Origin of the sequence: Bifidobacterium sp. ESL0790 (genome assembly GCF_029395435.1) — a bacterium.
GTDB lineage: Bacteria > Actinomycetota > Actinomycetes > Actinomycetales > Bifidobacteriaceae > Bifidobacterium.
This window is the reverse complement of the sequence record NZ_CP113915.1, coordinates 115,343-173,013: the sequence shown is the minus strand read 5'-3', so window position 1 is coordinate 173,013 and position 57,671 is coordinate 115,343. Positions and strand designations below refer to the sequence as shown.

General features: G+C 59.3%; 30 protein-coding genes and 6 rRNA genes (1 of these 36 cut by a window edge). 17 read left to right on the top strand and 19 right to left on the bottom strand.

Features of this window, described 5'->3' with window-relative positions; all coding sequences use genetic code 11:
* Window positions 1-70: 70 nt before the first annotated feature.
* The 3 genes from OZY47_RS00560 to OZY47_RS00550 all read right to left on the bottom strand — a co-directional run bounded on the left by OZY47_RS00560 (window position 71) and on the right by OZY47_RS00550 (window position 8,219).
* Complete coding sequence (locus tag OZY47_RS00560) at window positions 71-2,338, bottom strand: InlB B-repeat-containing protein (RefSeq protein WP_277178019.1); 2,268 nt, start codon at window positions 2,336-2,338, stop codon at window positions 71-73.
* 417 nt (window positions 2,339-2,755) lie between these two features.
* On the bottom strand, window positions 2,756-4,093 hold the full coding sequence (locus OZY47_RS00555; RefSeq protein WP_277178018.1) for a hypothetical protein: 1,338 nt from the start codon (window positions 4,091-4,093) through the stop codon (window positions 2,756-2,758).
* 1 nt (window position 4,094) lies between these two features.
* Entirely contained in the window at window positions 4,095-8,219 is a 4,125-nt protein-coding gene (locus OZY47_RS00550; protein ID WP_277178017.1) for a BspA family leucine-rich repeat surface protein, read from the bottom strand.
* 570 nt (window positions 8,220-8,789) lie between these two features.
* Here OZY47_RS00550 and OZY47_RS00545 point away from each other — a divergent pair.
* On the top strand, window positions 8,790-10,565 hold the full coding sequence (locus OZY47_RS00545; protein WP_277178016.1) for a leucine-rich repeat domain-containing protein: 1,776 nt from the start codon (window positions 8,790-8,792) through the stop codon (window positions 10,563-10,565).
* 141 nt (window positions 10,566-10,706) lie between these two features.
* Here OZY47_RS00545 and OZY47_RS00540 read toward each other — a convergent pair whose 3' ends face one another.
* Window positions 10,707-11,543, bottom strand: coding sequence for a hypothetical protein (locus tag OZY47_RS00540; protein WP_277178014.1), 837 nt, complete (start codon window positions 11,541-11,543; stop codon window positions 10,707-10,709).
* A 67-nt stretch (window positions 11,544-11,610) separates the two neighbouring features.
* Between OZY47_RS00540 and OZY47_RS00535 the strand changes: the two genes are divergently transcribed.
* The 10 genes from OZY47_RS00535 (at window position 11,611) to OZY47_RS00490 (ending at window position 27,287) form a co-directional block, all read left to right on the top strand.
* Window positions 11,611-12,033: a hypothetical protein gene (locus OZY47_RS00535; RefSeq protein WP_277178013.1), complete on the top strand. Its 423-nt coding sequence runs from the start codon at window positions 11,611-11,613 to the stop codon at window positions 12,031-12,033.
* 205 nt (window positions 12,034-12,238) lie between these two features.
* Window positions 12,239-12,493, top strand: a complete 255-nt coding sequence (locus tag OZY47_RS00530) for a type II toxin-antitoxin system RelB/DinJ family antitoxin (protein WP_277178012.1) — start codon at window positions 12,239-12,241, stop codon at window positions 12,491-12,493.
* Window positions 12,486-12,767: a type II toxin-antitoxin system YafQ family toxin gene (locus tag OZY47_RS00525; RefSeq protein WP_277178011.1), complete on the top strand. Its 282-nt coding sequence runs from the start codon at window positions 12,486-12,488 to the stop codon at window positions 12,765-12,767. Before OZY47_RS00530 ends, OZY47_RS00525 begins: the two co-directional genes overlap by 8 nt.
* Window positions 12,768-12,865: 98 nt before the next feature.
* Window positions 12,866-13,060, top strand: a complete 195-nt coding sequence (locus OZY47_RS00520; protein ID WP_277178010.1) for a hypothetical protein — start codon at window positions 12,866-12,868, stop codon at window positions 13,058-13,060.
* 308 nt (window positions 13,061-13,368) lie between these two features.
* Window positions 13,369-15,900: a BspA family leucine-rich repeat surface protein gene (locus tag OZY47_RS00515; RefSeq protein ID WP_277178009.1), complete on the top strand. Its 2,532-nt coding sequence runs from the start codon at window positions 13,369-13,371 to the stop codon at window positions 15,898-15,900.
* Window positions 15,901-16,445: 545 nt separating this feature from the next.
* A complete protein-coding gene (locus tag OZY47_RS00510; RefSeq protein WP_277178008.1) occupies window positions 16,446-18,902 on the top strand; it encodes a BspA family leucine-rich repeat surface protein in 2,457 nt (818 codons plus the stop codon).
* 419 nt (window positions 18,903-19,321) lie between these two features.
* Window positions 19,322-20,860 carry a glucose-6-phosphate dehydrogenase gene (gene zwf / locus OZY47_RS00505; RefSeq protein WP_277178007.1) on the top strand — a complete coding sequence of 513 codons (1,539 nt, stop codon included), beginning with the start codon at window positions 19,322-19,324 and terminating at the stop codon, window positions 20,858-20,860.
* Window positions 20,857-21,831 carry a glucose-6-phosphate dehydrogenase assembly protein OpcA gene (locus tag OZY47_RS00500; protein ID WP_277178006.1) on the top strand — a complete coding sequence of 325 codons (975 nt, stop codon included), beginning with the start codon at window positions 20,857-20,859 and terminating at the stop codon, window positions 21,829-21,831. Before zwf ends, OZY47_RS00500 begins: the two co-directional genes overlap by 4 nt.
* A gap of 99 nt (window positions 21,832-21,930) precedes the next feature.
* Window positions 21,931-22,737: a 6-phosphogluconolactonase gene (gene pgl / locus OZY47_RS00495; RefSeq protein ID WP_277178005.1), complete on the top strand. Its 807-nt coding sequence runs from the start codon at window positions 21,931-21,933 to the stop codon at window positions 22,735-22,737.
* A 377-nt stretch (window positions 22,738-23,114) separates the two neighbouring features.
* The gene (locus OZY47_RS00490) at window positions 23,115-27,287 is read left to right on the top strand and encodes a BspA family leucine-rich repeat surface protein (protein WP_277178004.1); all 4,173 of its coding nucleotides are present in this window, start codon (window positions 23,115-23,117) and stop codon (window positions 27,285-27,287) included.
* A gap of 211 nt (window positions 27,288-27,498) precedes the next feature.
* Here the strand turns inward: OZY47_RS00490 and gndA are convergent, their stop codons facing one another.
* Both gndA and OZY47_RS00480 read right to left on the bottom strand, forming a co-directional pair.
* On the bottom strand, window positions 27,499-28,959 hold the full coding sequence (gene gndA, locus OZY47_RS00485; protein ID WP_277178003.1) for an NADP-dependent phosphogluconate dehydrogenase: 1,461 nt from the start codon (window positions 28,957-28,959) through the stop codon (window positions 27,499-27,501).
* A 494-nt stretch (window positions 28,960-29,453) separates the two neighbouring features.
* Window positions 29,454-30,320, bottom strand: coding sequence for a tyrosine-protein phosphatase (locus OZY47_RS00480; protein WP_277178002.1), 867 nt, complete (start codon window positions 30,318-30,320; stop codon window positions 29,454-29,456).
* Window positions 30,321-30,534: 214 nt separating this feature from the next.
* Between OZY47_RS00480 and OZY47_RS00475 the strand changes: the two genes are divergently transcribed.
* Window positions 30,535-32,307 (top strand): glycoside hydrolase family 13 protein, encoded by a 1,773-nt coding sequence (locus tag OZY47_RS00475; protein ID WP_277178001.1) that lies wholly within the window; start codon window positions 30,535-30,537, stop codon window positions 32,305-32,307.
* A 113-nt stretch (window positions 32,308-32,420) separates the two neighbouring features.
* On the opposite strand, the gene OZY47_RS00470 is transcribed toward OZY47_RS00475, so the two are convergent.
* Window positions 32,421-33,119 (bottom strand): histidine phosphatase family protein, encoded by a 699-nt coding sequence (locus OZY47_RS00470; RefSeq protein ID WP_277178000.1) that lies wholly within the window; start codon window positions 33,117-33,119, stop codon window positions 32,421-32,423.
* 82 nt (window positions 33,120-33,201) lie between these two features.
* Here OZY47_RS00470 and OZY47_RS00465 point away from each other — a divergent pair, with 82 nt between their 5' ends.
* Together OZY47_RS00465 and OZY47_RS00460 are read left to right on the top strand one after the other, a co-directional pair.
* Complete coding sequence (locus OZY47_RS00465; protein WP_277177999.1) at window positions 33,202-33,822, top strand: DUF4235 domain-containing protein; 621 nt, start codon at window positions 33,202-33,204, stop codon at window positions 33,820-33,822.
* Between the two features lie 183 nt (window positions 33,823-34,005).
* Window positions 34,006-34,797 carry a nitroreductase family protein gene (locus OZY47_RS00460; RefSeq protein ID WP_277177998.1) on the top strand — a complete coding sequence of 264 codons (792 nt, stop codon included), beginning with the start codon at window positions 34,006-34,008 and terminating at the stop codon, window positions 34,795-34,797.
* A 421-nt stretch (window positions 34,798-35,218) separates the two neighbouring features.
* On the opposite strand, the gene OZY47_RS00455 is transcribed toward OZY47_RS00460, so the two are convergent.
* The 7 genes from OZY47_RS00455 to OZY47_RS00425 all read right to left on the bottom strand — a co-directional run bounded on the left by OZY47_RS00455 (window position 35,219) and on the right by OZY47_RS00425 (window position 44,103).
* Window positions 35,219-35,470: a hypothetical protein gene (locus tag OZY47_RS00455; RefSeq protein ID WP_277177997.1), complete on the bottom strand. Its 252-nt coding sequence runs from the start codon at window positions 35,468-35,470 to the stop codon at window positions 35,219-35,221.
* A 571-nt stretch (window positions 35,471-36,041) separates the two neighbouring features.
* The gene (locus OZY47_RS00450; RefSeq protein WP_277177996.1) at window positions 36,042-36,980 is read right to left on the bottom strand and encodes an aldo/keto reductase; all 939 of its coding nucleotides are present in this window, start codon (window positions 36,978-36,980) and stop codon (window positions 36,042-36,044) included.
* A gap of 590 nt (window positions 36,981-37,570) precedes the next feature.
* Window positions 37,571-37,687, bottom strand: a 5S ribosomal RNA gene (gene rrf, locus OZY47_RS00445).
* 170 nt (window positions 37,688-37,857) lie between these two features.
* Window positions 37,858-40,925: ribosomal RNA gene (locus tag OZY47_RS00440) — 23S ribosomal RNA — on the bottom strand.
* Window positions 40,926-41,346: 421 nt separating this feature from the next.
* Window positions 41,347-42,871 (bottom strand): 16S ribosomal RNA (locus tag OZY47_RS00435).
* Together the 16S, 23S and 5S rRNA genes form the textbook arrangement of a ribosomal RNA operon.
* 654 nt (window positions 42,872-43,525) lie before the next feature.
* A complete protein-coding gene (locus OZY47_RS00430; protein ID WP_277177995.1) occupies window positions 43,526-43,828 on the bottom strand; it encodes a type II toxin-antitoxin system YafQ family toxin in 303 nt (100 codons plus the stop codon).
* Between the two features lie 8 nt (window positions 43,829-43,836).
* Window positions 43,837-44,103, bottom strand: coding sequence for a type II toxin-antitoxin system RelB/DinJ family antitoxin (locus OZY47_RS00425; protein ID WP_277177994.1), 267 nt, complete (start codon window positions 44,101-44,103; stop codon window positions 43,837-43,839).
* 639 nt (window positions 44,104-44,742) lie between these two features.
* Between OZY47_RS00425 and OZY47_RS00420 the strand changes: the two genes are divergently transcribed.
* Window positions 44,743-45,735, top strand: a complete 993-nt coding sequence (locus tag OZY47_RS00420; RefSeq protein WP_277177993.1) for an alpha/beta hydrolase — start codon at window positions 44,743-44,745, stop codon at window positions 45,733-45,735.
* Window positions 45,736-46,185: 450 nt separating this feature from the next.
* Here the strand turns inward: OZY47_RS00420 and rrf (OZY47_RS00415) are convergent.
* The 3 genes from rrf (OZY47_RS00415) to OZY47_RS00405 form a co-directional block, all read right to left on the bottom strand.
* A 5S ribosomal RNA gene (gene rrf / locus OZY47_RS00415) occupies window positions 46,186-46,302 on the bottom strand.
* Between the two features lie 170 nt (window positions 46,303-46,472).
* Window positions 46,473-49,541, bottom strand: a 23S ribosomal RNA gene (locus OZY47_RS00410).
* Window positions 49,542-49,962: 421 nt separating this feature from the next.
* Window positions 49,963-51,487, bottom strand: a 16S ribosomal RNA gene (locus OZY47_RS00405).
* Window positions 51,488-52,456: 969 nt separating this feature from the next.
* On the opposite strand from OZY47_RS00405, the gene OZY47_RS00400 reads away from it, so the two are divergent.
* Window positions 52,457-53,215 carry a Sir2 family NAD-dependent protein deacetylase gene (locus OZY47_RS00400; RefSeq protein ID WP_277177992.1) on the top strand — a complete coding sequence of 253 codons (759 nt, stop codon included), beginning with the start codon at window positions 52,457-52,459 and terminating at the stop codon, window positions 53,213-53,215.
* Window positions 53,216-53,344: 129 nt separating this feature from the next.
* Complete coding sequence (locus OZY47_RS00395) at window positions 53,345-53,770, top strand: pyridoxamine 5'-phosphate oxidase family protein (protein WP_277177991.1); 426 nt, start codon at window positions 53,345-53,347, stop codon at window positions 53,768-53,770.
* 161 nt (window positions 53,771-53,931) lie between these two features.
* Here OZY47_RS00395 and ilvA read toward each other — a convergent pair whose 3' ends face one another.
* Together ilvA and otsB are read right to left on the bottom strand one after the other, a co-directional pair.
* On the bottom strand, window positions 53,932-55,197 hold the full coding sequence (gene ilvA, locus OZY47_RS00390) for a threonine ammonia-lyase (protein ID WP_277177990.1): 1,266 nt from the start codon (window positions 55,195-55,197) through the stop codon (window positions 53,932-53,934).
* A gap of 215 nt (window positions 55,198-55,412) precedes the next feature.
* Window positions 55,413-57,671, bottom strand: partial view of a trehalose-phosphatase gene (gene otsB, locus OZY47_RS00385; RefSeq protein WP_277177989.1) — the 3' portion only. It continues 393 nt past the right edge of the window; only the last 2,259 of its 2,652 coding nucleotides appear in the window; its start codon lies off the right edge, out of view; the stop codon is at window positions 55,413-55,415.

Below are 57,671 nucleotides of genomic sequence, written 5' to 3'. Positions count from 1 at the left end.
GCTCGGCGGTATGCGTTCAGCTATCCAGCTATTCAACTACTGAACCAATGGACTGAACGCTCCCGTGCTGTCACTCGGCGTCGGCCACGTCCATGCCATCCGAGCCATTCGCGCGCTTACGGCGCTGAAGCCAGACCGCGGCACCCGCCATCGCAACAGCAAGGAACAAAGCCGCCCAGATAAGGCCACCGGCGATGCCGGTCTGCGCCAACGTGCCGGAACCGTTTGAGTTGGCCGGAGCCGAGCCACCCTGCGAAGGAGTCCCAGGTTCAGGCCCGGCATGCGGCGCCCACTGCGCGTACAGCGTGAAGCTCGTGGTCACCGGCAGGCTGAAATCGTAGGCATGCACAGGAGTGCCGTCCGCGCGCAACGTGTCATCAGCCACCGTGGACCAACCCTTGAAGTCCATCCCCGCCTTGGTCGGATCGCCAGGCTTCGAAGCCAGGTCGCCATCATTGACCTCCTGCGGAGGGACCGTCGAGCCACCGCGCGAATCGAAGGTGACATCTTCCACACCCTGCGCGATGACGAACGGCTGGCTGACGATACCGCTGTATTCGATCTCGCTGGCATTGACGTTACCCGGGTTGACCGGAGGAAGATACTGCCCGAACGAGAGCGACGCCGTGCCAGAACGCTGAATCCCCGTCCATGTGGCGGTGCCGGTCGTGGCATCATAGCTTCCGTCCGATGGACCCGACGAGGACGACGAGCCGGCTTGGGTGCTGGGCGCCGGCGAAGCGGTACTGTCATCCTGTACACCCACCTGCGCCTTTGCAATATTGACGTTATTGCCGTTATTGCCACTTTCGCCTGGGAGAATAGGCTTCGGGCCAACCATGCCCACGACGGTCGTCTGTATCTGGTCGGGGTTGAGTTTCGAGGTGTTGTATTGGTTCAGCGGGAATTTGACAGGGGGTAGATTGTCGCCGCCTGCAATCATCCAGTAATGCACGTCAGGCTTCTCGGAATAGCTGAGACCCGGAGTATTCGCGGGACGGAGATAGTTGCCGTCCACGCCCTTGACCGACTTCACGCTCACCGTTCCACGCTTCGCGGTGACCGTCGGATGGTTGATCCGCTCCTCCATGAACCTGACATAGGTGAGGCCCTTCATCTGCTTCAACGGCGTGAGGTCGTCGATGCCACACGAGTTGCCGTCGAGCTTCACGATGCTGTTCATGCCCTCGAGCGGCGTGAGATCGGTGATCGGGTTGCCGCTGAAGTCCAGCTCTCGCAGCGCCGGAAGACCAACGATGTCCTTCAGGCTCGCCAGTTTGCCGTTGGGCCCTGGTAGGCCGGTGGCGACGCTCGTGTAGTAGCCACACATGATGTCCAGATGCTCCAGGTTCCGCAAAGCCGTGATGCCCTTGAGGCTGGTCAGGTGCGGATTGTCGTTGACGGCCAACACCGTGATGCTGGTGTCCGGCCACAGAGGCGAGAAGTCCGTGATGTCGTTGAAGGAAAGCGACACCTGATACAAGCTTGGCGCGCCCCGCAGGGGCTCGATGTTGGTCAGGTCGTTGTTCTGCAGGTTCAGGCCAAACAGATTCTCCGTCTGGCTGATACCCGTCAAATCCGAGATGTGGTTCTGCGACACGTTCACCGTCCAGGTGCCCGGCGTCTGGTTCTCGATGTAGTGAACCGTCCACAACGGCGAGGCGTCAACAATCCTGTTGTGCGTCAGGTCAATCTGGCCAATCCGCATACCCCTCAACGGGCTCAGGTCGGAGATGTTATTGTTCGGCATATCGAGATAAGACAGGTTCGGGAAATTCTGAATGCCTTCCAGGCTTGTCATCTTCTCCGCATGCGAGCCATCCCAGTCCAGGCCGGCACGATCGACGTTCTCAATCACCGTCTCGTCGAACACACTGTCGTCGAAGGCATACCCCGCTCTCATCACGCTCTGCATCAACGCGTGATCCGGGAAGCAATCCTCCACCGTGCTCTGACCGATGACGCAGTTGCTCTGGCCGGCGGCGCTGGAATCCTGCGCTCCGACGGCGCTTTTGGTCGCGGTGGAATCTTGGCTTGTGCCTTCGCGTTGAACGTTTTTAGTCGATTGCGAGCTATCGGCACCTTGCGACGAACCGCCTTTGGCTTCGCCACTTTGGCCTTCGGTCTGTTGGTTGGCATCACCAGCCGGGTTGGGATTGGAAACCGCAGCCGTTTTCGAGGGATCCGGAGATTCCACGGATTGCGATACCGCGACGGGTTCATTCTTCTGACTAGGAGAAAGGCTCTCCGCATTGGCCGTTCCGACGCCCATCGAAAGCGCCATGGCCACGGAGACCACCACCGCCTTCATGCGCCATGTTGTTCCGTTGTTCTTCATTTCTCTCCTCATCCATCAGCGACGCGACTCATTTCGCACCGCTATCCGTTACGACTGACTGCACTTGCGAACGGGTTTTACCACCATAACGCGGAGAATAATCGTTTGATGTAGTACTGGAGAGGGATTTTTGCTTCAAACGATTGCAAATACTGGACATTCATCAATTCGACAGAATTGGGAAAGTGACTTCCATCACAAAAGTTTGTTGCGCTTTGCGATATCGAATTGCGCTAAATTGCGCTTTGATATATGAACCAATAACCATTTGTCTAATTACCGGTCGCCGCCAAAATTGGCGCGGAACTCCGATATGAAAACACGGCCAAAATCGGAGAGGGGAATGAATCCGCTTCCGATTTTGGCCGCGTCGCTAACTATGGTCGCTTATCAGGCCATAGTTCTAGTCACTTCGCACTATAGGTGGTCGTGTCTCAACTTGACCGTCGCCAGGCACAGGCCGATGACCACCAGCACGGCAGCCGCGACGAGCACCGTCGCTACCGCGGCCCCGGTCTCCGACAACATGCCACCGGAACGCACCACCCGTACCTGCCGCCTGGTGTACGAGATCGGCACCGTCGGGGTCGGCTCACTTAGAGGGTTCGGCGCGGGGTCGATGCCCGGGTCGCGGTCAATCTGCGGGGCCGGGAAGACAGGCCTCGGCACGGACGGCGGCCGCGTCGGCGTGATATGTGAGGGCGGGCTGGGCCTGCGAGGAATGCTGTTGGGCGTGGGCTCGAGGCTCTCGGTCTCGATTGCCCCTCTGAGATCCGCCGTCACGGTTCCACCGAAAAAGCTGCAACCAGAATCGCATCCGGGAAGATCCATGGTCTCGAACACGAAGGAAATCTTATCGACATTCTTCAGGTCACCCCACGTCACCAAACCCGTAGTGGAATCATAGCTGCCGGAACTTGGCCTAATCTTTATGGGCGCAATAAAGGAGCCATCGATGTTCTTCGCGGTCGGCATGCTGCCCGTCTGCGCAAAAACCGACGAGGCGTCCACGTGCTGGTCTGCTGCTTCAAGGTCCGTTATGGTCTGAGGCTGACCAATCGGGCTCAGGTCAATAATCTTGTTCCATGAGAGATCCAGATATCCGACATGCTCATTGTGCAACAAACTCACATCCGAAATTTCATTGTACGAAAGATCAACCTCATTCCAGTACTCGGCACCATTGAAAACGGGAAGCTGGCTGAGGTCAGCAATACCATCGTTCCTTAAAACAAGATTACTGTAATCTCTCGGGACGAGATGTTGCAACGGGCTGAAATCCTTGACATTCGGGCTGTCCTTAATCGTCAAATAACTAAATGAAGCGAAGTGCGCGAGTGGCGCTATGCTTGTAAGCTTTGTCGACCTGATATATAGGTCATTGATTTTGCTGAGCTTCTCGATGCCGTTGATGTTCTTGACCGCTTTGAAATCCTGCGCCATGGGGTCCAGACTGAGCGAAGTCGTCGCGTCGATGATTCCTTGCGTGAATGTGCTGCCGACTTGAACGCCGTTCTTATCGGCGACGGCCTTGGCCAGCACCGGGTCAGGGAAGCATTGGGCTATCGTGCTGGAACCTACATTGCACCCACCGGCCGCCGAGGCGGTTCCCTGCCCCAACGTCAAGCCCGTCAACAGCACCAGTGGAGCGATGAGGGCGGCCGCGAGCTTATGAAACACACGCTGCATGAATCTTCCCTTTCCTGATTCCGTGGATTCTTGGCCGCTGGTATTGCCTTTGCGATAGTCAGCCATCTCACTCACCCCGCTTGCTATCGGAACGGTGATGGGAGGAGTTCAGCGTTTCCGCGAGCGCATAGCGTCTACGGACCATGGCCGCACCGCCAGCCGCCAAAAGCACCATGACGATTACCGCGGCCACCGAAATCCACATGCTCGCCTTGGCCGCACGCTCGGCGGCGGGGCTCGGAGCGGACTTGGCCTCGGGCTCGTCGTTGCAGTAGGGCAGGGCCATGTTCTCACCGGAGCCATGCCACGCGGCACCCTGCGCGGATCCGTGGGAGCGCGAGGGGCGTTCTACGCACTTCGGGCCGCCAGAGCCACCCTTGGGAACGGTGGTGACCATGCCGTCATGTGTCATCAGGCCGCTGCCAGCTGAGGCACCGCCGCCGGGCAGTCCCGTGATCGACGGGCCCAAGGCCGGGCCTTGAATGGTGATCACAATCGTGCCGTCGTCGCCATTGCCCACATAGCTCGGGCCGCCATTTGACGGCATGCCAATCTGCTGCCAATGCGCGTAAAGCTTGTTGATGCCGGGCTTCACGTTGAGCTCCGTGCCAGGCCGGTAGATCTTCGCATCGGCGCCGAAGGAGGCCACACGGCTCCAGCCGATGAACTTGTAGCCGTCGACCTTGAACTGGTTCTGCGCCAAGGCGCGCGGCTGGTAGAGCTTGTTGCCATGCTCGGCGAAGACGATGTCAAAACTATCGTCAGGTTCATTGCCTGAGGCGCTCATGCCGTCAGGGGCGTTGGCTTCATAGCGCAGCACATAGCGGCCGCTCAACGGCGTCACCGGAGCCGACGGCACGTTGATGGCCTTCCACTGCGCGTACAGCCTGAGATGCTGGCCCTTGGAGAGGGTGACGGTCTGGCCGGGGCTATAGGCCACGCCCGGGCTGCCAGTGCCATCCTCACCGCCGTCATAGGTGGTGTTCCAGCCAAGGAACTGATAGCCCTTCACACGCGGCGTGGAGGTGGGGATTTGCTTTTGCGTGCCGTCCACGTGTGCTCCAGTCGCCTTGATGTTGGCGGGCAGACCGCCGTCCAGGGTCGCGTCATCCGGAAGGTTGGCGTTGAAGGAGATCAACGCGCCCTCCTGCCAGCGATAGGTGTGCGCGCCAGCGGATTGCGGGCCGGCATCGGCTCCGGCCATGTGGTCGGCGAGGTCCTTGTTGGCGTGGTCGACACTGCTGGCCCAACTGTCGTCCTCGTCCGTCCAGCTGCCAGTGAATCCGTTGTCGCTCATGGGGTCGTTGCTGAATGACTCCTCCTTGAACTCGGTGTCGGGCCCGACGGTCAGCTCCTCAAGGTTCTCCGGCAGGATCTTGCAGGTGCCGTCGGCGGCCTTGGCCTGGTTGTCGGAGCAGCGGTTCTGGTCGTCGGTGGGGGCGAGCGCCTTAGTGTTCCAATCGGAGAAGTCGAGTGACTTGAGGTTCGTGCCCTGGAACATGTAGGTCATACTCGTCACCTTGGATGTGTTCCACCGCGAGACATCAAGCTCGGTCAGGTTGTTGTCGCCACCGAACATGTCCCACATCTGCGTGACGTTGGCTGTGTTCCAGCCCGAGACGTCGCCCAAGTCGGTGCGCTGGCGGTTGCGTTGGAACATGCCGGCCATCGAGGTGACCTTGGTCGTGTTCCAGCCGGCCATGCCGTCCACATCCTTGAGAGCGATGTCGTAGCGGAACATGCCCTCCATGTTGGTCACGTTATCGGTGCGCCAGCCGGAAAGGTCGCCGAGACCATCGAGCGACCGGCATTGGTAGAACATGTACGACATATCGGAGACCTTGCCGGTGTCCCACGCGTTGATTCCCTTGACCTCGGTCAGCGCCGTGTCACCCGCGAAGATCGCGCGGAGCGTGACATCTCCGTTCACAAGCCTGCCGATTTTCCAACGGGACAAGTCGAGGCTGGTCAAATCGGTACGGCCCATGAACATTCGATCGAACTTCTCGACACTGTAGACCTCCCAATTCGCGATGCCACCTAAATCGAGCGAGTCAGCGCCTTCGGCAGCGACCTGAGGTGTATCCGGAGCCTCAGACGATAATTTGGTGAGCCGGTCGGTAGTGGCGAACATCCCCGACATGTTTTCCACATACCCGACGCTCCAAGTCTGTAATCCCTTGATTTCCTTGAGACTCGAGTCGGCGAGGAACATCTCCGACATGTCGGTGACATAATGCGTCCCCCAGCCGGTGAGATTCAGCGTCTCAAGGGCGGTGTCACCGGCGAACATGCTCGACAGATTATTCACGTCATAGAGTGTCCAACCCGAAAGATCCAGACTCGTCAACGAAGCGTCATTCGCGAACATGCCAGACAACGTCGTTCCATCACTGGTTCTATATGACCAATCCCAATTAGTGATTCCTTTGATTTGGCGAAGCGAGCTATCTCCCTCGAACATGCCCGACATGTCTTTCTGCTTGTTAATCCTCCACCCGGAAACATCTATGCTCTCAAGCGCTGAAGCTCCAGCGAACATATCGGCCATGTCCTCCACGTGCTGAACTTCCCAGCTTGAAAGGTCGAGGCTCTTCAGCGCCTTGGCGTTTTTGAACATGCCATTCATCATGCCCGTATACCGATACCCGTCAAATGTCGACACAAGCGTTTCGACGCCAGCAATACTCGTCAAAGAGATATCGTTGGCAAACATCTCATCGAAGCAACCATAAACACTGGTCTTCCATCCGGCAAGATCCACTGTCTGCAGTGAGACATCATCCTTGAACATCTTCTCCGCCAGGCTGACCGATGAGGCGTCCCAGCCCGAAAGATCAGCGACACGCAAAGACCTGTCCCCCTGGAACATCTGCGTCACATCCTCTAACCGAGAAATATTCCATCCGGAAAAATCCACGGCTTGCAGGGCGGCGTCGCCTTGGAACATCTGGTTCATCGACGTTGCCGCTTTCGGATTCCAGCCTGAAAGGTCAAGGCTTTCCAGCGATGTGTCGCCTTGGAACATCTTGGTCAGATCTTGCACTTTTGACACATCCCACCCCGAGAGATCCACGCTTCGCAACGCCGAATCTCCCTTGAACATCTGCTTCATAAAGCTCAAAGACGGAGTGGCCCAGCCCGCCAGACCCACATTTTGCAGGGACTTGTCGCCGCTGAACATCTCGCTCACATCCGACAAAACAGGGCTATTGCGCCCCGGCCACTCAATGGACTGCAACGCGGTGGCACCCGCGAACATTTTCTCGGCCTTTTCCAGATTTGTGGTGTCCCATCCCGAAAGGTCTAGAGTCTTCAACGATGCGTCTTGATAAAACATCCACTCCATATTTGAGGCATGGGAAGTGTCCAGGTTAGACCAATCGAAAATCTCCAACGCTGGGTCAGAGCTGAACATGCTACCCATATTGAAAGCCTGTTTTGACTCAAAAGCGCGTGTCCCATGGAACTCCGTGAGCTTGGGGTTATAAGCGAAAGCCGAATATCGAAAGACTTTACGACCGGTTTCCGCAGTCCTGTTGTCTACGACCGACAGGCCGGAAAGATCAAGCAGCCGCAAGTTCGGCATCTCTTTGGCCGTGAACATATCGCTTCTGTTAAGGTCAAGAGTGGTGTTCTCAAAGACGATCTCCGTCACCGATTTCCCCAACTCGGTAACAATCTCAGAATGCTGCCAAGGAGCCTGTTCGGAGACAAGCCCATCGTGCACCCGGATTATGCAATCGTTACCCTCGATATTCGCCTCCCACTTGGCAGCCGGGGGAGCGCCATAAAATTCCTGGAACCTTCCCGAACCACTGCATTCGGCCTCTGAGAGCTGGGGCGAGACACCGGAGCCGGCGCTGGGGGCTTGCGATGAGAGCGGGGAGCCTTGGGCGCCCAGCGGCGCCTGGCCTTGCTTGACGACGTCGGGAGAGCCTTGGGACGCGCCTTCAGAACCCGAGGCCGGTTGCCGGGAGCTGGAACCTGGCTGCTGGGAGCCGGTGCCTTGCGAACCCTGCGACGCACCTGGAGCACTATGGGCATGCGCCGAATCTACAACCTGTTGCGAGGAGCTCGGCTCATTCCCGAGCGCTCCCGAGCCGTTCGTCCCGGCGGACGCCACCACCGAAACACTCACCAACGTTGCCGCTGCCGCCACTCCGGCCAGCAGTTCGCGCCAGAACCTCATCGCCCACAACTCCCTTCAATGCGCATCTCAGCGTTGAATACACATAAACAAAAACTCTTCTTCGTCAATAGTACAATAACCCATTCTCTATCTAATTATGTCATCAAACGAAAGCGTTTGACGTCAAATTTTGATGACATAAAACGATAATCCTGCATATAGCGCGCTACTTTTGAATTGCCGAACACCATGAAACGCAAGCGGGAGTAGCCCGGCAAATCCCCGCTTCGAGAACGGTTGCCCAAATCGTCGTCGATACGATGCCACTAAACAAGACCGGACTTATCGTCTAAATTCATTTTACGTCAAATACTTACATCGAACGCTTGTCTAAAATTTGATATGACTTAAATAATCATCGTTTCACTGATATAAACATGCTATAAACCCTGTAATTTCAACAGATTCAGGTAAGATGTAGGTTTCCTGCAAACGTTAAAAATTTATGTCAAAAATTACGTCAAAGGCTTTAACGTTTGGTCATTTTGCGATACAATTTTGTCGTTCTTCAAAAACGGCAAAAACACCCCGCCTATTCGATAGCGGACAACAGCGAAAGAAGGTGCAAACATGGCACAGGCCCGCAGGCACACATCTCAAACCTTGCGCCGCATGGCAATCGCCACGCTTATCGCAGCGACCACATTCGCCTTCGCGCTCATCCCCGCCAAAGGTGCCATCGCAGGCGAATCCGAACCGCAGGGCGGATCGCAGAACAGTCAGGTTCCCAACCAAGCGGCACCGGCCACGCAAACGGCCCCAGCGACCTCAACAATGCCGGCAACTCAATCGGCTCAGCCAACGCAGGCTCAAAGCAACGGTATTGCCGCGAGCGCGGCCCACTCTCCACACGGCGGCGACACGGCTCTTCTCAATCCAGCAAACCCAAACAGCAGAAGCGCTTCAACCGCCTCTGTCTCCGCACAAGACGAAGAAGCACCCATGCCAGGCGTTGGCCCCCAAAGCCTGTGCGTGGTCGACAGCTCGACGATCGCCCAATGCTTCCCCGACCCGAATCTCGCCGCCGTGGTGGCCGAGATAACCACCGGCAGCGCCGCCAACACGAACGACGTCCTCAGCACCTACAAGATCAACAGGACCGTCCAGGTCGACGCCGAAGGGAAGTCCATAAGCGACCTCACCGGGCTCGAATATCTCACGAATGTGCAACGGCTCTACCTCGCCGACAACAACATCAGCGCCGTCCCGCAAATCAGCAGCCTCACGAAACTCACGACGGTGGACCTGAGCGGCAACCACATCACCGACGTCACGCCGCTCGACAAGATCGTCAACATCAACAGCCCCCGTTTCGGCTCACACGGCGCGGAGCTCGTTACGCTTAACCTGGCGAACAACCGCATCAGCGACGTCACGCACCTGAAACTGGACAACTCCACCATCAGCAACCTCGTCACCCTCAACCTGAGCGGCAACGCCATCACCGACGTCACGCCGCTGGCAGGGCTGTACAACGTCACGAGCCTCAACCTGGCAGGCAATCGCGTCACCGACTTGCGGCCGTTCGCCCGGCCCAATCCTTCCGACATCCCGTTGCGGAGCCTGACGAACCTCAACCTCAGCAACAACGGCATCACCGACGCCAATGGACTGCAGGACCTGACCGCCGTCAACATCAACCTCGCGGGCAACCACATCAGCGACAGCAGCGTCTTCGCCGGCAAATACAGCGGCGACCTCAACTTGGACGGCAACCAAATCAGCGATATCACGCCGTTCAAAACCCTGATCAGGCAAGCGCCCACCGTCGGCGGCACGGTGACGCTGAGCCATAACCGGCTCCTCGACGTCTCACCGCTGAACGACATCCCCGACGTCAGCAGCGTCATTCTCACGGACCAGGACGTCACGCTGCCGAACGCCGGGCCGGTGACCTCGCTGAGCCTTACCACCGCGAAGACCAAGTGCGGGGCGTACTTGACGCCCAGCAGCATCACGCCGTCCTCAGGCGTTTACGACAGCGCCAGCGGAACCGTGACGTGGAGGGGCCTGAGCCGTGGAACGCACACCGTCTCGCTCACCTTCGACGACAATATTCCCTGCGCCTGCACCCCCGGCGTGCGCTACAACGGCAGCATCACGCGATCGGTGCAGTTCGTCGACGAGCCGCCGGCCTTGCACCCCCAAGGCGAGACGCCGGCTCCGGGAGCGACGCCTTCAGGGCAAGGCCCAGCGAGGCCGGGCCGGTTCGCCAATAGCGGCAGCTCCATCGTGCTCCCAGCGATTGCGGCAATCGTCGCCTTGGCCGGCGCCGCCACCCTGATTATTCTCAGAACCCAGCTCCGCCATCGACCCACCAACGCCGAGCACGCGGCGGAGCAATAGGACGGCAGGGAGAGACGGCAGGGCTGAAAACAACGGGCAGGCAATGCAAGTAATAAGGCATCACGGAATAATTGGCCATAAACTCGCCAATCCGCCGGCGCTACCTATGGCCTATGAGCTCATAATGCACGGGCCTGTTGCCTACCGCCGACGATAGGCAGCGGACACCATAGCCAAGGCGAGTCCGACCAGGGCGAGCGCACCGGAAATGGCCACCACGGAGACCGTGTCGGTTCCAGTCGCCGCAAGGTTTTGCCCGTTGGCCCCACGCTTCAAACCATCATTCGGCCCACTGGCGCCAGGCTCGGCGCTGCCACCCGAAGACGAAGGCGAGGAAGGGCTCGGAGGACTGGGGACGACACGGCTCAGCACCGTCTTCGTCCACGCCGACGTGTTGCCGTCATCATCCTTCATCTGCATTTCTATGGCCGTCGCGCCTGTGGGAATAGCGGCGTCGGTGAAGTCCCTCGTCAGCGTCATGGCCGACCCGGAAACGACGGAATTCGGCTCCTCCACGGCGCTGCCGATCACGGAACCACCCGCGTCAATCCAGCGATAGGATATGGACACCGTATCGGCGTCCGAACTGGTGGCGACCACGTGGAACTTCGTGTCCGCCGGCACATAGGTGGCGCTCACCACAGGTGCGTCGGCACGCAGATCCACGAAATAATCATTGGTCACCGAAGCAAGCTGCACGTTCGACGTCGAATAGATCGCCGCCGTAAAGCGCACGTTCTCGCCTTCGGACGCCAAAGTCTGGAAATATCTTGAGTTATAGGACTCGTCGTAGAACATGAAACCTTGTCCACTGGCATCGGCGAGCACGTGTAGAGCTCCGGTAGGAGGCGTGATCTTCTCGGCGGCAAGGATGAGTATCTCGCCGTGGGCTTGTCGGTAGCCCTGTCCCTTGAGCTTGACCCCACCACTGGTCACGTCGCCATCGGTTATCGGCTGCCGAAACGAAATCCCGTCCATATATATGTAGTCCCCACGAGGCGCGATACCACCACCCCGTGGCTCAAGTTCCGACTCTGGCGTGGGTATGGGTGCGGATTTCGACGTAGATGCAGGTGTCGGTTTCGATGTGGATGTGGACTTCTGTTTCGATGCAGGCGCGGGTGGGGGTGTAGGCGCGGACGGCGATTCCGGTGCCATGGCAGAGGCGCCGACCTCGCTGGCCTGCGCCACTTGGCCGGACGTCATTCCCACACAACACAGGGCTATGACCGACACGGCCGCCGCGATCGTTTTCACCTTTACCGTCGCTATCGCCTTCAACATCGACTCCCATCCACGGACAGGCACATCATGCTCAATAGGGTCATCGGCACGTACGTTCCCGCCAACGATTTATCAGTCCATAAGACCTATCCCCTTTAATTTGAAATACAGCATTTATATGACGGTTTTCAGGCTTTATGCAGCCAGCACAATACCCCTAGACTCCCGGCAAAGGAACGGCTAATAATACAGACAGAACCTTTGAAAACATTGGTGTTCTCAAGAAAACGTGAAAGTCGACTCCAGCGCCGCGCGAAGGCATCCCGCATCCGCTTCAATACCTTCTCGAAAAGTGAATTCATTCATACCCACAACAAGGTTGAACGAAATTGATTAATCATGCTACTGTTTATACATAGTATTGCAGAACGATATACAAGGAGGCTACTATGAGTAGCGCAACCATTGCCGTACGTACCGATCCAGAAGTCAAAAAGGAAGCGCAGGAGGTGCTCAAAAGCATCGGCTTGGATATGAGCGGCGCCATCAACATCTTCCTTCGTCAGGTCATCAGCGACCAAGGCCTGCCCTTCCGTCCGAAGCGTGACGCAATCAACGCACGAGCCCGCTACGAAGCAGAGCACCACATCGGTAAGACATTCAACTCGGTCGACGAACTGATGGAGGAACTCAATAATGCTTAAATCGATCCTGTTGACCCCACAATTTAAACGCGACTATTCCTCCTTGCTCAAGAAACATTACGACAAAACAATCATGCAAACTGGGATAAATGCACTGTTGCAACAAAATAAGGATTTGCTGCGCACTCGATATAGAGATCATGCGCTCAAAGGAAAATGGAAGGGCTATCGGGAAATCCATCTAGATGGCGATTGGCTAATCATCTACCGTATCGAGAAGACAGAGCTGCAACTCGTTCTCACCCGCACCGGTTCGCACGACAAACTGCTGTAAAAACGAACGTTTAACGCCTAATTGCGATTCAGGCGACACTTTGCTCACCTATCGCGGAGAGCCGTACCCTTGACGGCTTTCTCGTCACGTTAGGCACTATGACCGAACAAACTTCTTGGGTGCACCAGCTGCGCGTCCCAGACAATCAGGGAGAGACAAACGGAGCCCCAAACGAACCACCGACGGCACAAATCGATCATGAAGCACATGGCCTGTTCATTTTTAGCGAAAAACGCGCCGACTGGTGCAGATTTTTTATCTTCAACCATCATATTTATGTATTAAGTTCATGAGTGCCAGTTTATCTAGCCGGCTTTGATCCGCAAACAAAAATATATAGGCACATCACGCCCGAATCGAAAAATTCATCGCCACGATACTCGGCCGCGATATGGGGAAAACCAGACATAACCGCAGGTCTTTCATGGTTTCCGGGCGTTGTCGCGAAACGGAACCGCAAGCCCGGGCAGAGCCGCCCGCAAAAGAGGAATAATGTATCACATTTCCTTGTAGAGTAGTCAATGCCAATGAATACTAGCTCAAGGTGTTGGCTCACAAACCACGCCGGCATCTCCAGCAAAAGCCAGAAAAAAGGAAAATCATGCGTACACCATTGAAGGCGGCAATTGGTCTTATAGCCGCGGTGGCCATGCTCGCCATCCCGGCATTTTCCAACGCTCAGGACGTTCAGCGCGCCCAGACCGAGGACGTCACCCAGAGCCAGGCGCAAGAACCGCAATCGCAGACAACCACACCAAGTCAATCAGGCGAGACCAAATCCCAGGGTGGGAATGGCGGATCCACGACCACCCTGCGTCAGACGGCACCACAGCTGCCGACAACGCAGGATGAAACCCCGCAACTTCCATCCGCGCAAAGCGCCTGCGGCACCATGTCCCAGTCCGTTGGGACCAACGTCACCGGAACCCTCTCCGACGACGGCAACGGCGGCTGCATGCTCACCATCACCGCAGGCACCGGTGGCGGCACCCTCAGCAGGGAGAACCCGTTCCACTTCCCGCCCGTCATGAACATCATCACCAAGGTCGTCTTCGCCGGCCCCAACACCACCACGCTTCCGCAGAACTCCAACGCCCTCTTCGACTGGATGGATAACGTGACCAGCATCGACCTCAGCTCCGCCGACGCCAGCAACGTCACCGACATGAGCGAGATGTTCGCCTACAATCCCAAGCTGACCAGCATCACGTTCGGCAACCACTTCGACACCAGCAACGTCACCACCATGCGCAGCATGTTCGCCAACTGCACCGGGCTGACCCACCTCGACGTCACTCACTTCAACACCGGCAACGTAACCAACATGAATGCCATGTTCATCAAGTGCTCCAGCTTGCCGAGCCTCGACGTCACTCACTTCAACACCAGCAAAACCACCAATATGTGCGGCATGTTCCAAGATTGCTCCAGCCTGCCGAGCCTCGACGTCAGCCATCTCGACACGAGCCACGCCACCGACATGAGCTGGATGTTCGCCGGCTGCTCCAGCCTGCCGAGCCTCGACGTCAGCAATTTCGACACCAGCAACGCCACCACCTTGCGTGGCATGTTCGCCGAGTGCTCCGGGCTGACCCGCCTCGACCTCAGCAACTTCGACACCAGGAAAACCACCAACACGGGCTTTATGTTCGACAAATGCCCCGGGTTGACGAGCCTGAATATCACCAGCTTCGACACCAGCCACGTCACCGACATGGACTACATGTTCTGCCACTGCTCTGGGCTGCGGACCCTCGACCTCAGCCATCTCGACACCAGCAGCGTTACCGACATGGAGTGGATGTTCGCCTATTGCACCAACATGCCGACCATCGACCTCAGCCGTTTCGACACCAGCCGCGTCACCGACATGTATGGCATGTTCTACAACTGCGGCAAGCTGTCCAGCCTCGACCTCAGCCATTTCGACACCCACAGCGCGACCGACACGAGCTGGATGTTCCTCTACTGCGCCAACCTGGCCAGCCTCAACCTCGGCAACCACTTCGACACCAGCCACGTCACCGATATGAGTTATATGTTCGGCGGTTGCCCGAAACTTCCCGTTCTGGATCTGGGTGCCAAGTTCGACACCGCCAACGTCGGGGATATGGAACATATGTTTGACGGCAGTTCTGGCCTGCGGCAGCTGACAGTCAGTGATGGCACGAAGCTGAACGCCAACGCGGACTTGCCGGAGACCATGGCGGGGGGCTCCGCGGTGGCGAACTGGGTGCAGGCCGAGGTGCCGGGCACGAGCTCGGCCTCCGTCAACCGGTCGAGCGTCACGCACTACACCTCCGCCAGCCTTATGGCCAGGACCATGGGCACGGACCCGGCCAAAGCGGGCACCTACGTGCGCATCGCCAAGCACGCGCTCATCCTCAAGCCGTCGACCAACCTGCCCGCCGGCACCGACGTCGCCCCCGCCACTCCCTTCATGGGCACACCCGTCGAGACCGCGGCCGCGACGAACGTGGCCGTCCGCGACTCGAGCGGGTCGGTTGCGAGAACCATCGCCACGATTCCCGTAATCGGCGGCAGCGACACCGTCCCGGCCAACCCGTTCACGATTCGTGACTGCTCCACGGCCGGCTGCACGTTCCAGGGTTGGAGCAGCCATGCCAACGGAACCGGGACCCTGCACCAGCAAGAACATAAGGTAGATCTCAACGACGGGGACGTCACCCTTTACGCCATCTGGACAGCCAACGAACCCGCACCTGGCTCGAGCTCCGGTTCGGACTCCAGCGGCACACCCGGCAGCGGCTCGGGCCTCACGCCCGCCATCCCGGTCATCGCCTCGCCCGTGGCCGCGACGGGGACCGGCCCCAACGCGGCGCTGCAGCCCGGCAGGGACTCCAACGCGACCCCGGTCCAACAGCAGGCCACGCCCAGGAAGACGGACCCCAAATGCGAGCCCGTCGCCCTCTACACCGGCGGCAGTCGCCTCGCGGCCTACAAGTGCGCCAGCGACGACACCATGGCAGCCGTCTCCGCGCCCAACGCCGCCCGGCAGGCACCGCTCTGGATCTTCCTGCTGCTCCTGTTGGCTTTGTTCGCCGTCTTCGGCCTCAGTCGCCGCAACCATTACGACGTCGTGCGCCACCGCGCAATGGAAGCCGCACGGTAAAGGAAGACACCAATATATAGGGGCCCACGCCAGGAACAACTCCGGCGAGAGCCCCTATATTTATATTGCCAACGGCATTGAAGCGGCGGACTGCGAACGCAATACCCGTCCCGACGTCTGTCGCGCCTCATCAAAACACCAGGCCATACGCCCCCTGTGTATGTGGATAGGCGTCGCCATATCCGGGCGAAGACTCCCGACGCCGGCGGCGGAGAGTATCGGCGGCGGAATTTCAAACGAATCGGCTGTGGAATCGCAATAAACCATCCTTCCCGTTCGCCATGGGCAGAAAAGCGGACAGAGCAGACCGATTTCGCCCAACCTTTGAACCCCAGACGAATCGACCAATAATACAAACGTTTCAAGTCCTCGTAGGCCAGCCAAAGGGGCGACCGAGGCCCAGATCCGTCAAAGGTAATGCGACCATCTCTATATGTAACACAATTTCTGGTATATTTAGAAATAACAGAGAATACTAATTCGGATGAATGCCAAGCAACAACACGACAGTCCATCCGCTGGCAGTAATGAGGAAAGAGGAAAAGATGCGTACACCGATGAAGGCGGCGGCCGGCATCCTAGCCGCGGCGGCCATGCTCGCCGTCCCGGCGTTCTCCAACGCCCAGGACATCCAAGGCACCCAGCCGCAGGACACACAGACACAGAGCCAAGCAGCGGCTCCCGACCAGACGCAGGCCACCGCGCCTGCGACGCAACCCGACGGCCAGGCAAAGGACACGGCCACCGCCCCGGCCGCACAGCCGGACACGACCACAACCCCCGCGGCACAGCCGGACAAGACCACCGCCCCCGCGGCGCAACCGGCCGCGCAAGGCGAGACCCCACTGCCCGCCGAGCCACAGCTCCCCTCCGCGCAGGGCACCTGCGACACCACCACCCGTTCCTTGGGCGGCAACGTCGTTGGACAGCTCTCCGACAACGGCAACGGCGGCTGCAAGCTCACCATCACCGCAACCGCCAGCGACGCATCCCTCAGCAAGGGCAAGTTCCAAGCCTTCCCCGGACTCAATACCGCCACCGAGATCACGTTCTCCGGCGACAATCTCATCGAGCTCCCCGGAAACTCGAGCAGGCTCTTCAGCGGGCTTGACAAGGTGACCAGCATCGACTTGGGCTCCGCGGACACCACCGACGTCGACCGCATGAACAGCATGTTCGAAAACTGCTCCAGCCTGACCAGCCTCAACCTCGGCGCCAACTTCAACACCGGCAACGTCGAAAACATGAGCCGCATGTTTGACGGCTGCTCCAAGCTGCCCAGCCTCAACCTCGGCGGCAAGTTCGACACCAGCAGCGTCTACAACATGAGCGACATGTTCGAAGGCTGCTCCGGACTGACCAGCCTGAACCTCGGCAACAACTTCAACACCAGCAGCGTCGACAGCATGAGCGACATGTTCTACGGCTGCTCCGGACTGACCAGCCTGAACCTCGGCGGCAACTTCAACACCAGCAGCGTCACCGAAATGGGCCGCATGTTCCAAGGATGCTCCAGCCTGACCAGCCTGGATCTCAGCAACCTCAACACCAGCAACGTCAAAAACATGGGCAACATGTTCTACGACTGCACCAACCTGGCCAACCTCAACCTCGGCGGCAACTTCAACACCAGCAGCGTCACCGACATGAGCAGCATGTTCCAAAACTGCTCCAGCTTGGCCCGCCTCGACCTCAGCAACTTCAACACCAGCAGCGTCAACCGCATGAGGGACATGTTCAACGGCTGCTCCGGGCTGACCCGCCTCGACCTCAGCAACTTCAACACCAGCAGCGTCGGGGCGGATATGTACGACATGTTCGCCAAGTGCCCGAATCTGTCGAGGCTGAATCTGGGCGACAATACCAAGCTGGACGAAGACGCGTTCTACCCCTATCTGAACTCGACCGAAAAGCACGAGTGGATGCAGGTCCCCGTGAGAGGCACCGCCTCGCAGAACGTCGACCCGACCGTCGCATACCCTTACGCAAGTCTCGCGTCCAGGACCCAAGGCAATGCCCCGGACAGGGCCGGCGTCTATGTCTTGCAGGAGCCCTTGACCCTGACCTTCAAGCCGTTCATCCCGCTGCCCGCCGGCACCCACATCGCCGGAGACCGGCAGAAGACGGCCACCTTCAATTCGATTCCCGACGCCATTGAATCCGCCGACGACGACGTCGTCATGAATATGGTCGTCAAGGCGCCCCAAAGCCAGTTCACGCTCCTCGACAACAACGGCAACCCCGTGCAGGACTATCAGTTCATCGGATGGATCGCCCCGGACAACTCCACCAGCTCTGCCAGCACGCTGACCGACCTCGACGCCGGCACGGCCAACCCGTACAAGCTGTACAAAGCAGGCAGCGACATCGACGACCCGAACAGCATCCCCGACATGACCCTGTACGAAGCCTGGATGCCGTCCACGGTGTCGGGAGGCACCATCGAATCAAGCGCGAGCCATCATCCCGGCATGCTGCCGCTGCCGCCGAGCATGTCAGGCCAGCTGCCATTGGTGCCGCCCACGAAGCCAGGAGGCACAATTAACGTTCCGATGACACCGAAGCCCGGCACACCCGGGAACAACAACGGCAACGGCGGTAACAACGGAGCCAACCCGGGCAACGGCAATGGCAACGGGAACGGCAACGGCGGCATCGGGCCCGCCGTACCCGCGTTCGCCGCGCCCGGCACGCTCGGGATCACACCCAGCACGCTCGGCCGCGACTCCAACGCGACCCCGGCCCCCCGCCGGGCCACGCCCCACAAGACGAACCCCAAGTGCGAGCCCGTCGTCTACCGCGACGGCAGCATCCAGCCCGCGGCCTACAAGTGCGTCGGCGACGACGCCATGGCCCTGTCCACAGCCGGCACCACCCGGCAGGCGCCCCTCTGGATCTTCTTCCTGCTGCTTTTGCTGGCACTGTTCGCCATCCTCGCCCTCACCCGCCGCAACCGCTTTGACATCGTCCGCCACCGCGCCGACACCGACGCCACGCGGTAATCACCAGCCATAGCCCAGCAAACATAGAGGGGTCGCGTCAGGAACAAATCCTGCGCGGCCCCTCCGCCATACCTGACCTGCCAAAGCCATGGCAAACCCGACCACGGCAAGCGCACCTGAAATGACCGCCACATCGGCCGTATCGGCGCCGGTGGAAACAAGCCACTGCCCATTGACGCCCCATTCGCACCGCCGTTCGGGCCTTCGGCACCAGATCCAACACCGCCACTCGATGGAGAAGGAGGGCTGAGCGGACTCGAAACAGCACGGCTCAGCACCGTCTTCGTCCACGTCGGCCCACATGACAAACTGCCGTAAAAGGTGGGGTTACGACGTTGTAATTGTGATTCGCACGACACCTTGACCACCTATCGCGGAGAGCTATACGCTTGGCGGCTTTCACCGTTACACTGGGCATTATGACTGAACAAACTTCTTGGGTGAACCCGCTGCGCGACCCACGCGACCTGCGCCTGCCACGCATCGCAGGGCCATGCAGCCTGGTGATTTTCGGTGTCACTGGCGACTTGTCGAAAAAGAAACTGCTGCCCGCCATCTACGACCTGGCCAATCGTGGCCTGCTGCCGCCGAGCTTCGGGCTGACCGGCTTCGGCCGTCGTCCGTGGAGCAACGAGGAGTTCGCCAATTTCGTCAAGGAGAACGTGAAGGCCCGCTGCCGCACGCCGTTCCGCGAGTCGACCTGGACGAACCTCGCCAAGGGGATTCGCTTCGTGCAGGGTACGTTTGACGACAAGTCGGCTTTCGAGCGCCTGAGCGAGACGGTCAAGGAACTCGACCGCGACCGCGGCACCCGCGGCAATCATGCGTTCTACATGTCCGTGCCGCCGAGCGCCTTCCCCATCGTCTCCAAGCAGCTGGCCGATTCCGGACTGGCCAAGTCGAGCGACGACGCCTGGCGCCGCGTGATCATCGAGAAACCGTTTGGTCATGATCTCGAGAGCGCGAAGGAACTCGACCGCGTCGTCTCCGAGGTCTTCGACCCGAGCTCGGTCTTCCGCATCGACCACTACCTCGGCAAGGAGACCGTGCAGAACATGCTGGCGCTGCGCTTCGCCAACTCCATGTTCGAGCCAATCTGGAATTCCAATTACGTCGACCACGTGCAGATCACGATGGCCGAGGACATCGGCATCGGCGGCCGCGCCGGATACTACGACGGCATCGGCGCCGCACGAGACGTCATCCAGAACCACCTGCTGCAGCTGATGGCCCTGACCGCGATGGAGGAGCCGGTGAGCTTCGCCGCCTCCGACCTCACCGCCGAAAAGACGAAGGTGCTTTCCGCCGTTCGCCTGCCAAAGGACCTCGGCGCCTACACCGCACGCGGCCAGTATTCCGCCGGATGGCAGGGTTCGCAGGAAGTCTGCGGCTACCTCGACGAAAAGGGTATCGACAAGTCCAGCACCACCGAGACCTATGCCGCCATCACGCTCGACGTCGATACGCGACGCTGGGCCGGAGTGCCATTCTACCTGCGCACCGGCAAACGCTTGGGCAAGCGCGTCACGGAAATCGCCGTGGTCTTCAAGCGCGCCCCGCACCTGCCCTTCGAGCAGACCGCCGTGCGCGAGCTCGGCAACAACGCCATCGTCATCCGCGTGCAGCCCAACGAGGGCGTCACCATGCGCTTCGGCGCGAAGGTGCCAGGAGCCACCGCCATGGAGGTCCGCGATGTGTCGATGGACTTCAGCTACGGCCGCAGCTTCACCGAAAACTCGCCCGAGGCTTACGAACGCTTGATTCTTGACGTGCTGCTCGGCGATCCGCCGCTCTTCCCGACCACCAAGGAAGTGGACCTGAGCTGGAAGATCCTCGACCCGATCGAGGAATATTGGGCCACGCTCGGCCAGCCGCAGCCTTATCGCGCCGGCACTTGGGGCCCGAAGGAAGCCGACGAAATGCTCGCGCGTGATGGACGCCATTGGAGGATGCCATGATCATCAAAATGCCCGATACCCAGACCAACGCCGTCGCGCGCAAGATCGAGGAACTGCATCAGCAGCGCGGCGAGGCCGGCAACGACCGCGTCCTGACGCTCATCATCTCGACCGACGAGAGCGAGCTCGAGAACGCGCTGAAAATCGCCAATTCCGCAGGTCGCGAGCACCCATGCCGCGTCATCGCCATCGTGCCCGAGACCAAGGAAGTGCCGTTCTGCGACATCAACAAGGAGCCGGATTGCTACGTCACCGATTCCGGCGAGGACGAGACCGACCTTGACGCCCAGGTGCGCTTCGGCGCGGACGCGGGCGCCGGCGAGGTCATCATCCTGCGCCCGCGCGGCGGGCTCTGCCAGCACACCGATACTTTGGTCATGCCGCTGCTGGTGCCTGATGCCCCGGTGGTCACCTGGTGGCCGACCAATCCGCCCGCCAATCCCTCGCAGGACCCGCTCGGCGCGATGGCTGGAAGCCGTATCACCGACGCGCTGCGCTCGGACGACCCGAAGAAGACGTTCGCTCAGCTGCGCGCCAACTGGAGCCCGAAGGACGTCGATTTCTCGTGGACCCGCGTGACCACATGGCGCGCGATGCTCGCCACCACCATCGACCAGCCGCCGCACCTGCCCATTGAGAGCATCAAGGTGACCGGCCAGCCGGACTATCTGCCGCTGAAGCTGCTCGCGGCCTGGCTTGCGCTGAAGCTCAACGTGCCGGTCGAGCTCGGCTATGTCTCCGGGGCCGAGGCCATCACTGGCGTCTATCTCAAGCGCTCGGACGGTGTGATCGCCATGGAGCGCCCGGATTCGCAGGAGGCCGTCATCAGCCAGCCCGGCCAGGCGCCGCAACGCGTGGCCATGCCGCTGCGTTCGCTCGAGGACTGCCTGAGCGAGGAGCTGCGCCGCATCGACCCCGACGAGGTCTACGCCGACGTGATTCGCAAGGGCTGGAGCCTGATTCAGGGCTGAGACAACGCACAAGTCGGTAGATAGGTTTTCAAGAACGGCCATTTTCCGCCAATCCCAAAATCGTATCTACCGACTTGTGCGCACTAGAGAGGAGTCATCATGGTCAATCGCAAGCTGGAAGTCTATAAAGACGCGAAAACCGTGGACCAGGCGGCGGCGCAACGCACGCTGCTCGCCATTCTGGACGGGCTGAGCGAGCGGGGCGACGAATCGACAGCCACGCCCGTTCGAGCCCGTTACGACGTCGCGCTCACTGGCGGCTCCGACGTCCTGCACGCACTGACTTATATGGCTTCCAACCCGCTGGTCGACGCCATCGATTGGGGCCGCGTCCACTTCTGGTGGGGCGATGACCGCTTTGTGGCCCCCACCGACCCGGACCGCAGCTCGTGGCAGGCACGCGAGCGCTTCCTCGACAAACTGGTGGCCAATGGACGCCTGCCCGAAGGCAACATTCACCAGATGGCCCCGGATCTTCGCACGCCGGAGCAGGTCGCCGCGGCCAGCGACGCCGAGAACGACGAGCTGCTCGCCAAGGCCGCCAGCGATTACGAGGCGGAACTGCGCCGCGAGCTCGGCGACACCTCAGCCATGGACCTGCTGATCCTGGGCATGGGCCCCGACGGCCACTATGCGTCGCTCTTCCCCGGGCACCCTGAAATCAACGTTGTTAACCGTTTGACAGTCGGCGTATCCAATTCGCCGAAAATGCCGCCGCTGCGCATCTCGATGACAGCCCCGCTGCTCGCCCGCAGCCGCCGCACCTGGATGCTCACCTGCGGCGCGGGCAAGGCCGAAGCCACAGCCCACGTCTTCGCACAGACTGACAATCCCAGCTACCCGGCAAGTTTTGCGACGGGAACAGACGAATTCGTCTGGTTCACCACAGCCGACGCGGTGGCCTGATCCACCGATGACTTTCGGCCTGTTTCCCTTTATATCAGGCCGAAAAATCATACTTTTTGAGGTATAGCTTAGCTCTGCGCGAAAATTTAGTCACACATCTTAAGCTTTGCCGTAATTTTCAGACAAACCAACAACAAACGACGCGCTCATTCGACTCAGACCTATCGCCATCGATAAATGCCGTAATACCGCGCTTCTTGACCGTCAAACACCAATCACCTCACCCAACAAACTCGGCAAACAAGTTTCCATAATTTGATTTTTTATATAAAAACGTTATTAATGAACAATAAAAAATGTATTGCAAAATAACTATTGTGGAAATTAGATAGTTGTGCGCGTGGATCTGCCGGCCACGTTGGACAGGAAGTGGTGACATGACGAGCAGGACGAAGCGGATTACAGAGATATTGGTAGCCGCGGGGGTGGCCTGCGGCATGCTCGCGCCTCTCGTCAGCGCCTCCGCCATGAATCCCGGCTCCCGGCCCACAAGCGCCAAAGCGGGTTCCTCCGTTTCTCAACAAGCCCCGAAATCTCCCAGCGCGCCAAAACCGGCGGACGACACAAATCTCAAGAGCAACGATCCTGGTCCGTCGGCGGGAGCGGACACGCAGCCGACCTCGCCGAGCGACGGACCGACGACACCTCAGGAACCCCAACAACCACAATCCCCATCCCAAAACACCGTCGGGCCGCAGGACGGCAGCTGCACTCCATACGACAACCCGCTCTCAGGGTCAAACGACAGGCTCGCCTGGAACGTCACCGCGGACTGCACCCTGCATGTCACCGATTACGGCACAAGCACCTGGATCAGCAACAATTGGAACGGTTACGTCGACAAAGACAAGATAACCACCATCAGCTTCGAGGCATACATGCCTCATCGCAGCTTCACCCAATATGTCACCGCCTCCTCTATGTTCGCGAATATGGCCTCGTTGACAACCATCAACGGCCTCAACAAGCTCGATTTCAAGAACACCTCCAGCATGGAGCAAATGTTCATGAACGACCCGAATCTCCTGAGCGTGGACCTGACGGGGATCGACACCAGCAACGTCACGAACATGTGGAAGATGTTCATGGGCCCTGCCACCACAACCGTTGCGAACGGCCCCAAAAAGCCCTACGCGTTGCAGCACATCACGTTCGGCCCGGATTTCAACACCTCGAAGGTCACGAACATGGAGGCCATGTTCGCCAACTGCGACAATCTCGAGGACCTCGATGTCAGCATGTTCGACACGAGCCACGTCACCAACATGCACATGATGTTCGACACCGACAACGTCGATGACGGCATCGACAACGCCGCCAACCACGACTTCCCAAGCCAATCCCATCTGGGCAGCATCAAATTCGGGCCGAAATTCGACACCTCGCATGTCACAAACATGGGCTTCATGTTCTACGGCGACAACGCCCTCACCTCGTTGGACGTCAGCCACTTCAACACCGGCAATGTCACCGACATGGAAGCCATGTTCGACAACGTGGCCAAAGCTCCGGCCATCGACGTCAGCGGCTTCGACACCAGCAAGGTCACGAACATGTCCTACATGTTCTGGCACAACGAGACCGTCACCAGGCTCGATGTCGGCGGCTTCGACATGCACGCGGTGACCGACACCCAATCCATGTTCGACGATTGCTGGAGCGTCACCACTCTGGCCGTCAGCGAGTTCAACACCAGCGCGGACACCAATATGCAATACATGTTCAGCGACGATAGCAGCCTGGTGACATTGAACGTCAGCGGCTTCGACACCAGCCAGGCCACCAGCATGGGCGGCATGTTCAGCGACTGCACAAACCTGCAGGTCCTTGACGTCAGTCACTTCGACACCTCCAAAGTACGCAATATGAGGTTCATGTTCAGCGACGATTACAACATCACCCAACTCAACGTCTCGGGATTCGACACCAAGAATGTCATCTCCATGAATTCGATGTTCAACTACCTCTCGAAGGTGCCGGAAATTGACGTCTCGCATTTCGACACCAGCAAGGTCGGCACCGTTGCCGATGACCCGGCCACCTGCCCGGCGGTGTGGAACAACACCAACAACAACTATGATCACCCCTGCAAGACGATGGAATACATGTTCAACGAGGACGAGGCCCTCAAACACGTCAACGTCGGCGGCTTCGACACTTCAAGCGTGAAAAGCACCAAGCAGATGTTCAACGCCACCGAGCATCTCGAGACACTCAACATGAGCGGCTTCGATTTGTCGAATGTCACGGATGTGTCGTTCATGTTCTCAAGCGTTGGAGGCAATAGCTTCTCTAACACCCTCAAGGCCGTCGTACTCGGCCCCAATACACACTTTCGCAACGGCGCATACGACAATGCCGCTTTCAATAACCTGGGCTACGTTCCCGATTGGTACCAGGTCGACCCCGTGGGAACCTGGCATGGAACCTGGTGGGATATGGTCGGGCAGAAAGACGCGTCAGGCAATGTGGTCGGCGCCAACTCCCCCTTTGGTTCCCAAGGCACGAATCCCGCCACACGTACAGAGCCAACGGTCTACGTGCACGATGGCTACGTGGCCTTCAAGTTCCTGCCCAACAATCCGGCAAACAGCGACCCCGCAAGTATGGACGGAGTGACCGGAGCGATGGACGTCTACGCCGGACTCCCCAGCGAAGCATCCAACCCGCGGTCATTCAACCTGCCGCAGAACCACTACAGCATCACCGGCCACCGCTTCATCGAATGGAACACCGAGGCTAACGGCACGGGCCGCGGCTACACGGTCGACGACCAATACACCATCCCCGAGGACACCCCCGGCCATCCCGTCAAAAACACCACCATCAAGTTCTACGCCAAATGGTTCAAGTCGCCTGATACGCCGGAGGTCACCGCCGTGGCACAACACGGCAACGCGATCGCCGGGGTGATTCCCAGCGACAACCGGGCGACGGTCGACATCACCGTGGAATTCGAGGTGCCCGACGGCACCAAGACCAACAGCAGCCTCAAGATATTCGCCAAATCTGGCCGCAACAGCTTCCTGAACGAGGACGACGTCAACCGCTTCCCGGTCTACACCATCGCGGGCAACGACCTGATCGCCACGGGCTCGCCTGAGGCCCGGATATCAAAGACGTTCACCGTCAACGCGGCCGACATCCCGTTCCTCAAGAGCTCCTACCCCGATTTCAACTACACCTTCACCGCCATCGAGACCTTGAGCGGCGTGGAGGGCGAGCAGTCCGGCTGGGAGCCGTATTCCACCCACCTCGACTTCGCCCCGCCCGTCATCAAGCCCTCGGCCACCATGTACAGGGTCACCGGGCAGTCTAGCGACACCATGGACGGCACGCTGGCGAACGTCGGCACCGACATCGCCTCCCCCACCACGGGCACAGCAGCCGGGCAATGGGACACCGACATCTCCGGCGAGCCACCCGTCATCCCGCTGCCTCGCCACGAGAAAGCCGGCAACCAGCTGACCTTCACCTGGCCCGGCGGAGCCGCACCCACCACCACAAGCTCCAACGTACTCAACGGCACCTGGAGCACACCACTGGCCGACATCGTCAATCTGACCGACAATGTCACCATCAACGCCGTCGACAGCCTCGGCAACGAGGCCGCACCGGTCACGCCACAGCTGATCTACACGCCTGTCATCGACAGCGTCACTAGTCCCACCACCGTCAACGGCGAGCTGCCAGCTGGCTCAGTGGTGAAGGTGAAGATCTCGCACATCCGCCCCGCGAGCATGGATTGGGGCAGTGTGCAGATCACCGCCAAGCCCGAGCACAACAGCATCCCCGACACCGCCGATCTCACCGACCTCGGCACGGGCACCGTCACCTATTCGAGGGATCTCTGCACCGGCGTGGACGCGACCACGGGCTGCACCGCCGCGGAAAGCGGCACGGAATCGACAATCACGGTCAACGTGCCGGTCAACGCCACCTATCCCTTCACCACCTACCCCGACAAGGATTGGACGTTCGAGGTGCGCATCGGCCTGCCGCAAGGTGGCTCGCCGACCGCCTACACCGGCGTCGCCAAGGCCAACAGGCATATGGACATGGAGCCGCCGAGCATCGAGAACACCAAGAACAGCTACCTGACCAGCGAGGCGAACCTAGGCGGCAAACTGTGGACCTCCACACGCACGGCTCCCGAGACGCCGACATGGACGCTGGGCGGCACGGCGCCGTCGAACCCGGACCGCGCTCCCGAGATGGGCGCGAGCCTCACCGTCACCTGGCCCGACAACACCACCAGCACGGGCTCCAGCATCACTTGGAACGACAACAAGTGGTCCGTCGCGGTGCCCGCCAACATGCAAGCCGGCACGGTGAAGATCCAGGCCACGGACTCCACGGGCAATGAGTCGTACACCAGCACCGTCCGGCTCACGCCCAGCATGGTGAACGCCCTGCCATTCACCGGATTCGACAACCTGTGGGTGCGTGGCGGGCTTGCGGCGGCCGTGATCGTCACCGCCCTGTCGCTCGCCTACGTCAGCGGCGAGGCGCTCAAGAGGACCCACGGCGTGAAGGCCGGTCGCAGATAAGGAAGGCTGGCGAAGAGGAATAAAGAATACAGGCAAATAAGCCCCGGCCCCGATTAGGACACCACCACCTCCAGGCCAGGCAGCTCACCACAACCGAAACACCATACGAATCCGGCCCCGCCCGAACAATCACGTTCGCGGCGGGGCCGGATTCTATATAAATGGCTGATGGTCACTCAAGCGGCCATCAGCTGTAATCAGCCGTCCGTAATCAGTCGGACATCTTCACTTCCGGACGGCCATCCTCGGCCCACAGAGTGTGGAAGGCGCCGGGCTCGTCCACACGGCCGTAGGTGTGCGCGCCGAAGAGGTCACGCTGGGCCTGGATGACGGAGGCGGGCAGGCGCTTGGAACGCAGCTCGTCGTAGTAGGAAAGCGAGGTCGAGAAGACCGGCGCGGGCACACCGCAGGTCGCGGCCTTGGCCACCACGCGGCGCCAGGAATCCTGCGCGCCCTCGACGGCCTTCTTGAAGTACGGCGCGAAGAGCAGCGAGACGTCGGCCGCGCCGGACTCGAAGGCGTCGGAGACGACGTTGAGGAACTGGGCGCGGATGATGCAGCCACCACGCCAGATGCGTGCCACGGCGGCCAGATCAATCTTCCAGTCGTACTGCTTGGCACCATCGTTGATCTCGTTGAAGCCCTGCGCATAGGCGACGATCTTGGAGGCGTAGAGCGCCTGGCGGATGTCTTCGATGAAGGCCTTGCGCTCGTCGTCGCTGGCGAACGTGATCTTGCCGTCGGGGCCGGTCATGCCCTGCTTGGCGGCACCGGCGCGCAGCTCGGTCTGGTCGGAGAGGCCACGGGCGAAGACGCCCTCGGCGATGGCGGTGACGGGGGTGCCGAGCTCGAGGGCGGTCTCGACCGTCCAGGTGCCGGTGCCCTTCATGCCGGCCTGATCGACGATGACGTCGACCAGCGGCTTGCCTGTCTTCTTGTCCTTCTCGTGCAGCAGGTCGGCGGTGATCTCGATCAGGTAGGAGTTGAGCTCGGTCTTGTCCCACTCGGCGAACACGTCGCCGATCTCGTCGGGGGTCATGCCCATGCCGCGACGCATCAGGTCGTAGCTTTCGGCGATGAGCTGCATGTCGGCGTACTCGATGCCGTTGTGGACCATCTTGACGAAGTGGCCGGCGCCGTTCTCACCGATGTGAGTGACGCAAGGCTCGCCCTCCGCCTTCGCGGCGATGGACTTCAGGATCGGGCCGAGGGTCTTCCAGGACTCATCGGTGCCGCCGGGCATCATGGACGGGCCGTTGAGCGCGCCCTCTTCGCCGCCGGAAACGCCACAGCCAACATAGTGCAGGCCGCGGGCGCGGATGGCCTTCTCACGGCGGATGGTGTCTTTGAAGTAGGAATTGCCGCCGTCGACGATGATGTCGCCCTTGTCCATGGCGTCGGCGAGCGCCTCGATCATGGCGTCGGTGGGGGCGCCGGCCTTGACCATGATGATGGCCGTGCGCGGCTTCTTGAGCGAGGCGACGAACTCGTCGATGGTCTTGGCGGGCACGAACTTGCCCTCGCTGCCGTGCTCCTTCATGAGCTTGTCGGTACGCTCGTAGTGACGATTGTAGAGCGCCACGGTGTTACCATGATGCGCGAGGTTCCGCGCAAGATTCGAACCCATAGCCGCCAGGCCGACAACTCCAATGTTTGCTGTTGCTTCCGCCATTGTTTACCTTTCACATCGACAAATCACGTGCTCGCACTCCGCGTCTCGCCACGCACGTTCGTTCGCGGCCAACGGCTTGCGCGCCCCATTCGCGGCATTTGTCACGTTGCCGCGTCTTTGGGCGTTCGGGGCGTTCTCGACCCCGTGCACACGTCGTTTCCAGTTTATCGTCTTGGCCGCCGTCGCGCATCAATTATCAGCTCAATGAGACATTTATATCAGGACGATTATGCTTCCGTTCCGTTGTGCCATGCCTCCCTGTTGTATTCCCGAACGCTGTATAGCAATAATGAAAGGGCCTGCTTCACTCAAGAAACAAGCCCTTTGCGAGGTATCACCAGCCCGCGAGCGCCGCACCTACCGTTCAAACAGGCCCGCCGCGAGCCCCTTTGCCACAGAGAAAACGTAGCATTCGCGAAAGCCGCTTTCGGTACAAATAACGGCAACATGACGCACAAATCGCAAGGCACTCGAATGGTGCGCGCCGCCGCCAACTACTCCAGGAACATCTCGCGCAGCCCGGCGACCTCGTCCTCGCTCATGCCATTGTTGAGGCAGTAGCGCTCCACGGAGCCGTATTCCTCCTTGATGCTGGCGAGCACCGTGCGCATGAGCTCCGGCGGCGAGGCGAGCATGGCGGTCTGCGCCGCCGAGATGTGCCCCACGCCCTTGTCGCTCATCAGGCCCGAGACGACGGTGTTCTTGAACGCGGCGCCGAGGTTGTCGCCGGACTGGGCGTAACAGGAGACGACCATGTCATCATCCACGCCAAGCAGACTCATGAGGATGCCCGAGGTGATGCCCGTGCGGTCCTTGCCGGCCGTGCAATGGATGAGCATGGGGTGACCGTCGTCCTGCAGCAGCTTGCGCAGGATGAGCACAATCTGCTCGGCCGAGCCGAAGACGATATCGTGGTACATCTCGGCCATGTCGACGCCTTTGCTCGTCATCTCCTTGAAGCCCTGGCTCTTGTGCAGGTTGGTCTTGAGCAGCGGCACGCGGTCGACGTGGATGTCGGCAGGCAGCTTGTACGACCACAGCTTGACCTCGACTGGGTCGCGCAGGTCGACCACTTCCTTGATGCCGAGCCGATGCAGGTCATCGATGCCGTGCTCGCCCAGGAAGTTGAGGCCGGCGGCGCGGAAGAAGAGCCCGTCACGCAGCTTGTGGCCGTCCGCTGTGGGATAGCCGCCGATGCCACGCGCGTTAGGGACGCCGTCGATCTCGACGCCCGCGCCGTCCCCATCCGGCCGGTAGTCGAGATACGAGGTGCTTGGGTTGGCGGCACCGCCCGAAACGCTTCCGTCATTGTCGCCTTCGCGGCCATTCACCTGATCATCGCGCGAATCCTCAAGCGCCATGCCACACCTCTTTCATTGGTCATTTCCATAACGAATACGCGAATAAGTCTATCGGATAACGTTGGCGCAAGCTGGGAGCCTATCAAAACCAGCGATATTCCCGCCACCCATGTTGGACAAAACGGCAACGAACCCACCAAAGACGCGCATACCCCATTGAGGTAGACTCAAAACAACCATGTTTCAATTCATGCCAGTTTGAGGAAGGACGCCGATGACCGTCAACAACACGCGCGACGATTGGTGGAAGCAGGCCGTCGTCTACCAGGTCTATCCACGCAGTTTCAAAGACGTCAACGGCGATGGCATCGGCGACATTGCGGGCATCACCGAGAAAATGGACTATCTCAAGGCGCTCGGCGTCGACGCGATCTGGCTTTCGCCGTTCTACCCCTCCGACCTGGCCGACGGCGGCTACGACGTCATCGATTATCGCGACGTGGACCCGCGTCTCGGCACCATGGCCGATTTCGACAAGATGGTAGCGGTGGCGCACGAAGCCGGCATCAAGGTGATCGTCGACATCGTGCCGAACCACACCTCCAACAAGCACCCGTTCTTCCAGGAGGCGCTGGCGGCCGGACGCGGCTCGAAGGCGCGCGACCGCTATATCTTCCGCGATGGACGCGGCGAGAACGGCGAGCTGCCGCCCAACGACTGGCAGTCGCTATTCGGCGGCCCGGCCTGGCAGCGCGTGGACGACGGCCAATGGTACTTCCACATCTTCGCGCGCGAGCAGCCCGACCTCAACTGGAAGAACCCGGACGTGCACGAGGATTTCAAGAAGACGCTGCGATTCTGGAGCGACCACGGCACCGACGGCTTCCGCATCGACGTGGCGCATGGACTGGCCAAGGATTTCGACAGCAGGCCGCTCGAGGAGCTGGGCCGCGAGTTCCCCGTGGAGAACAACGTCAACCACGACGGGCGCAACCCCATGTGGGACAGGCCCGAGGTCCACGAGATCTACAAGGAGTGGCGCCAGGTCTTCAACGAATACAATCCGCCGCGTTTCGCGGTCGGCGAGGCCTGGGTGGTGCCTGAGCACCAGCATCTCTACGCCTCACCCGACGAGCTCGGCCAGGTCTTCAACTTCGAGCTCGCGAAGGCCGATTGGAACGTCGGGCAGATGCGCCAGGCCATCACCGAAGGGCTTCAAAGCGCGGCACAGAGCGGCGGCTCCACCTCCACATGGGTGATGAGCAACCACGACATCCCGCGCAACACCACCCGTTACGCGCTGCCGCAGGTGCCCTCGCGCGACAAGCACCAGATCGCCAAGGACTGGATCCTGCGCAATGGAGAGAGTTATTACGAGGACCGTCCACTGGGCACACGTCGCGCCCGCGCGGCCGCGTTGATGGAGATGGGCCTGCCGGGTTCCGTTTACATTTACCAGGGTGAGGAGCTCGGCCTTTTCGAAGTCGCCAACATTCCGTGGGACCGGCTCGAGGACCCGACGCCGTTCCGCACCAACCGCAACTCCACCGACAAGGGCCGCGACGGCTGCCGCGTACCGCTGCCATGGAGCGCTTCGGACGAGCCGAAACCAGCCGATTGGAATCCGGACTTCGGGCAGGGCGCGTCCTTCGGCTTCTCACCGGCCACACGCGCCGATGGCAGCGCATCGGCCGACCCACACTTGCCGCAACCCCTGTGGTTCAAGGATTTCGCGGCCGACAAAGAGTCTGCGGACGCCACCTCAACGCTCAACCTCTATCGTGCGGCGATGCGCATTCGTGCCGAAAAGCTGACGGCGACCGGCGATTACGAGACTTTCGATTGGCTGGATATGGGCAGCGACGTCATCGCCTACACACGCCCAGCGGTCTCAGACGGCTCTCCAGCCACTTTCGCGAGTATTACAAACTTCGGCGCGGCTCCCGTCGCCCTGCCGAAGGGCCGGATTCTGCTCGCTTCCGCAGAACTCGCCGCAGACGGCGGTCTGCCGCAAGACGCGAGCGCCTGGCTCCTACTCGACAAGTAACTGAACAAATAAGTAATAAAATTCAAAATATAAAACAAGCGCCTGAAACTTGCAAATCATAAGGTTTCAGGCACTTATTAATTCTCGTAAACACTTAAATTCAATGCCGATTTTCACACGTTCCAGCGAACGATGACGGGGTCGTTTTTGTAGTAGCCGAGCACCGAATGGTGAGCCGTGTCGAAACGCAGGAGACGGCCCGAGTGCGGATCGGCGCACAGCCATTGCGTGGTGACGATACGCAGGATATGGGCGTGCGCGACAAGCAGAACGTTGTGGCCGGCGAGGATCATCGGCGTCACCTGTTCGATGACACGACGAGCACGCACGGCGGCCTCTTCCACGGTCTCGCCGACGCCGTTGTGGACATTGACCGTTTCGCGGCTCGGCAGGGTGCAAACCCAATCACCCCGCATTCGGGCCGGCAACGTTTCGGGCCCTTCGTCCCAAACGCACCAATCGTGCCCGAGCGCCGCACCGACTTCCTCGCGCCGACGCCCCTCGGCAGGGCCGTAGTCCCATTCCATCAGGTCGTCAAGCGTTTCAAAATCGGAATAACCCGCCAATTGCGCCGTCTCGCTGGCACGACGCAACGGACTGGAAAAAATGCGCCCGCGCCCGAAACCATCCGGGAACGCCTCACGCAATCGTTTGCCGCCCGCGAGCGCCTGACGCCGGCCTTCCTCGTTCAACGGCACATCCGTACGTCCCGTGTATTGCCCGCTCACGCTCCACGCGGTCTGCCCGTGGCGCAACAGCACCAGGTAGCCAGCCTTCGAGGCATCTTTGCCAGAGGTAATGTAGTCGCTCATGGTTTCACTTTAGCGCGCCGTGGTTGCCAGCGCCATCGCTCCTCGCCCAGCGGACGGGAATAGCTTCTTCTATCATGGAGATATGGTTGGATCACAAGGCAAAGGCAACGGCCCCCGCCACAGCAAAAAGGCGGCCAAGGCTGCAGCGGCGAGGAGCGCCGAGGCGGACGCGACCGAAGACGCGGCGACGCTTGCCAACGCAGGTTCCGCCATGGCAGATGCGCAAGATGCACAAGAGACGCAGGCCTCGCCGGAACCTCTCGCCACGCCACAATACAGCCCAGACTCTCAGCAAACCCCATATTCAAGCCCTTCTTCACCTGCAAGCGACCCCAGCCCATTGCATTCCACGGCGGACGATATCGTGGGCAAGCTCAACGCCATTGACGAGAAAGTGAACACCATGCGCAGCAAACAGATCAGCGACCCGGATTCCCTGGGCGACAAGATTTTCAAAGTCGCACTGCCTTCGGCGATCGGCATCGTGGGCGGCAAGCTGTTCAAGACCGTGTGGGACAAGTCCGTCGTCGACCGTCACGGATCCGCCAAGCTCAACGACGGAGAGACCCAGCAGCAAAGCCTTCTGGCCAGCATGACCTTCGCCGCGCTTTCGGCTGCGTTCACCGCCATCATCACCGAGCTCGGCGGCCGTGGGTCACAGGCTTTCGTCACGCGCCGCCAGCATCGTCGTGGCGGAAAGTAGAAAAATAGGGCTGACGTAGGGAAATACGCCGCAATACTTCGCTTGAGGCAGGTTATTCGTTGATTGTCGCGAGCGCAACCGCCATCAAGACATGATGCCTTTGTTCCCAACTTCACATCTCCCCGCAGCAAAAATATCGTCTGGAATGCCATACGTTGTCTAGATTTTTGAGAGAATGACAATATGACAGATACTTCAGCAACACCATTCGAGAACGAAACCATCAAGACGCTGCTCAACCGGCGCTCCATCCGCAAATTCAAGCCGGAGGCCATCGACCCCGAGATTGTCGCCGCGATCGAGGAGGCGGCCCAGCGCGCGCCGTCGAGCCAGTACCTCAACGATTGGTCCGCCATTCGCGTCAAGAGTCAGGAGCTCAAGAAGACCATCGCCAAGATCGGCCACCAGCCCTACATCGCCGAGGCTCCCCTGCTCTACATCTTCATCGCCGACGAGCACCGCAACGCCGCCATCGCCAGGCGAAAGGGCGTCGACGTGCACTCCGACGAGTTCACGCTGAACTCCAACTACCGCTTCGTGCAGGCGCAGAATGACGCCGTGCTCGCGCTGCACGCCATGGAGACCGCCGCCAACGGGCTTGGCCTCGGCTGCGTGGTGCTGGGCTCCGTGCTCAACGACCAGGCCGAGCTCATCAAGCTGCTGCACCTGCCCGAATTCACCTATCCGATTCTCGGCCTGGCCATCGGCAAGCCCGATCAGGCCCCGGCGCTCAAGCCGCGCATGGACCGTTCCGCGCAGTTCTTCGACGACGCCTATCCGGCTGACGACTCGGAGTTCACCGACGGTCTGGACGCCTTTGACGACACGGTGCACCGTTATTACGACCTGCGCAACACCGAGCGCCCGGTCGACGCCTTCAGCGACCAGATCACCAAGAACGCCACCGACCCCGGTGTCTTCTCCCGCAACGCGAAGACCTTGGTCGAGTCGCAAGGCTTCCGCTACGACCGCTGACTCAGCTCTCAGGCCCAACAAACAGGTTTAAACAGACCTACCGAGGCCCATTATCTCCAACATTTTGTTTCTCAAAGGGGACGCGCACTCAAGCCGCGTCCCCAACTCATATCCAAGCCCAAAATCTCAAGCACTTCACAGCTATCACAGCGTCCACCGTGCCCACATCTGCATCGCGTTTGCGACGCAACCACCCAGCTCACCGTCACATTCGCAATCCGAGCCACCTTTGTAGTCGCGTTTGTGACGCAAACCATCCAATTAACGTCACAAACGCAATCTCAACCACCACTTAGTTACGTTCGTGACGTCATCATCCCAATTAGCGTCACGGATGCAATCCAGTCCGCCACCTAATTGCATTTGCGACGCAAACACCCGACTCAGCGTCACAAATGCAACACTGCGCCATTCATATGGTTTACTTTCTCCGTGGTTTGAAACCACGTTTGCGCGAGCGCGGCTTTCGGCTGCTTCGCATCCCGTATAGCAGACGCTCGTCACTCGGGTCGTGATGCGTCAGATGCCACTGTCCGCAGTATTCGCACCGGTACACCCACAGCTCGGCCCCACGTTCCAGCATGGCCTGGTTGGCGGCGCGCTGCGCCTGGGCCTTGTCGTGGTACATGATCTTGCGCGAGCTGGCGCAACGTTTCGGGGTGAAGTAGTGCACTCCCCCACTCTAGCAATGCAGCCTTACGGCAGGCCCTATAACAAAGCAACGCCTCTGTTGTCGTCAATCACACCACACTTCTCATTTCGCTTGTCACTTCGTCATTATCACGCCTTCCCCGTCACAGGAATCTCTAGCATCGACATCACTCCGCATTCGTGCCACAAACCGACTTATAAGCATGCATCAACACCATCAACCGTCATATATCCACAACCCATTCCGACCCGCTGTGCATCCGCATCCACCACAGGCCGTCAGATATCCACTTCTTCCCGACAGGCGCGAATCAGACAAACCAGGTGACGATACGCCAGTTGCCGGAACCACTATGCGTAATGTCGAGATATGGCCAGCAGCATGGACTCAAAAATACGTGTAAAGTTCATCGCATCACTGCAAAAGTCACGTCTAAGACCTTGTTTTGTGACGTCAGACGGCATCTGAGATGCTAAATCAGGCACCCTATCACGTCCAAGCCCTCCAAGATGGCAGCCAGATATAAAAAGGGCGCATGACTCATATGGATGTCGTATAAGCCATGCGCCCGTCAAAAGCACAATGCAAAAAGTTACGGCAAATCGTTGCCAGCGGCCATGTAAAGGTCATACCACTCCTGGGCGGTAATCCTCACATCGGTGCCAGCCATCATCTCCTCAATCCTGCTCGGCGTCATCGAGCCCAACAGCACCTGCATATTGGCCGGATGCCGCAGAATCCAAGCCACGGCGATCGCGTTCTTCGTCACGCCATACTTGTCGGCGATACGCTGCAGTGTCGCGTTGAGCTCCGGGAACTTGGGATTGTCGATGAACACACCCTCGAAGAAGCCGAACTGGAACGGACTCCACGCCTGAATCGTCATATGCCTCAGGCGCGAATAGCTGATGAGCCCGCCATCGTGGTCGACGCTCGGCGCATCGGTCATGTTGACGTGGATCTCCTGCTGCACCATGCCGGTGTGCCCCAAGCCGAACTGCAGCTGGTTGACCTCCAACTTCTGCCCGACCGCGCTCTGCAGCATCTCCACCTGCATCGGATTGACGTTGCTCACGCCGAAATGCCGCACCTTGCCGCTGCTCTGCAGCTCGTTGAACGCCTCGGCCAACTCATCGAGATCAACCAAGGTATCGGGCCTATGCAGCAACACGAAGTCGACGTAATCGGTCTGCAGGTTCCTCAGCTCGCTGTCAAGCGCCTCCAGCAAGTGCTTCTTGGAGAAGTCATAACGGGTGATCTGGTCGCTTTCAGGGTTGCGATAGATGCCGAATTTCGTCTGCACATAGATCTTGCTACGATCCGCTTCCAGATCCTGCAACGCCTGTCCCAGCCGCCTGCTGCTCGCGCCAGCCGTATAGCAATCAGCGGTATCAAAGAAATTGATTCCACCGTCAAGAGCGGTCTTGACGATCTCTCGCGCCTCATCCGCGCTCTTCTCGTGCAACCGCATGACTCCCTGCGCCACACGCGACGCCATCACGCCAGATGTGCCCAGTTCCGAATACTTCATATTTTCTCCTTAAAAGTCTTCATTCCCCATTGTGAAAACCAATACCATTATAAATAGCTAGACTCATTTTGAAAGGCACTACCCAAAGCGAAAAAACGTCTGCCCGATCCGGTTGTGCGTGTTACAGGCCGAACAACATAGCTCTAATAAGAAATCGGACACACCATCCGGGCCCGGGCGGGACTTGCGGCTTGTCGTCTCCACGGCATCGGGAGCCCCGTCGGCGGAGCCAAGACTTGTGTCTTTTTGTATCCGTTGCGTGGTGTCGGAATCCCCGTCATGTCGTTGGTTGTGGCCGCCGGTGCCACGAACCTAACGGGGCTGTGGCGTCCGTCCCGGACTAAGGGCCGACCGGCTCCCTGGTTGCCGAGGTTGTGGGTGTCGCAGGCGGAACCGCATGGTCCTGGCTAGAAATTGAATACGCCATTCGAGCTTCGGAGGGCTTTGTGTGCGGTGGGGTCGGGCCGGTGGCCCCGGCCGGGGACCGGACGCGCCAGGCCGCGCCGCCTGTGGGCCGCGTGTGGTCTTGGGTGTGCGGAAAGGCCCCGGGCGGATCGCGTGGATCCGGCCGGGGCCTCCCTGAAGTGTTAATGCGGCGGCGGGCTACTCTCCCACACCCTCCCGGGTGCAGTACCATCGCCGTGCCAGGCCTTAGCTTCCGGGTTCGGAATGGGACCGGGCGTCTCCCCTGGGCTATGGCCGCCGCAAATCTTATATTATACGCGGAACACGGGGCTCCGCGGGATGTGGCGGCTTGGGGACCGGACAGCGGACGCGATGTTGGATGCATGTCTTGTGTGGATTCCAGAGTGCTAGTGCTGTCTGGAGATCAATCGCAGAGGATGCCCCACGGACCCCACCACCAAAGGATGGGGTTGTGTGATTGCCTTTCGGCCATTAGTACCGGTCAGCTCCACCCCTCGCGGGGCTTCCACGTCCGGCCTATCGACCAGGTGTTCTAACCTGGGGCCTACAGGGACTCGAGGTCCCAAGGAATACTGATCTCGGAGCAGGCTTCCCGCTTAGATGCTTTCAGCGGTTATCCCTTCCGAACGTAGCCAACCGGCCGTGCCACTGGCGTGACAACCGGCATACCAGAGGTTCGTCCACCCAGGTCCTCTCGTACTATGGGCAGGTCTCCTCAATATTCCAACGAGCGCAGAGGATAGAGACCAAACTGTCTCACGACGTTCTGAACCCAGCTCGCGTGCCGCTTTAATCGGCGAACGGCCGAACCCTTGGGACCTGCTACAGCCCCAGGATGCGACGAGCCGACATCGAGGTGCCAAACCATCCCGTCGATATGGACTCTTGGGAATGATCAGCCTGTTATCCCCGGGGTACCTTTTATCCGTTGAGCGATGCCGCGCCCGTGCGCCGGCACCGGATCGCTATCTCCGACTTTCGTCCCTGCTCGACCCGTCAGTCTCACAGTCAAGCCCGCTTGTGCGATTGCACTCGACACCCGATTGCCAACCGGGCTGAGCGGACCTTTGAGCGCCTCCGTTATCCTTTGGGAGGCAACCGCCCCAGTTAAACTACCCGCCAGGCACTGTCCCTGACAAGGATGACTTGTCGAGGTTAGACACCAGATCCGGACAGAGCGGTATTTCACCTTTCGGCTCAACGATGGCTGGCGCCACCGCATCGAAGCCTCCCGCCTATGCTACACAGTCCGGACCTAATGACAATACCAAGGTATAGTAAAGGTCCCGGGTCTTTTCGTCCTTCTGCGCTTAACGAGCATCTTTACTCGTACTGCAATTTCGCCGAGCTCCTGGTCGAGACAGTGGGGAAGTCGTTACGCCATTCGTGCAGGTCGGAACTTACCCGACAAGGAATTTCGCTACCTTAGGATGGTTATAGTTACCACCGCCGTTTACCGGGGCTTGAATTCACCGCTGCCCCCTCACAAGGAGGGATGACGGATCCTCTTAACCTTCCGGCACCGGGCAGGCGTCAGTGCATATACAGCGGCTTTCGCCTTCGCATGCACCTGTGTTTTTGGTAAACAGTCGCTACCCCCTGGTCTGTGCCACCCGCCGCCGCTCCGGGCGCGAAGCCCTTCACCGCAGCGGGTCTCCCTTATACCGAAGGCACGGGAGTGATTTGCCGAGTTCCTTGACCAGGATTCGCTCGATCGCCTTGGTATTCTCTACCTGACCACCTGTGTCGGTTTGCGGTACGGGCGCCGCAAGCCCTCACGCCGAAGCTTTCTCGGCGACGGGAACCACCGGATTCGGCCCCAACGGGCCCCACCATCGCGCCTCGCCATATCGCACCGCGGATTTGCCTACGGTACTGGCTGCACGCTTGGCCACGGACTACCACCGCCGCGGCCGGCTCTCCCATCGCGTCACTCCTGCGCTGACCTACCGGAAGGTCTGTCCCAACCACCACACGTCAGCCAACCCGAAGGAAGGCCTCGGTGAGGCGGGAGGTTAGTACCCGACTTTCGGTCCTGTCGGTCTTGCGCCGGTACGGGAATATCAACCCGTTCATCCATTCGACTACGCCTGTCGGCCTCGCCTTAGGACCCGACTCACCCGGGGACGATGAACGTGGCCCCGGAACCCTTGGTCATCCAGCGGACGGGATCCTCACCCGCCTTTCGCTACTCATGTCTGCATTCTCGCTTCCGCCCGGTCCACGGCTCATTTGCATGGCCGCTTCGCCCCAGGACGGAACGCTCTCCTACCCAGTAAACAATTACTGCCGCGTCTTCGGTGGCGTGCTTGAGCCCCGCTACATTGTCGGCGCGGAACCACTAGACCAGTGAGCTGTTACGCACTCTTTCAAGGGTGGCTGCTTCTGAGCCAACCTCCTGGCTGTCTATGCGACTCCACATCCTTTCCCACTTAGCACACGCTTGGGGACCTTAGACGACGGTCTGGGCTGTTTCCCTTTCGACGACGGAGCTTATCCCCCGCCGACTCACTGCCGCGGTAGACCCCACGGGTATTCGGAGTTTGGTTGCTGTCGGTATCCTGTACGGACCCTCAAGCATCCAGTAGCTCTACCCCCCGGGGGCAATGACGCGACGCTGCACCTAAATGCATTTCGGAGAGAACCAGCTATCACGGAATTTGATTGGCCTTTCACCCCTAGCCCCAAGTCATCCCCCCCAGTTTTCAACCTAGGTGGGTGCGGTCCTCCACGCGGTCTTACCCGCGCTTCAACCTGCTCAGGGCTAGATCATCCCGCTTCGGGTCCAGGACACGCGACTCAAACGCCTTTTGAGACTCGCCTTCGCTACGGCTCCCCCACGACGGGTTAGCCTCGCCACGTGCCACTGACTCGCAGACTCATTTTTCGATAGGCACGCCGTCACCCCGCAAGGAGGCTCCGACGGTTCGTAGGCGCATGGTTTCAGAAACTGTTTCATTCCCCTCCCGGGGTGCTTTTCACCTTTCCCTCACGGTACTCGTTCACTATCGGTCAGACAGGTATATTTAGGCTTACCCAACGGTCTGGGCTGATTCACACGGGATTCCACGAGTCCCGTGCTACTTGGGAGAACGCCCATCGGGAGGAAGCGCGGGACCGGCTACGGGGCCATCACCCTCTACGGCCGGGAATTCAATCCCGTTCGCCTCACACGCTTCTTTCTAACTCCCGCCGGCCCCATCGGAGACCGGACAAGACGTCCCACAACACCGGCCGCGCAACGCCCGACGGCTATCACACGCGACCGGTTTGGCCTGATCCGCTTTCGCTCGCCACTACTCACGGAATATCTCTTCCTGCAGGTACTGAGATGTTTCACTTCCCTGCGTACCCCCCGCGCGAACGCGGTGCCAGCCCATGACGGCTGGCGGGTCCCCCCATTCGGAAATCCTCGGATCAAAGCCCTGTCGGCGGCTCCCCGAGGCCTATCGCGGCCCCACACGTCCTTCATCGGTACTGTCTGCCAAGGCATCCACCATACGCCCTTACCAGCAACACACACCCACACAAACAGGTTGCGTGCCGCAAGGACCAATGCGAAAAAAATCCTGGACAACACATCATCACACAATAGAATGATCACAAAACGATCGACCAAATCCCCAGATCCAAAAAGAATCGGAGACCGGTCTATAAAATTGCATCTAACAAAGCAAGATAAATTCTTGCTCGCGTCCACTATCCAGTTCTCAAGCCACCACGCACGACCACATCAGGGACCCCATCCGGGGACGCCCATCCATGGAAGGCATCGAATCGCACCGGCCAAACGGCCGGGGTGGCGATCCGGGAGCCCAAAAGCATGCCCATACCACATAAGACTTCAATGATCTCTTCCACACCAGCAGGACCAGGCCCATGGGAACGTCCCATGGCGGTCCGACACCGGCCACCAGACAGTGGCCTGAATTCTCCGTAGAAAGGAGGTGATCCAGCCGCACCTTCCGGTACGGCTACCTTGTTACGACTTAGTCCCAATCACGAGTCTCACCTTAGACGGCTCCGCCCCAAAAGGGTTCGGACACCGGCTTCGGGTGCTACCCACTTTCATGACTTGACGGGCGGTGTGTACAAGGCCCGGGAACGCATTCACCGCGGCGTTGCTGATCCGCGATTACTAGCGACTCCGCCTTCATGGAGTCGGGTTGCAGACTCCAATCCGAACTGAGACCGGTTTTGAGGGATCCGCTCCACGTCGCCGTGTCGCATCCCGTTGTACCGGCCATTGTAGCATGCGTGAAGCCCTGGACGTAAGGGGCATGATGATCTTGACGTCATCCCCACCTTCCTCCGAGTTGACCCCGGCGGTCCCTTGTGAGTTCCCGGCATGACCCGCTGGCAACACAAGGCGAGGGTTGCGCTCGTTGCGGGACTTAACCCAACATCTCACGACACGAGCTGACGACGACCATGCACCACCTGTGAACCGGCCCCGAAGGGAAGCCCCATCTCTGAGGCGATCCGGAACATGTCAAGCCCAGGTAAGGTTCTTCGCGTTGCATCGAATTAATCCGCATGCTCCGCCGCTTGTGCGGGCCCCCGTCAATTTCTTTGAGTTTTAGCCTTGCGGCCGTACTCCCCAGGCGGGATGCTTAACGCGTTAGCTCCGACGCGGAACCCGTGGAATGGGCCCCACATCCAGCATCCACCGTTTACGGCGTGGACTACCAGGGTATCTAATCCTGTTCGCTCCCCACGCTTTCGCTCCTCAGCGTCAGTGACGGCCCAGAGACCTGCCTTCGCCATTGGTGTTCTTCCCGATATCTACACATTCCACCGTTACACCGGGAATTCCAGTCTCCCCTACCGCACTCAAGCCCGCCCGTATCCGGCGCAGACCCATCGTTAAGCGATGGGCTTTCACACCAGACGCGACGAACCGCCTACGAGCTCTTTACGCCCAATAAATCCGGATAACGCTTGCGCCCTACGTATTACCGCGGCTGCTGGCACGTAGTTAGCCGGCGCTTATTCGAAGGGTACACTCACTCTCGCTTGCTCCCCAACAAAAGCGGTTTACAACCCGAAGGCCTTCATCCCGCACGCGGCGTCGCTGCATCAGGGTTCCCCCCATTGTGCAATATTCCCCACTGCTGCCTCCCGTAGGAGTCTGGGCCGTATCTCAGTCCCAATGAGGCCGGTCGCCCTCTCAGGCCGGCTACCCGTCGAAGCCTTGGTGGGCCGTTGCCCCGCCAACAAGCTGATAGGACGTGACCCCATCCCATGTCGGTAACCCTTTCCCGCGATCACATGTGATCACGCGGAACATCCGGCATTACCACCCGTTTCCAGGAGCTATTCCGGAACATGGGGCAGGTTGGTCACGCATTACTCTCCCGTTCGCCACTCTCACCGGAGTGCAAGCACTCCGGATCCCGTTCGACTTGCATGTGTTAAGCACGCCGCCAGCGTTCATCCTGAGCCAGAATCGAACCCTCCACAAAAAATGCGAAGAGAACCAAACAAATGACTCTCATAATAATCGACGGAACCATTCCATAAGGGGGAATGGTCCACACTAAAAACCCCGACACGAATTAAGCCCCCTAGGACACCCCAAAACGGGGCACGCGCCGGACTGGCAATCAAAAAAGCTTAAAAAAAGTAGTACAAACACGCTCTTGAGTTCTCAAACCACCACCACACCAACAACTTCAAGCTATCTTGAAGATTTCTTGTCGCTGTCAGGCAGCAAGTAGATAACTTACACGAGGTCGCCCATACGCGCAAGTCGTATTCGAACAAAAGGTCAAAATTCGGTGAAATTTCAACGATTTTCCGGCGTGTCGAAAATACGGTTGTTTCCGGTTTCCTCGCCATTCCCTGGTCACAATTACCGGAAATAACCGGTAAAAAGATTCAACGAATCCGATTTTTCGGCGTGTTCAACAGTTATATCCCGTTTATGAAAGCACTTTTGTTACATTTCCGCTGCTTGAGATCAACATCGATTCCAAATTCAAGCATAAACGCATAGATGGGGGGGCACACAAAGAACTGGGGAGCAAAGACGGCAGCATTGGCACTTCAGAAGCTAAGGCAGTTCCCCTCCCGCTACTCTTCTCCCGAGAACAGCGGGCCGCCGAACCGGTTAGCCTCTATCTGAACAGCTCGTCGTGGCTGCCGACCCTGACGAACACCACCGAACCATCAGCGGTCTCCCACAGCAAAAGGCGGTCGGCACTATTGCCGATATGGCATTCGAGGACACCCGACCAATCGCCAGTTAGGTAGTGGGCACGGTGTCGGCGCTTCAATTCGGCTTTTGCCTCTTCAGTGTTTTCGAGAACAAGATTGATGACGGTTTTAAGGTCACGTATATGCGTATCCTCGTGTTTGCGCTTCATCCGTTTGACATCGCGGGCGAAAGCCGTCGTATAGTGCGCGGTCAGCATAGGCATGCTTCCGCTCAGATTCCCAGGGAGTCGAACATCGCGTCCGAACTGGTGAAGCCCCTGTCACCGGAACGCAGCATCTGATTGGCCTCGCGGATGGCCGCCGCAGTTTTTTTGTTCGGCTGGGGCTCGCGACTGAGATTCAGTGGGATTGCCTGCTCGCGGATCATTTGCTTGTAAAAGGCCCTGGTGACCGACGAGAGATCGAAACCGAACTCTTCCGCGAGCGCCGAAGCCATTTTCTTCGTCTGCTCATCGACGCGAACCGTGACGGTGGCCATGGCGGTTCCTTTCCTTTGCGTTGTGCAATGTAAGTTCTTTCCTATTTCATTTTCGATTATAGAACAATGTCGCACAATAGTATGCTTTTGTTATTCTCTCGCTGAAATTGAGCTGAAACTGGCAGTCTTATAAGGGTGTGTAGGCAAAGCCCATACCATTGCGAGTCGAGCGGGACGGGATTATTCATCAGCTAAAACGACGTGTCACGCCTACTATCGCCTTACTTGCCACAGCTCAGGTTGTTTCTATTATCGGGGATATGGCTGATGGCGGCCTAACGCGAATATGGCGTTAATCCGATAAGGGACATTATGTTTGCCACTGAACCGACTGGCTTACTTGAGGCAACGCACATTTTATAGATTAAATACTGGCAGCAAGGATATGCAGTCCTCCTGTAGATAAACCCTGCGCAATCCGTCATAGTTCTGTCCACTATCACATTGCTTCATGAAAAGGCGGACAGCAGATAAGCGACAATACATCGTTCCCGACTGGATTGGCTATACGATAGCCCTCATTCCCGCTTAACCGTTTTACAATAGCTGGAGAAACATCGAGCGGATTGTTCCAGAAACAACTACGTTTCGTGGGCGAAAATCAACAGCTTCCCCAACCAGATTCAGCGAGGTCGACCAATGACACATATCAGCGACGAGATGATCAACCCCGAACTGCGTCCAATGGGAAAACTGGTACGCAGGGTCTTGCCATACTTCACGCCGTCGTCGATCGTCTGGGCCAATCGCGTGACCGATTTGCTGAAAGGTGTCAACTACACCCATCTTCATTACGAGCAGCATCATCTTCGTCGGCCTGATGGCTCGCTGCTTCGGATATGCGTATATCGACCCCGGAAGCAGAAAGGCATGAGATTTCATAACCCAGGAAGGGCCTTCAACGCTCCAGGTCTGCTGTGGATTCACGGCGGTGGTTTCGCGTTGGAGAATCCGGAACTTGAGGCTTTTTATTTTGAGAAGATCGTGGACGCGACGGGTGCCGTGCTGGTGGCTCCTGATTATCGTAAATCGACGGAGGCGCTCTATCCCGCGGCCTTGGAAGATTGCTATTGGACCTTGTTGTGGATGAAGGAGCACGCCGCCGCCCTCGGAATACGTTCCAATCAACTTGTCGTCGCCGGCGCCAGTGCTGGCGGAAGCCTCACCGCAGCCGTAAGTCTGCTAGCCAGGGACCGGGGAGATGTAAATATAGCGTTCCAGGTACCAATCTGCCCCATGCTTGATGACCGAGAGACCCCGAGTTCACGTGACAACGATGCCCCAGTATGGAATACCGCCTCGAACAGATTGTGTTGGAACATGTATCTGGGAAGGCTCAGAGGAACAGACTCAGTACCGAGTTATGCGGCGCCTACCCGAACCAAAGATCTGGCCGGATTGCCGCCGACTTTAAGTTTCGTCGGGGATATCGAACCGTTCCATGATGAGACCGTCTCGTTTATGCGACGTCTTGCAGATGCCGGAGTCGAAACCAGGTTCCGCGTGTTTCCTGGAGCGTTCCATGTTTTTGACGCCCTCGTGCCCCATTCGGAAATCTCCGAAGAAGCCACCAAGTTCTTGCTCGACGGTTTTCGATATGGCCTAGACCACTTCACGGCCGAACAACCTTGAGACTGAAAACCATCAGCAATAATCCCGGAACACATTGATTGCTGCGGCTCGCAGATCATCGATGACCTCAGAGGCTACCACGCAACGCTGGCTTTTGACTCTTAGAGCATATGTTGGCCACAGATTATCGGAAGCGGCTTTACGACCAACTAAGGCGTTGGACGAATATCTCTCCTCGAACATTCGTCCCTCCCGCATCAGGTCACGAAGATCATGAAGCGTGCCACGCGCCTACCAGCTGCTTAGAGCGGGAAATCGGGTTTGGGTTGGGTTGTGGCGCCTAGGACCGGGGGCCGGGCCGCCGGTGGCCCGCGTGTGGCCCGCGTGGTTCCGGCGGGGGGGGGACGCCGCCTATGGCGTGCGGCCCCGGACGCGCCCGTGGCCCCGCGGGTGTGCGGAAAGGCCCCGGGCGGATCGTGTGGATCCGGCCGGGGCCTCCCTGAAGTGTTAATGCGGCGGCGGGCTACTCTCCCACACCCTCCCGGGTGCAGTACCATCGCCGTGCCAGGCCTTAGCTTCCGGGTTCGGAATGGGACCGGGCGTCTCCCCTGGGCTATGGCCGCCGCAAATCTTTGGTTATGCGCGGAGCGCTGGGCTCCGTGGGATGTGGCGGCTTGGGGACCGGACAGCGGACGCGATGTTGGATGCATGTCTTGTGTGGATTCCAGAGTGCTAGTGCTGTCTGGAGATCAATCGCAGAGGATGCCCCACGGACCCCACCACCAAAGGATGGGGTTGTGTGATTGCCTTTCGGCCATTAGTACCGGTCAGCTCCACCCCTCGCGGGGCTTCCACGTCCGGCCTATCGACCAGGTGTTCTAACCTGGGGCCTACAGGGACTCGAGGTCCCAAGGAATACTGATCTCGGAGCAGGCTTCCCGCTTAGATGCTTTCAGCGGTTATCCCTTCCGAACGTAGCCAACCGGCCGTGCCACTGGCGTGACAACCGGCATACCAGAGGTTCGTCCACCCAGGTCCTCTCGTACTATGGGCAGGTCTCCTCAATATTCCAACGAGCGCAGAGGATAGAGACCAAACTGTCTCACGACGTTCTGAACCCAGCTCGCGTGCCGCTTTAATCGGCGAACGGCCGAACCCTTGGGACCTGCTACAGCCCCAGGATGCGACGAGCCGACATCGAGGTGCCAAACCATCCCGTCGATATGGACTCTTGGGAATGATCAGCCTGTTATCCCCGGGGTACCTTTTATCCGTTGAGCGATGCCGCGCCCGTGCGCCGGCACCGGATCACTATCTCCGACTTTCGTCCCTGCTCGACCCGTCAGTCTCACAGTCAAGCCCGCTTGTGCGATTGCACTCGACACCCGATTGCCAACCGGGCTGAGCGGACCTTTGAGCGCCTCCGTTATCCTTTGGGAGGCAACCGCCCCAGTTAAACTACCCGCCAGGCACTGTCCCTGACAAGGATGACTTGTCGAGGTTAGACACCAGATCCGGACAGAGCGGTATTTCACCTTTCGGCTCAACGATGGCTGGCGCCACCGCATCGAAGCCTCCCGCCTATGCTACACAGTCCGGACCTAATGACAATACCAAGGTATAGTAAAGGTCCCGGGGTCTTTTCGTCCTTCTGCGCTTAACGAGCATCTTTACTCGTACTGCAATTTCGCCGAGCTCCTGGTCGAGACAGTGGGGAAGTCGTTACGCCATTCGTGCAGGTCGGAACTTACCCGACAAGGAATTTCGCTACCTTAGGATGGTTATAGTTACCACCGCCGTTTACCGGGGCTTGAATTCACCGCTGCCCCCTCACAAGGAGGGATGACGGATCCTCTTAACCTTCCGGCACCGGGCAGGCGTCAGTGCATATACAGCGGCTTTCGCCTTCGCATGCACCTGTGTTTTTGGTAAACAGTCGCTACCCCCTGGTCTGTGCCACCCGCCGCCGCTCCGGGCGCGAAGCCCTTCACCGCAGCGGGTCTCCCTTATACCGAAGGCACGGGAGTGATTTGCCGAGTTCCTTGACCAGGATTCGCTCGATCGCCTTGGTATTCTCTACCTGACCACCTGTGTCGGTTTGCGGTACGGGCGCCGCAAGCCCTCACGCCGAAGCTTTTCTCGGCGACGGGAACCACCGGATTCGGCCCCAACGGGCCCCACCATCGCGCCTCGCCATATCGCACCGCGGATTTGCCTACGGTACTGGCTGCACGCTTGGCCACGGACTACCACCGCCGCGGCCGGCTCTCCCATCGCGTCACTCCTGCGCTGACCTACCGGAAGGTCTGTCCCAACCACCACACGTCAGCCAACCCGAAGGAAGGCCTCGGTGAGGCGGGAGGTTAGTACCCGACTTTCGGTCCTGTCGGTCTTGCGCCGGTACGGGAATATCAACCCGTTCATCCATTCGACTACGCCTGTCGGCCTCGCCTTAGGACCCGACTCACCCGGGGACGATGAACGTGGCCCCGGAACCCTTGGTCATCCAGCGGACGGGATCCTCACCCGCCTTTCGCTACTCATGTCTGCATTCTCGCTTCCGCCCGGTCCACGGCTCATTTGCATGGCCGCTTCGCCCCAGGACGGAACGCTCTCCTACCCAGTAAACAATTACTGCCGCGTCTTCGGTGGCGTGCTTGAGCCCCGCTACATTGTCGGCGCGGAACCACTAGACCAGTGAGCTGTTACGCACTCTTTCAAGGGTGGCTGCTTCTGAGCCAACCTCCTGGCTGTCTATGCGACTCCACATCCTTTCCCACTTAGCACACGCTTGGGGACCTTAGACGACGGTCTGGGCTGTTTCCCTTTCGACGACGGAGCTTATCCCCCGCCGACTCACTGCCGCGGTAGACCCCACGGGTATTCGGAGTTTGGTTGCTGTCGGTATCCTGTACGGACCCTCAAGCATCCAGTAGCTCTACCCCCCGGGGGCAATGACGCGACGCTGCACCTAAATGCATTTCGGAGAGAACCAGCTATCACGGAATTTGATTGGCCTTTCACCCCTAGCCCCAAGTCATCCCCCCAGTTTTCAACCTAGGTGGGTGCGGTCCTCCACGCGGTCTTACCCGCGCTTCAACCTGCTCAGGGCTAGATCATCCCGCTTCGGGTCCAGGACACGCGACTCAAACGCCTTTTGAGACTCGCCTTCGCTACGGCTCCCCCACGACGGGTTAGCCTCGCCACGTGCCACTGACTCGCAGACTCATTTTTCGATAGGCACGCCGTCACCCCGCAAGGAGGCTCCGACGGTTCGTAGGCGCATGGTTTCAGAAACTGTTTCATTCCCCTCCCGGGGTGCTTTTCACCTTTCCCTCACGGTACTCGTTCACTATCGGTCAGACAGGTATATTTAGGCTTACCCAACGGTCTGGGCTGATTCACACGGGATTCCACGAGTCCCGTGCTACTTGGGAGAACGCCCATCGGGAGGAAGCGCGGGACCGGCTACGGGGCCATCACCCTCTACGGCCGGGAATTCAATCCCGTTCGCCTCACACGCTTCTTTCTAACTCCCGCCGGCCCCATCGGAGACCGGACAAGACGTCCCACAACACCGGCCGCGCAACGCCCGACGGCTATCACACGCGACCGGTTTGGCCTGATCCGCTTTCGCTCGCCACTACTCACGGAATATCTCTTCCTGCAGGTACTGAGATGTTTCACTTCCCTGCGTACCCCCCGCGCGAACGCGGTGCCAGCCCATGACGGCTGGCGGGTCCCCCCATTCGGAAATCCTCGGATCAAAGCCCTGTCGGCGGCTCCCCGAGGCCTATCGCGGCCCCACACGTCCTTCATCGGTACTGTCTGCCAAGGCATCCACCATACGCCCTTACCAGCAACACACACCCACACAAACAGGTTGCGTGCCGCAAGGACCAATGCGAAAAAAATCCTGGACAACACATCATCACACAATAGAATGATCACAAAACGATCGACCAAATCCCCAGATCCAAAAAGAATCGGAGACCGGTCTATAAAATTGCATCTAACAAAGCAAGATAAATTCTTGCTCGCGTCCACTATCCAGTTCTCAAGCCACCACGCACGACCACATCAGGGACCCCATCCGGGGACGCCCATCCATGGAAGGCATCGAATCGCACCGGCCAAACGGCCGGGGTGGCGATCCGGGAGCCCAAAAGCATGCCCATACCACATAAGACTTCAATGATCTCTTCCACACCAGCAGGACCAGGCCCATGGGAACGTCCCATGGCGGTCCGACACCGGCCACCAGACAGTGGCCTGAATTCTCCGTAGAAAGGAGGTGATCCAGCCGCACCTTCCGGTACGGCTACCTTGTTACGACTTAGTCCCAATCACGAGTCTCACCTTAGACGGCTCCGCCCCAAAAGGGTTCGGACACCGGCTTCGGGTGCTACCCACTTTCATGACTTGACGGGCGGTGTGTACAAGGCCCGGGAACGCATTCACCGCGGCGTTGCTGATCCGCGATTACTAGCGACTCCGCCTTCATGGAGTCGGGTTGCAGACTCCAATCCGAACTGAGACCGGTTTTGAGGGATCCGCTCCACGTCGCCGTGTCGCATCCCGTTGTACCGGCCATTGTAGCATGCGTGAAGCCCTGGACGTAAGGGGCATGATGATCTGACGTCATCCCCACCTTCCTCCGAGTTGACCCCGGCGGTCCCTTGTGAGTTCCCGGCATGACCCGCTGGCAACACAAGGCGAGGGTTGCGCTCGTTGCGGGACTTAACCCAACATCTCACGACACGAGCTGACGACGACCATGCACCACCTGTGAACCGGCCCCGAAGGGAAGCCCCATCTCTGAGGCGATCCGGAACATGTCAAGCCCAGGTAAGGTTCTTCGCGTTGCATCGAATTAATCCGCATGCTCCGCCGCTTGTGCGGGCCCCCGTCAATTTCTTTGAGTTTTAGCCTTGCGGCCGTACTCCCCAGGCGGGATGCTTAACGCGTTAGCTCCGACGCGGAACCCGTGGAATGGGCCCCACATCCAGCATCCACCGTTTACGGCGTGGACTACCAGGGTATCTAATCCTGTTCGCTCCCCACGCTTTCGCTCCTCAGCGTCAGTGACGGCCCAGAGACCTGCCTTCGCCATTGGTGTTCTTCCCGATATCTACACATTCCACCGTTACACCGGGAATTCCAGTCTCCCCTACCGCACTCAAGCCCGCCCGTATCCGGCGCAGACCCATCGTTAAGCGATGGGCTTTCACACCAGACGCGACGAACCGCCTACGAGCTCTTTACGCCCAATAAATCCGGATAACGCTTGCGCCCTACGTATTACCGCGGCTGCTGGCACGTAGTTAGCCGGCGCTTATTCGAAGGGTACACTCACTCTCGCTTGCTCCCCAACAAAAGCGGTTTACAACCCGAAGGCCTTCATCCCGCACGCGGCGTCGCTGCATCAGGGTTCCCCCCCATTGTGCAATATTCCCCACTGCTGCCTCCCGTAGGAGTCTGGGCCGTATCTCAGTCCCAATGAGGCCGGTCGCCCTCTCAGGCCGGCTACCCGTCGAAGCCTTGGTGGGCCGTTGCCCCGCCAACAAGCTGATAGGACGTGACCCCATCCCATGTCGGTAACCCTTTCCCGCGATCACATGTGATCACGCGGAACATCCGGCATTACCACCCGTTTCCAGGAGCTATTCCGGAACATGGGGCAGGTTGGTCACGCATTACTCTCCCGTTCGCCACTCTCACCGGAGTGCAAGCACTCCGGATCCCGTTCGACTTGCATGTGTTAAGCACGCCGCCAGCGTTCATCCTGAGCCAGAATCGAACCCTCCACAAAAAATGCGAAGAGAACCAAACAAATGACTCTCATAATAATCGACGGAACCATTCCATAAGGGGGAATGGTCCACACTAAAAACCCCGACACGAATTAAGCCCCCTAGGACACCCCAAAACGGGGCACGCGCCGGACTGGCAATCAAAAAAGCTTAAAAAAAGTAGTACAAACACGCTCTTGAGTTCTCAAACCACCACCACACCAACAAGCAATTTCAAACTCTTGGGAGTTGAAGTTGCCGTGCTGAGCAGCAAGATGTAAATATACGCGACTTTCGGAGTTTGCGCAAATCAAAGGGCGCAAAAGAGCTAGGAACCGTTGCAGTGATGCGGTTCCCTCGGCGTGTTGCCAATGCGCATATTTACTGTGTCTCAATCAGTGTAGACCTAAATTCTTGAAATGCAAAGTTCAAACTAGTGAGAATCAGCATGTCATGCCAAATAAAAGGAGCGCCTACACTCGCATTCCGTTGATATTCATGCCATCGCAACTAGGCGGTGCGGGAATAATGTCTTACGGCCCTAGCAAATGGCATTTAAGCCCCGGCAATTACGACGTCCTCATATGCATGCCGGTCTCTAATACATATATGTCTCTAATACTTCTCTTACTTCTTATATAGGAAGCAGGAAGTTTGCGTATTCATTGCTGAGGCGCGAACTGCGGCAACGAGCGGTAGGATTCCGAGCACAGATTGGCAGAACGGATCGAACGGAGATTACGGCAGAACCAACAGGAATCAACTCACGCCCATCTTGACGAAGCGTCTATCCAAGTCTGCTGGGTTATATAGAAGCCTACGAAAGACGACGCCCGCAGAATGACGTAGCGAGCTATGCCTTCGGAGCTGCGAAGAATTCCGACCCTGAACTGAATGCACTCCTAATTGTCTGCTCGCTGTTCGAAGGAACTGGGCAAAATGGCAAGATGAGTCTGCGCGGGCGAGGCGGACGTGGTAAGGCTATATATATGACTAAGAAGATTGCGGTATTGACCGGAGCCGGCATTTCGACCTCCGCGGGAATCCCTGATTTCCGCGGGCCTGACGGGGTGTGGACCAAGCACCCGGACCAGATGAGCGTCTACGACATCGACGCGTTCATGAGCGACAAGAAGGCGCGCGAGTATTCGTGGGCTTGGCAGAAGGCGTCGCCGGTGTGGAACGCGCAGCCGGGCGAGGCGCACAAGGCGCTGGTGAAGCTGGAGAAGGCGGGACTGCTGACGCTGCTCGCCACGCAGAACTTCGACGCGCTGCACGAGAAGGCCGGCAATTCCAGCGATTTGATCGTGAACCTGCACGGAACCATCGGGACGTCGCACTGCATGAAGTGCCACGCGAAATACGACACCGCCGACATCATGGCGAACCTGGACAACGAGCCGGATCCGCATTGCCACCGCAAGCTGCCGTATAGCGGGAACATGCCTTGCAACGGACTCATCAAAACCGACGTGGTCTATTTTGGCGAGATGCTGCCCGAAGGCGCGATGGAGAAGTCGATGGCGCGGGTGGCCAAGGCCGACGAGTTCTGGGTGATCGGCTCGACGCTTGAGGTCTTTCCCGCCGCGTCGCTCGCGCCAATCGCCGTGCAGGCCGGGGTGCCGATGACCATTATGAACATGGGGCGCACGCAGTACGACAACATCGCCACACGGCTCATCCACGACGACATCGCCAAGGCGCTGCCGGAGCTGGTGGACGAGACCATTGCCGAAGCGAAGAAGTAGGATTCGCGGGTCAAAAGCAAAAGCGAAACAGAAGAGTGGACAGATGCCGACGAAACCTGTTTATATCGCCTTTGCGGAAACCATGAGCGGTTATGAAAAAATGCTGAATTAAAGGAGGCGATATAGGTAATGTCCATGAACACGAAGGAAGAGTTCTACCGACTTCTGGCGGAACAGACGGAGATGGCGCTGGCCACTTCGGTCGACGATATTCCGGACGTGCGGATCGTCAATTTTTATTTCGAACCTGCCGACAACATCCTTTACTTTGCGACGTTTAAAGACAATAACAAAGTCAAGGAAATGCAGGCGAATGCTCGTGTCGCTTTTACGACCATTCCCCATGGCGGCAACGCGCATGTGAAGGCACAAGGGATTGCTCGACCAAGCAGGAAAAGCATCGATGAGATCGCGGACAAATTCATCGCCAAAATTCCGGACTACGCGAACACTTTGCGCGCGGCCGACGGGAACCTGCTGCTGTATGAGATCAGCTTTAGCTTGGCAACCGTAACCAAGGACCTTGGCAATATCAATATTTTTGCCGTTGATTAACCTTGCCGTCGCGGAATCGCCTTGATATGGTCAGGCGAGTTTCGCGAGTATTGGAAATCCATATGTGAAAGACCAAATACAAAGGTAATAAAAATGTGGCCTTGCCGCGGTTTAATGCTACGGCGAGGCCTCTTTCATTGCATACTGCTGAAACGCGAACCTCAGTAGATGCGCTTGGGGTCGAAACCAGCCTCTTTCAGGGCGGCGAAGACCTGGGCGATGTGCTCGGGGCCGTTCGTCTCGACGGTGACGCCCAGCGAGACCGAATCCGTGTAGTGGCCGGAGGCCTTGAACTGGTCGTGGTCGAGCTGGATGACGTTGGCGCGGGCGGCGGCGAGCACTTGGGCGACCTTGACCAGCTGGCCGGGGGTGTCGGGGAGCTCGACCTCGAAATTCATGATGCGGCCGCGGGCGATCATGCCCTTCTGAATGACGGCGCCGATGGTGACGGTGTCGATGTTGCCGCCCGAGATGATCGGGACGACGACGTGCTTGCCCTTGGCCGAAGCGAAGACGCGCGAGCGCAGGTTCAAGTGTTCGAGCGCGGCCAGGGAGACCGCGCCGGCGGCCTCGACGACCAGCTTGTGCTTCTCGAGCATCAGAAGGATCATCTCGTTGATGTCGCGTTCGGAGACGGTGACCAGGTCATCGAGAAACTCGTTCAGGATCGCGAAGGTGAGGTCGCCGGGATGGCCGACCGCGACGCCCTCGGCGGAGGTGACCACCTTGTCGGCGGGAACGACGGTGCCGGCCGCGAACGAGTTCTTGAACGCGGGCGAGCCCTCGGGAATCGCGCCAATAACGCGGACCTCGGGCTTGAAGGTCTTGATGGCAAGCGCCACGCCGGAGCCGAGGCCACCGCCGCCCAGCGGGACGACGACATCGGTGACGTTCGGGACGTCTTCAAGGATCTCAAGGCCGATGGTGCCCTGGCCGCAAAGCACCTCGTAATCGTCAAATGGAGGGACGTAGATCATGCCCTCGCGCTTGGAGAGTTCGGCCGCGTAGGCTGCCGCGTCATCGAAGAGGTCGCCATGCAGGACGACGTTGGCGCCGTAGGACTTCGTGGCATCAACCTTGAGCGGCGGGGTGATTTCGGGCATGACGATGGTGGCCTTGGCATGGCGCTCACGGGCGGCGTAGGCCACGCCCTGGGCATGGTTGCCGGCGGAGGCGGTGACGATGCCACACGCGAGCTCGTCGTCGGAGAGCGAGGCAATCTTGTTGTAGGCACCGCGAATCTTGAAGGAACCGGTGACCTGGAGGTTCTCAGGCTTCAGGAGAATCTCGTGACCCGTGGCCTGCGACAGCGCCGGGGACGGGGTGATCGGGGTGTGATGGGCCGTACCTTCGAGTCGTTTGGCGGCCTTTTTGAGCTCGGCCGCGTGATCGTGCTGCAATGCCTTGATGACGTCTGCTTGTTCCATAAGCGCAGTTTAAGACAGGGAAGACGAATAAGGTGGCGGGTTGTTCATAAAACGCGTGGCCACTTTTTAGGAAATTTTAAAAAGTGGCCACCAATGTAACATTTTTCAAGCCAATAAAAAATCATAATCGTTGGTATTTCAACGATTATGATTTTAACGATGTTCATTTGCGTGGCCACTTTTTGACGCTTAGAAAAAAGTGGCCACGCAAGCCCTCACAATCCTTTCTCAGCGGCGACGGCATCGGATTCGGTGGCGAGGTAGCCCAGCAGGCGCAGCATCTCGGCGGGGTCGGCGATGCGGGTGCGGGCCTTGGTGCCACCCGCGCCGATCTTGATCGTCCACGAGGAGATGGCCGTGTCGATCTGGGCGAGGACGCCGACGTCGTCGGGGCGCGAGGAGCGCGGATGGAAGCTGCTCTGCATGGAGCCGTCATCGGGAACGGCGGCGAACATCGTCTCGTCGGTGGTGTCGTCGCCGGCGGCAAGGACGAAATCGTAGCGGTCGCTCTGGGCGAGCGGCACGACGGCCAGGCCCTTGCTGATGGAGACGGGGCAGACCTCGACGACCTTCGAGTTCTCCATGGTCATCAGGCCGTATTTGCCACAGACCTCGTGAAGCTTGCGCAGCAGGTTCTCGCGCTCGGTGGCGGCGAGCGCCTGGTCACAACGGCGGTAATGCCAGGCCAACGTGCTCGACTTGTGCTCGACGAAGGACTTGGGCACGCGCGCGACCGACTCCTCCATGATGCCCTCGATGATCGGACGCCACACGGCCGGATCGGGAAGGTTGGTGGCACGACGCCAGACACGGCCGGACGGGCCGGTAATCGACGTGGATTTAGCGAGATACGAATCTTCCTTGGCGTCGATCTGCTTGACATCGCTGCGCCAGACACCGTGCTCGGCGATGAGGCCGACAGGCAGGTCGCCCAGCCAGTTCTCCATGGTGTCGCGGTCGCGGCCGGAGACGATATAAAGGTCGACGTCGGGCTGGGAGCCGAGGCGGCGCAACAGGTTGAGCAGACGGCGCTTGGGCTTGGCGCGGTCGGGTGTGCGGACGAGCGGGGTGAGCGTGCCGTCGTAGTCGAGCAGCAGCAGCTTGTGCTGGGACTTGCCCCAGCGGTCGACGAGCTTGTCGCGCTGCAGGCTCTCCAGACGGCGGTCGGCCAGCGTTGGCTCGCTCACCTGGTGCAACGTGCTCAGGAACTCGGTGGACCACAGGGACGCGGTGCGGTATTGCAGGCGGGTCTGCATGGTCTTGTTGCGGCGCTTGGCCTCGTCCGGGTTGATGGTGAGAGCCGAATGCAGGGCCTCGCATACCGCGTCAATGTCGTAGGGATTGACGATATAGGCGTCGGCGAGCTCGCGGGCGGCACCGCACATGTCGGAGAGGACCAGCGCGCCATCTCGGCCATCGCGGCAGGCCAGGTATTCCTTGGCGACCAAGTTCATACCGTCACGCAGCGGGGTGACCAGCGCGACGTCGCCGGCCGCGTAGATGCCACAGACCGGCTTGATCGGCAGCGAACGGGTGATGTAGTGGATCGGGGTCCACGACAGCAGGGAATACTTGCCGTTAATCTCGCCGACCAGCTGGTCGACCTGGTCCTTGAGGCGACGGTACGTCTCGACGTCCTCGCGCGAAGGGGTGGCCAGCAGGTAATAGGTGACGTGGCCGATCCACTCAGGGTAGCGGTCGAGCATGAGGGCGAAGGCGCGCAGACGCTCGGGCAGGCCCTTCGTGTAGTCGAGGCGATCGACCGAGACGACGTCCTTATTCGGCATGTTCTTGCCGTTGGCGGCGACGGATTGGGCGAGCGCCACCTCGGGAAGCTCGTCTTGGCTGTCGGTGTTGATCTGGCTGCCGGTGGACCTGGCCTCGAGGGCGGCTTGGGATTCTGCGGTCAGCGAGGTCTTGAGTCGACGGGTGCGCTTGCCGCTGGCGGCCTCGATGCCGTTGCGCATGGCCTTGGCGAGACTCGAGTGAGACGTGCGGCGGTAGAGGTTGTAATCAATGCCGATCGGGAAGGCGTCGATAGTGACGAAGCGCTTCGGGACTTGGGCGGCCTTGGCGGCGATGGTGTCGGCGGAATCCGTGCTGGAGGGCTTATCGGGCGAGGCGCCGGCCGAGGACTTCTGCCCTTCGGATGAGGCGGGTTCGGGAATGCCGAGGATCTTGTTGGTGACGGCGACGCGACCGTTCTCCCCGACCTCAAGGCCGAGCAGCATCTGCACGACGGCCATAAAATTGGCGCAGAAATCGACGGTGTGGAAGCCGAGCAGGTCGGCGCCCAACAGCCCGCGCAGCAAGTCCGGGCCATTGGGCAGCTGACGGAAGATCTCGGGGCTCGGGAAGGGAATATGGAGGAACCAGCCGATGCGCAGCTTGGGGAAGCGGGCGCGCAGCATGCTCGGCAGGAGCATCAAGTGGTAGTCCTGAATCCACACCGTGTCGTCCGGGCGCAGACGCTC

Coding starts and splice junctions, on each gene's coding strand:
- OZY47_RS00450 (WP_277177996.1), bottom strand. CDS start 36,980: ATGAAGTATTCGGAACTGGGCACATCTGGCGTGATGGCGTCGCGTGTG.
- OZY47_RS00525 (WP_277178011.1), top strand. CDS start 12,486: ATGCTTAAATCGATCCTGTTGACCCCACAATTTAAACGCGACTATTCC.
- OZY47_RS00480 (WP_277178002.1), bottom strand. CDS start 30,320: ATGGCGCTTGAGGATTCGCGCGATGATCAGGTGAATGGCCGCGAAGGC.
- OZY47_RS00560 (WP_277178019.1), bottom strand. CDS start 2,338: ATGAAGAACAACGGAACAACATGGCGCATGAAGGCGGTGGTGGTCTCC.
- OZY47_RS00510 (WP_277178008.1), top strand. CDS start 16,446: ATGCGTACACCGATGAAGGCGGCGGCCGGCATCCTAGCCGCGGCGGCC.
- OZY47_RS00550 (WP_277178017.1), bottom strand. CDS start 8,219: ATGAGGTTCTGGCGCGAACTGCTGGCCGGAGTGGCGGCAGCGGCAACG.
- OZY47_RS00470 (WP_277178000.1), bottom strand. CDS start 33,119: ATGAGCGACTACATTACCTCTGGCAAAGATGCCTCGAAGGCTGGCTAC.
- OZY47_RS00545 (WP_277178016.1), top strand. CDS start 8,790: ATGGCACAGGCCCGCAGGCACACATCTCAAACCTTGCGCCGCATGGCA.
- zwf (WP_277178007.1), top strand. CDS start 19,322: ATGACTGAACAAACTTCTTGGGTGAACCCGCTGCGCGACCCACGCGAC.
- OZY47_RS00400 (WP_277177992.1), top strand. CDS start 52,457: ATGACTAAGAAGATTGCGGTATTGACCGGAGCCGGCATTTCGACCTCC.
- OZY47_RS00420 (WP_277177993.1), top strand. CDS start 44,743: ATGACACATATCAGCGACGAGATGATCAACCCCGAACTGCGTCCAATG.
- OZY47_RS00490 (WP_277178004.1), top strand. CDS start 23,115: ATGACGAGCAGGACGAAGCGGATTACAGAGATATTGGTAGCCGCGGGG.
- gndA (WP_277178003.1), bottom strand. CDS start 28,959: ATGGCGGAAGCAACAGCAAACATTGGAGTTGTCGGCCTGGCGGCTATG.
- OZY47_RS00395 (WP_277177991.1), top strand. CDS start 53,345: ATGTCCATGAACACGAAGGAAGAGTTCTACCGACTTCTGGCGGAACAG.
- OZY47_RS00430 (WP_277177995.1), bottom strand. CDS start 43,828: ATGCCTATGCTGACCGCGCACTATACGACGGCTTTCGCCCGCGATGTC.
- OZY47_RS00540 (WP_277178014.1), bottom strand. CDS start 11,543: ATGGACGGGATTTCGTTTCGGCAGCCGATAACCGATGGCGACGTGACC.
- OZY47_RS00465 (WP_277177999.1), top strand. CDS start 33,202: ATGGTTGGATCACAAGGCAAAGGCAACGGCCCCCGCCACAGCAAAAAG.
- OZY47_RS00535 (WP_277178013.1), top strand. CDS start 11,611: ATGGGTGCGGATTTCGACGTAGATGCAGGTGTCGGTTTCGATGTGGAT.
- OZY47_RS00515 (WP_277178009.1), top strand. CDS start 13,369: ATGCGTACACCATTGAAGGCGGCAATTGGTCTTATAGCCGCGGTGGCC.
- ilvA (WP_277177990.1), bottom strand. CDS start 55,197: ATGGAACAAGCAGACGTCATCAAGGCATTGCAGCACGATCACGCGGCC.
- OZY47_RS00425 (WP_277177994.1), bottom strand. CDS start 44,103: ATGGCCACCGTCACGGTTCGCGTCGATGAGCAGACGAAGAAAATGGCT.
- OZY47_RS00460 (WP_277177998.1), top strand. CDS start 34,006: ATGACAGATACTTCAGCAACACCATTCGAGAACGAAACCATCAAGACG.
- OZY47_RS00475 (WP_277178001.1), top strand. CDS start 30,535: ATGACCGTCAACAACACGCGCGACGATTGGTGGAAGCAGGCCGTCGTC.
- OZY47_RS00530 (WP_277178012.1), top strand. CDS start 12,239: ATGAGTAGCGCAACCATTGCCGTACGTACCGATCCAGAAGTCAAAAAG.
- pgl (WP_277178005.1), top strand. CDS start 21,931: ATGGTCAATCGCAAGCTGGAAGTCTATAAAGACGCGAAAACCGTGGAC.
- OZY47_RS00500 (WP_277178006.1), top strand. CDS start 20,857: ATGATCATCAAAATGCCCGATACCCAGACCAACGCCGTCGCGCGCAAG.
- OZY47_RS00555 (WP_277178018.1), bottom strand. CDS start 4,093: ATGGCTGACTATCGCAAAGGCAATACCAGCGGCCAAGAATCCACGGAA.
- OZY47_RS00520 (WP_277178010.1), top strand. CDS start 12,866: ATGACCGAACAAACTTCTTGGGTGCACCAGCTGCGCGTCCCAGACAAT.